The 55,372-nt window shown below is 66.3% G+C and carries 59 protein-coding genes (2 of these 59 cut by a window edge); 18 read left to right on the forward strand and 41 right to left on the reverse strand.

Going from position 1 to position 55,372, the window contains the following annotated elements:
• Positions 1-1,079 carry the 3' portion of a urate hydroxylase PuuD gene (locus BCEP18194_RS16420; protein WP_011352402.1) on the forward strand. 115 nt of this gene lie to the left of the window's left edge, so 1,079 of the gene's 1,194 nt are visible here — the last part of the coding sequence; its start codon lies beyond the left edge, outside the window; the stop codon is at positions 1,077-1,079.
• Between the two features lie 99 nt (positions 1,080-1,178).
• Here BCEP18194_RS16420 and BCEP18194_RS16425 read toward each other — a convergent pair whose 3' ends face one another.
• Positions 1,179-1,589, reverse strand: coding sequence for an ACT domain-containing protein (locus BCEP18194_RS16425; protein ID WP_011352403.1), 411 nt, complete (start codon positions 1,587-1,589; stop codon positions 1,179-1,181).
• Positions 1,590-1,667: 78 nt separating this feature from the next.
• Positions 1,668-2,588, reverse strand: a complete 921-nt coding sequence (locus BCEP18194_RS16430) for a LysR substrate-binding domain-containing protein (protein ID WP_011352404.1) — start codon at positions 2,586-2,588, stop codon at positions 1,668-1,670.
• Between the two features lie 134 nt (positions 2,589-2,722).
• On the opposite strand from BCEP18194_RS16430, the gene BCEP18194_RS16435 reads away from it, so the two are divergent.
• Positions 2,723-3,538 (forward strand): aminotransferase class IV family protein, encoded by an 816-nt coding sequence (locus BCEP18194_RS16435; RefSeq protein WP_011352405.1) that lies wholly within the window; start codon positions 2,723-2,725, stop codon positions 3,536-3,538.
• A gap of 29 nt (positions 3,539-3,567) precedes the next feature.
• Here the strand turns inward: BCEP18194_RS16435 and BCEP18194_RS16440 are convergent, their stop codons facing one another.
• Positions 3,568-3,972, reverse strand: coding sequence for a RidA family protein (locus BCEP18194_RS16440; RefSeq protein ID WP_011352406.1), 405 nt, complete (start codon positions 3,970-3,972; stop codon positions 3,568-3,570).
• A gap of 151 nt (positions 3,973-4,123) precedes the next feature.
• Between BCEP18194_RS16440 and BCEP18194_RS16445 the strand changes: the two genes are divergently transcribed.
• Complete coding sequence (locus tag BCEP18194_RS16445; protein WP_011352407.1) at positions 4,124-5,089, forward strand: LysR family transcriptional regulator; 966 nt, start codon at positions 4,124-4,126, stop codon at positions 5,087-5,089.
• A gap of 81 nt (positions 5,090-5,170) precedes the next feature.
• Here the strand turns inward: BCEP18194_RS16445 and BCEP18194_RS16450 are convergent, their stop codons facing one another.
• The 11 genes from BCEP18194_RS16450 to BCEP18194_RS16500 form a co-directional block, all read right to left on the reverse strand.
• Positions 5,171-5,683 (reverse strand): ureidoglycolate lyase, encoded by a 513-nt coding sequence (locus BCEP18194_RS16450; RefSeq protein ID WP_011352408.1) that lies wholly within the window; start codon positions 5,681-5,683, stop codon positions 5,171-5,173.
• Entirely contained in the window at positions 5,680-6,693 is a 1,014-nt protein-coding gene (gene alc, locus BCEP18194_RS16455; protein ID WP_011352409.1) for an allantoicase, read from the reverse strand. Before alc ends, BCEP18194_RS16450 begins: the two co-directional genes overlap by 4 nt.
• Positions 6,694-6,755: 62 nt before the next feature.
• Positions 6,756-7,277 carry a 2-oxo-4-hydroxy-4-carboxy-5-ureidoimidazoline decarboxylase gene (uraD, locus tag BCEP18194_RS16460; RefSeq protein WP_011352410.1) on the reverse strand — a complete coding sequence of 174 codons (522 nt, stop codon included), beginning with the start codon at positions 7,275-7,277 and terminating at the stop codon, positions 6,756-6,758.
• A complete protein-coding gene (gene puuE / locus BCEP18194_RS16465; RefSeq protein WP_041492879.1) occupies positions 7,274-8,227 on the reverse strand; it encodes an allantoinase PuuE in 954 nt (317 codons plus the stop codon). Before puuE ends, uraD begins: the two co-directional genes overlap by 4 nt.
• A 148-nt stretch (positions 8,228-8,375) precedes the next feature.
• Positions 8,376-9,167: an aspartate/glutamate racemase family protein gene (locus BCEP18194_RS16470; protein ID WP_011352412.1), complete on the reverse strand. Its 792-nt coding sequence runs from the start codon at positions 9,165-9,167 to the stop codon at positions 8,376-8,378.
• A gap of 10 nt (positions 9,168-9,177) precedes the next feature.
• Positions 9,178-10,662 carry an NCS1 family nucleobase:cation symporter-1 gene (locus BCEP18194_RS16475; RefSeq protein ID WP_011352413.1) on the reverse strand — a complete coding sequence of 495 codons (1,485 nt, stop codon included), beginning with the start codon at positions 10,660-10,662 and terminating at the stop codon, positions 9,178-9,180.
• A 150-nt stretch (positions 10,663-10,812) separates the two neighbouring features.
• Positions 10,813-11,517: a GntR family transcriptional regulator gene (locus BCEP18194_RS16480; protein ID WP_011352414.1), complete on the reverse strand. Its 705-nt coding sequence runs from the start codon at positions 11,515-11,517 to the stop codon at positions 10,813-10,815.
• A 307-nt stretch (positions 11,518-11,824) separates the two neighbouring features.
• Positions 11,825-12,763, reverse strand: coding sequence for a muramoyltetrapeptide carboxypeptidase (gene ldcA / locus BCEP18194_RS16485; protein WP_011352415.1), 939 nt, complete (start codon positions 12,761-12,763; stop codon positions 11,825-11,827).
• A gap of 111 nt (positions 12,764-12,874) precedes the next feature.
• Entirely contained in the window at positions 12,875-13,471 is a 597-nt protein-coding gene (gene tadA, locus BCEP18194_RS16490; protein ID WP_041492880.1) for a tRNA adenosine(34) deaminase TadA, read from the reverse strand.
• Entirely contained in the window at positions 13,468-13,869 is a 402-nt protein-coding gene (locus BCEP18194_RS16495) for a DnaJ family domain-containing protein (protein ID WP_006478536.1), read from the reverse strand. Before BCEP18194_RS16495 ends, tadA begins: the two co-directional genes overlap by 4 nt.
• Positions 13,870-14,148: 279 nt before the next feature.
• Positions 14,149-15,375, reverse strand: a complete 1,227-nt coding sequence (locus BCEP18194_RS16500; RefSeq protein ID WP_011352417.1) for an MFS transporter — start codon at positions 15,373-15,375, stop codon at positions 14,149-14,151.
• Positions 15,376-15,698: 323 nt separating this feature from the next.
• Between BCEP18194_RS16500 and BCEP18194_RS16505 the strand changes: the two genes are divergently transcribed.
• From BCEP18194_RS16505 to BCEP18194_RS16540, 8 genes are all read left to right on the forward strand, one after another.
• Positions 15,699-16,469 carry a GntR family transcriptional regulator gene (locus tag BCEP18194_RS16505; RefSeq protein WP_011352418.1) on the forward strand — a complete coding sequence of 257 codons (771 nt, stop codon included), beginning with the start codon at positions 15,699-15,701 and terminating at the stop codon, positions 16,467-16,469.
• Complete coding sequence (locus BCEP18194_RS16510; RefSeq protein ID WP_011352419.1) at positions 16,466-18,205, forward strand: fumarate reductase/succinate dehydrogenase flavoprotein subunit; 1,740 nt, start codon at positions 16,466-16,468, stop codon at positions 18,203-18,205. Before BCEP18194_RS16505 ends, BCEP18194_RS16510 begins: the two co-directional genes overlap by 4 nt.
• A 10-nt stretch (positions 18,206-18,215) precedes the next feature.
• Positions 18,216-18,461 (forward strand): 4Fe-4S dicluster domain-containing protein, encoded by a 246-nt coding sequence (locus tag BCEP18194_RS16515; protein WP_011352420.1) that lies wholly within the window; start codon positions 18,216-18,218, stop codon positions 18,459-18,461.
• A gap of 31 nt (positions 18,462-18,492) precedes the next feature.
• Entirely contained in the window at positions 18,493-19,488 is a 996-nt protein-coding gene (locus BCEP18194_RS16520; RefSeq protein ID WP_011352421.1) for a HEAT repeat domain-containing protein, read from the forward strand.
• Positions 19,485-19,772, forward strand: a complete 288-nt coding sequence (locus tag BCEP18194_RS16525) for a gamma-butyrobetaine hydroxylase-like domain-containing protein (RefSeq protein ID WP_011352422.1) — start codon at positions 19,485-19,487, stop codon at positions 19,770-19,772. Before BCEP18194_RS16520 ends, BCEP18194_RS16525 begins: the two co-directional genes overlap by 4 nt.
• Positions 19,773-19,869: 97 nt before the next feature.
• On the forward strand, positions 19,870-20,754 hold the full coding sequence (locus tag BCEP18194_RS16530) for an NAD(P)-dependent oxidoreductase (protein WP_011352423.1): 885 nt from the start codon (positions 19,870-19,872) through the stop codon (positions 20,752-20,754).
• 51 nt (positions 20,755-20,805) lie between these two features.
• Positions 20,806-21,297, forward strand: coding sequence for an NUDIX hydrolase (locus tag BCEP18194_RS16535; RefSeq protein WP_011352424.1), 492 nt, complete (start codon positions 20,806-20,808; stop codon positions 21,295-21,297).
• A gap of 113 nt (positions 21,298-21,410) precedes the next feature.
• Positions 21,411-21,875 carry an acetyltransferase gene (locus tag BCEP18194_RS16540; protein WP_041492881.1) on the forward strand — a complete coding sequence of 155 codons (465 nt, stop codon included), beginning with the start codon at positions 21,411-21,413 and terminating at the stop codon, positions 21,873-21,875.
• A gap of 127 nt (positions 21,876-22,002) precedes the next feature.
• Here BCEP18194_RS16540 and BCEP18194_RS16545 read toward each other — a convergent pair whose 3' ends face one another.
• A complete protein-coding gene (locus BCEP18194_RS16545; RefSeq protein ID WP_041493093.1) occupies positions 22,003-22,557 on the reverse strand; it encodes a TetR/AcrR family transcriptional regulator in 555 nt (184 codons plus the stop codon).
• A gap of 92 nt (positions 22,558-22,649) precedes the next feature.
• On the opposite strand from BCEP18194_RS16545, the gene BCEP18194_RS16550 reads away from it, so the two are divergent.
• Both BCEP18194_RS16550 and BCEP18194_RS16555 read left to right on the forward strand, forming a co-directional pair.
• On the forward strand, positions 22,650-23,315 hold the full coding sequence (locus BCEP18194_RS16550) for a DJ-1/PfpI family protein (RefSeq protein WP_011352427.1): 666 nt from the start codon (positions 22,650-22,652) through the stop codon (positions 23,313-23,315).
• Between the two features lie 234 nt (positions 23,316-23,549).
• Positions 23,550-24,167, forward strand: coding sequence for a 3'-5' exonuclease (locus BCEP18194_RS16555; protein WP_011352428.1), 618 nt, complete (start codon positions 23,550-23,552; stop codon positions 24,165-24,167).
• 155 nt (positions 24,168-24,322) lie between these two features.
• Here the strand turns inward: BCEP18194_RS16555 and BCEP18194_RS16560 are convergent, their stop codons facing one another.
• The 6 genes from BCEP18194_RS16560 to BCEP18194_RS16585 form a co-directional block, all read right to left on the reverse strand.
• Positions 24,323-24,616 carry a hypothetical protein gene (locus tag BCEP18194_RS16560; protein ID WP_041492882.1) on the reverse strand — a complete coding sequence of 98 codons (294 nt, stop codon included), beginning with the start codon at positions 24,614-24,616 and terminating at the stop codon, positions 24,323-24,325.
• 546 nt (positions 24,617-25,162) lie between these two features.
• Positions 25,163-26,782, reverse strand: a complete 1,620-nt coding sequence (guaA, locus tag BCEP18194_RS16565) for a glutamine-hydrolyzing GMP synthase (protein WP_011352431.1) — start codon at positions 26,780-26,782, stop codon at positions 25,163-25,165.
• A 116-nt stretch (positions 26,783-26,898) separates the two neighbouring features.
• On the reverse strand, positions 26,899-27,504 hold the full coding sequence (locus tag BCEP18194_RS16570) for a hypothetical protein (protein ID WP_011352432.1): 606 nt from the start codon (positions 27,502-27,504) through the stop codon (positions 26,899-26,901).
• A gap of 6 nt (positions 27,505-27,510) precedes the next feature.
• A complete protein-coding gene (gene guaB, locus BCEP18194_RS16575; RefSeq protein WP_011352433.1) occupies positions 27,511-28,971 on the reverse strand; it encodes an IMP dehydrogenase in 1,461 nt (486 codons plus the stop codon).
• A 278-nt stretch (positions 28,972-29,249) separates the two neighbouring features.
• Positions 29,250-30,056 (reverse strand): DUF2182 domain-containing protein, encoded by an 807-nt coding sequence (locus BCEP18194_RS16580; protein WP_011352434.1) that lies wholly within the window; start codon positions 30,054-30,056, stop codon positions 29,250-29,252.
• Between the two features lie 28 nt (positions 30,057-30,084).
• Positions 30,085-30,849, reverse strand: a complete 765-nt coding sequence (locus tag BCEP18194_RS16585) for a DUF899 domain-containing protein (RefSeq protein WP_011352435.1) — start codon at positions 30,847-30,849, stop codon at positions 30,085-30,087.
• A gap of 114 nt (positions 30,850-30,963) precedes the next feature.
• On the opposite strand from BCEP18194_RS16585, the gene BCEP18194_RS16590 reads away from it, so the two are divergent.
• The 3 genes from BCEP18194_RS16590 to BCEP18194_RS16600 all read left to right on the forward strand — a co-directional run bounded on the left by BCEP18194_RS16590 (position 30,964) and on the right by BCEP18194_RS16600 (position 34,016).
• The gene (locus BCEP18194_RS16590) at positions 30,964-32,184 is read left to right on the forward strand and encodes a hypothetical protein (protein WP_011352436.1); all 1,221 of its coding nucleotides are present in this window, start codon (positions 30,964-30,966) and stop codon (positions 32,182-32,184) included.
• Positions 32,185-32,215: 31 nt separating this feature from the next.
• Complete coding sequence (locus tag BCEP18194_RS16595) at positions 32,216-32,896, forward strand: Vgb family protein (RefSeq protein WP_011352437.1); 681 nt, start codon at positions 32,216-32,218, stop codon at positions 32,894-32,896.
• A 136-nt stretch (positions 32,897-33,032) separates the two neighbouring features.
• Positions 33,033-34,016, forward strand: a complete 984-nt coding sequence (locus BCEP18194_RS16600; protein WP_011352438.1) for a DMT family transporter — start codon at positions 33,033-33,035, stop codon at positions 34,014-34,016.
• A 54-nt stretch (positions 34,017-34,070) separates the two neighbouring features.
• Here the strand turns inward: BCEP18194_RS16600 and BCEP18194_RS16605 are convergent, their stop codons facing one another.
• Together BCEP18194_RS16605 and BCEP18194_RS16610 are read right to left on the reverse strand one after the other, a co-directional pair.
• On the reverse strand, positions 34,071-34,394 hold the full coding sequence (locus BCEP18194_RS16605; protein ID WP_011352439.1) for an RnfH family protein: 324 nt from the start codon (positions 34,392-34,394) through the stop codon (positions 34,071-34,073).
• Positions 34,395-34,398: 4 nt separating this feature from the next.
• Positions 34,399-34,836: a type II toxin-antitoxin system RatA family toxin gene (locus BCEP18194_RS16610; protein WP_011352440.1), complete on the reverse strand. Its 438-nt coding sequence runs from the start codon at positions 34,834-34,836 to the stop codon at positions 34,399-34,401.
• Between the two features lie 98 nt (positions 34,837-34,934).
• On the opposite strand from BCEP18194_RS16610, the gene smpB reads away from it, so the two are divergent.
• The gene (gene smpB / locus BCEP18194_RS16615; protein WP_011352441.1) at positions 34,935-35,381 is read left to right on the forward strand and encodes an SsrA-binding protein SmpB; all 447 of its coding nucleotides are present in this window, start codon (positions 34,935-34,937) and stop codon (positions 35,379-35,381) included.
• A 249-nt stretch (positions 35,382-35,630) separates the two neighbouring features.
• Here the strand turns inward: smpB and BCEP18194_RS16620 are convergent, their stop codons facing one another.
• The 3 genes from BCEP18194_RS16620 to ppsA form a co-directional block, all read right to left on the reverse strand.
• Positions 35,631-36,566, reverse strand: a complete 936-nt coding sequence (locus BCEP18194_RS16620) for an SPFH domain-containing protein (RefSeq protein WP_011352442.1) — start codon at positions 36,564-36,566, stop codon at positions 35,631-35,633.
• 33 nt (positions 36,567-36,599) lie between these two features.
• The gene (locus BCEP18194_RS16625) at positions 36,600-37,034 is read right to left on the reverse strand and encodes an NfeD family protein (RefSeq protein WP_011352443.1); all 435 of its coding nucleotides are present in this window, start codon (positions 37,032-37,034) and stop codon (positions 36,600-36,602) included.
• Positions 37,035-37,287: 253 nt separating this feature from the next.
• Positions 37,288-39,690: a phosphoenolpyruvate synthase gene (gene ppsA / locus BCEP18194_RS16630; RefSeq protein WP_011352444.1), complete on the reverse strand. Its 2,403-nt coding sequence runs from the start codon at positions 39,688-39,690 to the stop codon at positions 37,288-37,290.
• Between the two features lie 376 nt (positions 39,691-40,066).
• Here ppsA and ppsR point away from each other — a divergent pair, with 376 nt between their 5' ends.
• Entirely contained in the window at positions 40,067-40,882 is an 816-nt protein-coding gene (ppsR, locus tag BCEP18194_RS16635) for a posphoenolpyruvate synthetase regulatory kinase/phosphorylase PpsR (protein ID WP_011352445.1), read from the forward strand.
• A 95-nt stretch (positions 40,883-40,977) separates the two neighbouring features.
• Here ppsR and BCEP18194_RS16640 read toward each other — a convergent pair whose 3' ends face one another.
• From BCEP18194_RS16640 to tsf, 15 genes are all read right to left on the reverse strand, one after another.
• Entirely contained in the window at positions 40,978-41,760 is a 783-nt protein-coding gene (locus tag BCEP18194_RS16640) for a TrmH family RNA methyltransferase (RefSeq protein ID WP_011352446.1), read from the reverse strand.
• Positions 41,757-42,401, reverse strand: coding sequence for a ribonuclease HII (rnhB, locus tag BCEP18194_RS16645; RefSeq protein WP_011352447.1), 645 nt, complete (start codon positions 42,399-42,401; stop codon positions 41,757-41,759). The genes BCEP18194_RS16640 and rnhB overlap by 4 nt, the downstream gene beginning before the upstream one ends.
• Positions 42,398-43,567, reverse strand: coding sequence for a lipid-A-disaccharide synthase (gene lpxB / locus BCEP18194_RS16650; RefSeq protein WP_011352448.1), 1,170 nt, complete (start codon positions 43,565-43,567; stop codon positions 42,398-42,400). The genes rnhB and lpxB overlap by 4 nt, the downstream gene beginning before the upstream one ends.
• A 3-nt stretch (positions 43,568-43,570) precedes the next feature.
• Entirely contained in the window at positions 43,571-44,359 is a 789-nt protein-coding gene (gene lpxA, locus BCEP18194_RS16655; protein ID WP_011352449.1) for an acyl-ACP--UDP-N-acetylglucosamine O-acyltransferase, read from the reverse strand.
• A 58-nt stretch (positions 44,360-44,417) separates the two neighbouring features.
• Positions 44,418-44,885 (reverse strand): 3-hydroxyacyl-ACP dehydratase FabZ, encoded by a 468-nt coding sequence (gene fabZ / locus BCEP18194_RS16660; RefSeq protein WP_011352450.1) that lies wholly within the window; start codon positions 44,883-44,885, stop codon positions 44,418-44,420.
• A gap of 129 nt (positions 44,886-45,014) precedes the next feature.
• Entirely contained in the window at positions 45,015-46,094 is a 1,080-nt protein-coding gene (lpxD, locus tag BCEP18194_RS16665) for a UDP-3-O-(3-hydroxymyristoyl)glucosamine N-acyltransferase (protein WP_011352451.1), read from the reverse strand.
• A 16-nt stretch (positions 46,095-46,110) separates the two neighbouring features.
• Complete coding sequence (locus BCEP18194_RS16670) at positions 46,111-46,608, reverse strand: OmpH family outer membrane protein (RefSeq protein ID WP_011352452.1); 498 nt, start codon at positions 46,606-46,608, stop codon at positions 46,111-46,113.
• Between the two features lie 64 nt (positions 46,609-46,672).
• Complete coding sequence (gene bamA, locus BCEP18194_RS16675) at positions 46,673-48,982, reverse strand: outer membrane protein assembly factor BamA (protein ID WP_011352453.1); 2,310 nt, start codon at positions 48,980-48,982, stop codon at positions 46,673-46,675.
• 61 nt (positions 48,983-49,043) lie between these two features.
• Complete coding sequence (gene rseP, locus BCEP18194_RS16680; protein WP_011352454.1) at positions 49,044-50,414, reverse strand: RIP metalloprotease RseP; 1,371 nt, start codon at positions 50,412-50,414, stop codon at positions 49,044-49,046.
• Positions 50,415-50,425: 11 nt separating this feature from the next.
• On the reverse strand, positions 50,426-51,622 hold the full coding sequence (locus BCEP18194_RS16685) for a 1-deoxy-D-xylulose-5-phosphate reductoisomerase (RefSeq protein ID WP_011352455.1): 1,197 nt from the start codon (positions 51,620-51,622) through the stop codon (positions 50,426-50,428).
• 15 nt (positions 51,623-51,637) lie between these two features.
• Positions 51,638-52,459: a phosphatidate cytidylyltransferase gene (locus BCEP18194_RS16690; RefSeq protein WP_011352456.1), complete on the reverse strand. Its 822-nt coding sequence runs from the start codon at positions 52,457-52,459 to the stop codon at positions 51,638-51,640.
• Positions 52,453-53,235, reverse strand: coding sequence for a polyprenyl diphosphate synthase (gene uppS, locus BCEP18194_RS16695; protein WP_011352457.1), 783 nt, complete (start codon positions 53,233-53,235; stop codon positions 52,453-52,455). Before uppS ends, BCEP18194_RS16690 begins: the two co-directional genes overlap by 7 nt.
• A gap of 49 nt (positions 53,236-53,284) precedes the next feature.
• On the reverse strand, positions 53,285-53,845 hold the full coding sequence (gene frr / locus BCEP18194_RS16700; RefSeq protein WP_011352458.1) for a ribosome recycling factor: 561 nt from the start codon (positions 53,843-53,845) through the stop codon (positions 53,285-53,287).
• Positions 53,846-53,936: 91 nt separating this feature from the next.
• Positions 53,937-54,650, reverse strand: a complete 714-nt coding sequence (gene pyrH / locus BCEP18194_RS16705) for a UMP kinase (protein ID WP_011352459.1) — start codon at positions 54,648-54,650, stop codon at positions 53,937-53,939.
• Positions 54,651-54,813: 163 nt separating this feature from the next.
• Positions 54,814-55,372 carry the 3' portion of a translation elongation factor Ts gene (tsf, locus tag BCEP18194_RS16710; protein WP_011352460.1) on the reverse strand. Its footprint extends 323 nt past the window's final position, so the window shows 559 of its 882 coding nt (coding positions 324-882); the start codon falls outside the window, past its right edge; its stop codon occupies positions 54,814-54,816.

Genomic DNA, 55,372 nt, shown 5'->3' on the forward strand with positions numbered 1-55,372 from the left:
AACCGCCGACCGACCCGAACCAGCGCAAGCGCGGTGTGTTCGGCGAACTGTGGCACGTCCACGGTGGCGGTTTCTACAACATGCAGAAGTACACGGTCGCTCCGCCGGAAATGCCGGATGACCTGCACTGGTCGAAGTGGCCGTCGTACACGACCTGGCTGTCGGGTTTCTCGCTGTTCTTCGTGCTGTACCTGCTCGCGCCGAACACGTACCTGATCGACAAGAGCGTGCTCGACATGGGCCCGGTGGTCGCCGTCGCTTCCGCACTCGGCTTCCTCGCCGCCGGCTGGATCGTCTACGACTCGCTGTGCCGCATCCTCGGCACCAATGACCGCGTGCTCGGCATCTGCGTCGGCATCTACGTGGTCGCCGCCGCCTACCTCGCGTGCCACATCTTCGCGGGTCGTGCTGCCTACCTGATCGTCGGTGCGATGCTCGCGACGATCATGTCGGCGAACGTGTTCTTCGTGATCATCCCCGGCCAGCGCAAGATGGTCGACAAGATGCTCAAGGGCGAAGAGCCGAACCCGATCTACGGCAAGCGCGGCAAGCAGCGCTCGGTGCACAACACGTACTTCACGCTGCCGGTCGTGTTCGCGATGCTGTCGAACCACTACGCGATGACCTACACGAACAAGTTCAACTGGGTCGTGCTCGTGATGATCATGCTGGCCGGCGCGCTGATCCGCCAGTTCTTCGTGATGCGTCACCGCGGCAAGCAGCTGTGGTACCTGCCGATCGGCGGCGTCGCTCTGCTGTCGGCCGCGCTGGTCTGGACGATGCCGAAGCCGGTCGCACCGGAAGCGCAAGCCGCGAACGCACCGAAGGTCGTGATCGCCGACATCATGCCGGTCCTGCAGCAGCGGTGTGTGGAGTGCCACTCGGCGAAGCCGACGCTGATGGGCAGCGCGCCCGCGGGCGTGATGTTCGACACGCCGGACGAAGTGTCGAAGAACGCTCAGCGTATCTACGAACAGGCCGTGCGCCTGAAGGCGATGCCGATCGGCAACGTCACGCACATGACCGACGACGAGCGCACGAAGCTCGCCGCGTGGTTCGAGGGTGGCGCGAACAAGTAAGCCGCCGTGCGCCGGGATCGTTTTCCCGCGCAATCCTTTCCGTTCGCGGGCCCGGTGACGGGCCCGTTTTTTTTGCGTGTCCCGGACACCCTTCGCGCTTCAGCCGCGCATCGCGTCGCGCTGGAGCGCGACGAGCGCATCGAGTGCGCGCGGGCCGTCGTCGAACGGCACGAAGATATGATCGTGGTACGCAGCCGCCATCACGTTGCAGCTGATGCCGGCCGCGCCGAGTGCCCGTGCGAATGCCGCGGTGAGGCCCACGGCCGCAAGATCGGAATGCACGGTCAGCGTGATCCACGCGGCGCGGAACAGCACGGGCCAGCCGTGCCGCGCAGCCACTCCCTCTTCGACCACGACCGTCAGCCCTTCCGCTTCGCGAAACGTTGCGACTACTTCGGATAACGATACGTCTGCATCGGATGGCAGCGATACGAATGCGAACGCACCCGGATGCAGTTCGGGCTGCATCGTGCTCAGCAGGATCGCGAGGTTGTTTTCAGGTTGGCTCATCGAAGGAACACACCCGGAACCGGGCATCGTACGGTGGAGATGCGGGCACGATAGCACGCGCCACCGGCACCGGCACCGCTACGCGCGCATCGTCGCAACTTCGTCCGCAAGCCAGTCGCACAAGGCGACGATGCGCGGGTCGTCCTGCGTGCGCGCCGGATACACGACGTGATACGCAAGGCCCGGTGCCACCTCGACGTTCACGTCGAACAGCGGCACGACGCGTCCTTCCGCGAGATCGCGCGCGATCATGTGCGGCTCCGCCAGGCCGACCGCCGTACCGTCCGTCACGGCCTGCACGACGTGGCTCGAATCCGGAAACGCGACGCACCGGCTGTCGTCGAAACCGTCGACGCCGGCAGCGGCCATCCACGCCGACCAGCGCGGCCAGGTCACACCGTCGACTTCACAGTCTGCGTGGCAAAGCGTGTAGCGCAGCAGATCGCGCGGCTTGCGCAACGGCGGCCCGGCCGACAACAGCGCCGGGCTGCAGACGGCAACGACCGACGTATCGAACAGGTGCTGCGCGCACACGTCGCGATAGCGCCCGGTGCCGAAGCGGATCGCCACATCGACATCGTCGTCATCGAAGTCGCGCAACCGGTCGGTGATATCGAACGACAGCTCGAACGCCGGATGCGCGGCCCTGAAACGCGGCAGGCGCGGCAGCAGCCAGTGCGTCGCAAAGCGCGCGCCGACCGACACGCGCAGCTCCGTCTGTTCCCGCGCGATGCGCCGTGCCCGGGCAGTCGCGCGCTGCATCCCCGCCAGCGCCTCGGCGGCCGCAGCAGCCAGCACGACGCCGGCCGGCGTCAGCCGGATGCTGCGGCTCGTGCGGACGAACAGGTCCATGTCGAGCCGCGCCTCGATTTCCTTGATCTGGTGACTGACAGCCGCCGGCGTCAGTCCGACCTCGTCGGCCGCCCGCGAGAAATTCAGGTGCCGCGCCGCCGCATCGAACGTCCTCAGCGCGCGCGTACCGGGCCACATGCGTTCCATCGATCTTCAAACCGGATTTGATGACCGTTCCAAAACTACTCGTTTTTCAAGACACCATCAATCGGCAAACAATAGGCTTTCTTGAAGATGCCGCGAGCCGCCCCGCGCTCGCGGCCGAACCCGGAGATCCATCGATGACCGCTGCCCCGTTCCCGTCCGTCGCCCAGCTCAACGGCGTCGCCGCCACCCCGGATGCGCTCGCCGCGCTCGCGTTCGCGGGCCATGCGCATTTCACCGCGATGCAGGTACGCGACGGCCGCGTGCGCGGCCTCGACCTGCATCTTGCACGGCTGCGCGATGCGTCGAACACGCTGTTCGGCCAGGCATTGCCCGACGACCGGATCCGCACACTCCTGCGCGCAGCGCTCGATCGCGCGCCGTCGGCGCTGTCGCTGACGGCGACCGTGCATGCGACGACGGGCGAATTCGTCGCGCCGCGCGACGATGAAACGCTCGACGTGCTGGTCCGCACCGCCGCGCCGTCGTCGGGGCCCGCGGGCCCGCTCGATCTCGCGCTGTTCGAATACGAGCGCGTGCTACCGGACATCAAGCACGTCGGCGAAGTCGCGAAGACGCACTTCCTGCGCCGCGCGATCACGCAGGGTTTCGACGATGCGGCCTTCATTGATCGCCACCGACGCATCAGCGAAGGCTCGATCTGGAATCTCGCGTTCTGGACCGGCGACGCGGTCGTGTGGCCGGTGGCCGGCATGCTCGGCGGCGTCACGATGCGTATCGTGCGCCGGCAACTGGCACGCCTGGGCATCGCGCAGCACGATCGCGAACTGACGCCGGCCGACCTGCCGTCGATGGCCGGCGCCGTCGTGATGAATTCGTGGACGCCCGGGATCGCCGTGCGCCGGTTCGGCACGGCGACGCTGCCCGATTCGTCATCGTTCGTCGCGCTGCTGCATCGCGCGTACGAACAGGAGCCGCCGGTCGCGCCGTGACGCGCACCGCCACGGACCGCAAGCGCCCTTCAACGGTCAACCGTCTCCGGCAGCCGCGCGATCGCCTTGATTTCGAACTGGAACCCATACAGCCAGGTCACGCCGACGGCGGTCAGCGTCGGATGCGGCGCGTCGCCCCAGTATTCGGGGACGATCGCCCAGATCCGCTCGAACGTCGCTTCGGGATCGACGAGGAACACCGTCACGTCGACGACGTCGTCGAACGTGCAGCCGGCCGCACGCAGCACCGCATTCAGGTTGTCGAACGCGCGACGGACCTGCGCGCCCAGTTCCAGCTCGGGCGAGCCGTCCTCGCGGCTGCCGACCTGCCCGGACACGAACAGGAAGCCGTTCGAGCGCACTGCCGGCGAATAGCGGTTGCGGTCGTACAGTGCCTGGCGACCGGGTGGAAACACCACGCTACGCTTTACCATCCCCTACCTCCTTCGGTTTGTGGGGCGAATCCGCCCCGGCATCAACGATGAAGGCACTTTAAGGTCCGTTGCACGGCGAATAAACCGGCAACCCTGTCCAACACTGTTTGGACATCCCAAACAATTCCGACCGACGCGGAGCCCTGACCCGATGGATCGATTCGACGCAATGCAGGCGTTCGCCCGCGTGGTGGAAGCCGGCAGTTTCACGAAGGCAGCCGAGACGCTGCACATGAGCCGCACCACCGTCACGCAGCTCGTACAGCAGCTCGAAGCGCGGCTGCGCGTGAAGCTGTTCAACCGTACGACGCGCAAGGTCGTCGTCACCGCGGACGGCGCCGCGTACTACGATCGCGTCGTGCGGCTGCTGGCCGACATGGACGATGCCGAAACGAGCCTGTCCGCCGCCTCCGCATCGCCCCGGGGGCGGCTGCGCGTGGACGTGCCGAGCCCGTTCGCGCGCCTGATCCTGATCCCCGCGCTGCCCGCGTTCCATGCGCGCTATCCGGACATCCAGCTCGACATGGGCGTGAGCGACCGCGTGGTGGACGTGATCGGCGAGAACGTCGACTGCGTCATGCGCGGCGGCGAGCCGACCGACCGCGCGCTGGTCGCGCGTCGCGTCGGCGACCTGCGGCTCGGCGTGTACGCGTCGCCGGCCTATCTCGCACGCGCCGGCATGCCGACGCATCCGGACGAGCTGGAGGACACCCACCACCGGATCGTCGGTTTTCTGTGGGCGCGCACCGGTAAGGCATTGCCCTTTGCGATGACATGCGACGGCGAGCAGGTCACCGTGCGCGGACGCTACGTGCTTGCGGTCGACGACGGCAATGCGTACCTCGAGGCCGGCCTCGCCGGGCTGGGTATTCTGTGGCTGCCCGACTACATGGCCGGCGTGCATCGCGCTCGCGGCGAACTGGTACCGCTATTCGAGCAGTGGCAACTCGAACCGATGCCGATGTACGTCGCGTTTCCGCCGAACCGGCACGTCAGTGCGAAGCTGCGGGTGTTCGTCGACTGGGTCGCCGAGCTGATGGCGCAGCATGCGCCGGTCACGAACCGGCGGCGCCGAGTCGGCAGCTCGCGCGACACGCGCAAAACTGCCGCGACCTGAATCGCGCCGAATCGACCGCACATAAAAAAACCCGCGCATCGTGCGCGGGTTTCGTCAGACGCTGGCAGAAACGCCAGCGACTCAGGCCGTCAGCGCGTGCAGCGCCTCGTCGGTGAGCCACAGCGATTCCTGCAGGTCCTGCTCGTTCAGGTTCAGGCCGTCACCGCCCCGATCGACGACGATGAAGTCGCTGACGCCGCCCAGCGCGATCAGCGGGTGATGCCACACGCCCTTCGCATAGTTGACGCCCTGCCACCCGCTCGTCACGAACGCGCGGATCTTCGCCGGATCGAGATCGCCAGCGGGCGCCACGACGACGAGATACGGCTGGTCGTTCAGCGGCACGAAGGCCTGGCTGCCGAGCGGGTGCCGCTCCAGCATCTTCACTTCGAACGGCAGCGTGCGCGGCTGGCCGCGGAACAGGTTGACGAGCGTGCGGCCGTCTTCATCGGTCACGTCGACTTTCGCGAGATCGTGAAAGCGGATCGTCGTGCCGAGGTTGATCGGGATCTGCTTCGCCCCTTCCGTTTCGATCACGTCGCCGAACGGCGCGAACGATTCCTTGGTCAGCGGTTCGATGGCAAGCGTCTTCATTTGTCGAGCGTCCCCCACAGACGCAGGCGCGACACGCCGCCGTCCGGAATGATGTTCAGTCGCACGTGCGTGACGGGGCCGAGCGACGCGATGTCCTGTTCGAAGTAGTGCTGCTTGTCCATCTGCAGCTTCTGTTCGCCGAGCAGCACGGGCCAGAACATCGACTGCGTGATCAGCGAGCTGTCGGTGCCGCCCGACACGTACGCCGCCTGGATCGAGCAGCGGTCCGGGTAGTTGCCCTTGAAGAACGCGGTATCGACTTCGATCTTGCGGATCACGCCCGGCTGCGCGAGCGCGATGATCGCCCAGTCGTTGCCCGGTTCGCGGCGGCGGCGGGTTTCCCAGCCGTCGCCCATGTTCACGCCGCGGCCCGGCAGCAGCAGGTTCGACGCGACGCCGAAGTGCTGGTTGTTCGCGGCCACCACGTAACCGCCGTTTTCCATCGCCGCGAGATCGAATTGCTCGGTCGCGCTCGCGCCGGCCCAGTCGAGCTGCGGCTGGCCGTACACGCGCAGGCGTGCAATGCCGCCATCCGGGTAGATGTTCACGCGCAGGTGCGTAAACGCGCGCGCATCGCTCGCTTCGACGTAATGATGGCTGTTGCCCTGCAGCGTCGTCGACGGCACGATCTCGACCCACTCGGTCGCATGTGTCGGTGCGCCGTCGGCCACGAACGCGGCCTCGATCGACGCAGCCGGCGGGAAGTTGCCGGTGAAGTGGCTCGTATCGATGTCGAAGCCCTTGATCACGCCCGGGCGCGCGAGCTTGACGATGCACCAGTCGTAGCCCGTCGTGCGCTTGCGGCGCGTTTCCCAGCCGTCCATCCACTTGCCGTGGTCGTCGTACTTGCCGGGGATGAAAACGGCCGGCTCGGGGTTCAGCATCCGATCCTTCGGCGCGAAGAAATCGTCGCTGGCTTCGAGCGCCTGCGCACCGAGACGCGGGTCGGCAAGATTCACGTAGCGCCGCGTGAAGTCGGGTGCGTTGGGATCGAGAAGCGGAACAGCCATGATGTTTCCTTGTTTCAGTGAGGCGATCAGGCCGCTGCGACGCAGCAGGCCGTATTGCGGTGTCAGGCGTCGATCAGGTCGTCGAGGCGGAAGCGCGCGATCCGGTAGATCTGGTCGAGGCTCGCCCGCAGTTCCTCCGTGCGCGAATGATTCACGCGCGACTCGAAGTTCGCGATGATGCCGTGCCGGTCGTAGCCGCGCACCGCGAGGATGAACGGGAAGCCGAACTTCTCGCGATACGTGCGGTTCAGCGTCAGCAGCTTGTCGAACTCTTCCTGCGTGCACTGGTCGAGGCCCGCGCCGCTCTGCTCGCGCGTCGACTCGGCGGTCAGCTCGCCACGCACGGCAGCCTTGCCGGCCAGCTCCGGGTGAGCGTTGATCAGCGCGAGCTGGCGCACTTCGCCGCCCGTCTCGACCGCACCCGACATCGTCTTGTGCAGCGCGTCGATACTCGCGAACGGCCGCTCGCCCGCGGCGACTTCGGCCACCCACGGCGAATGTTCGAAGATCCCCGACAATGCCGCGACAAATGCGCTCGGCGCCATCGTGTTCAGTTGTTCCAACGTGTAGCGCATCGCCTTCATGCTTTCCCTTCGTTTCGATGATTGGGCTGATACGGATGATGTTCACGCCAGTGACGCGCGATATCGACACGGCGCGTCACCCATACGCGATCGTGCTTCTCGATGTGATCGAGGAAACGCTGCAGCCCGCGGAACCGGCCCGGCCGGCCGAGCAACCGGCAGTGCATGCCGATCGACAGCATCTTCGGCGCTTCGTCGCCTTCCGCGTACAGCACGTCGAATGCGTCGCGCAGGTAGTCGAAGAAGTGATCGCCGGTGTTGAAGCCCTGCGGCGTCGCGAAGCGCATGTCGTTCGTGTCGAGCGTGTACGGCACGATCAGCTGCGGCGATTTCTTGCCGCCGGAGACTTCGACGTCCATCCAGAACGGCAGGTCGTCGCCGTAGTTGTCGGAGTCGTACAGGAAACCGCCGTATTCCGCGACGAGGCGGTGCGTATTGGGGCTGTCGCGGCCGGTGTACCAGCCGAGCGGGCGCTCGCCCGTCACACGCTCGATCGCTTCCATCCCGAGGCGCATGTGCTCGGCCTCGAGCTCCGGCGTCATGCTCTGGTAGTGGATCCAGCGCCAGCCGTGGCACGCGATTTCATGGCCCAGCTCGACGAATGCGCGCGCGAGCTCCGGGTGGCGTTCGATTGCCATGCCGACGCCGAATACCGTCAGCGGCATCCCGCGCTTCTCGAATTCGCGCAGGATGCGCCACACGCCGGCCCGCGAACCGTATTCGTAGATCGACTCCATGCTCATGTGGCGGTCGGGATACGCGGCCGCGCCGACGATTTCCGACAGGAACTGCTCGGAGCCCGGATCGCCATGCAGCACGCAGTTCTCACCGCCCTCCTCGTAGTTCAGCACGAATTGCACGGCGACGCGGGCACGCCCCGGCCAGTTCGCCTGAACGGGATGGCGGCCGTAGCCGATCAGGTCGCGAGGATAGTTGGGATCGAGTGACATGGTTCGAAGTGCGGCGAAAGCTCGCTGAAATAATGGGTTCGCATCGACTGCGCGGGTGCCGGAGGCCGGCTGCGCAAGCCGATGCGATGACGGCCCAGTGTAGCGAAAACGTTCATACGCGCCCATACAGCGACGCAGATAGTGCGTGTCAGACGGTGTGTATGTGCGGTTGCGGCAAATTCGGGACCGGTTCCGCCTCATCCCCGTCCGGCGGGCTGAAGCGGGCGAACGCGCCGTCGTAGCGCTTCGGCAGCGGCCGCGCGTAGTCGCCGCGCTTCGCGGTCGCGAGGCGCAGCGCGACGAGCGCCTCGGCCCATTTGACGGCCGCGGTGACGCCCTCGACCACCGGCGCGCCGATCTGCTGCTCGATCTCGTGCGCGAACTCGGCCATCCCCGCACAACCAAGCACGATCGCGTCGGCGCCGTCCTCGTCGAGCGCGCGCCGGCATTCGTCGACGATGATCCGGCGCGCGGCCGAGCCCGGCCGGTCGAGCTCGAGCACCGCGACGTCGGTCGCGCGCACGTTGCGGCAGAACCGCTTCATCCCGTAGCGCTCGGCGAGGTGCCATGCCATCCCGCAGGTGCGCGCGAGCGTCGTGACGACCGAGAAGCCCGGCGCGAGCACGCTCGCCGCATGCATCGCGGCCTCGGCGATGCCGATCACCGGCCCGCGTGCGAGCTCGCGCGCCGCGTAGAGGCCGGGATCGCCGAAGCACGCGATCACGTACGCGTCGCAGCCGTCGCGCTCGCCCTGCACGATCTCGGCGAGCAGCCCCGGCGTCGCGAGCGCCTCGTCGTAATACCCTTCGATCGACGGCGGCCCCATCGGCGGGCTCACCGCCACGATTTCCGTGCCGGCGGCCGCGACCTCGCGCGCGCAGCGGCCCATCGCGTCGGTCATCCGCTGCGTCGTATTCGGATTGATCAGTCGAATCTTCATCGCACGCTCCTCAGGCCTTCGTGCTCACGAGCAGCCGGTAGAAGACGAAGCCGAGCCCCGCGCCGATGAACCACGAGAAGTTCGCGACGCCCTGCCAGCCCGGCATCATCACGCAGACGATCGCGATCACCGCGGCCGGCAACAGCGCGGCAAGCGCGCGGCGGTTCACGCCGCCCGTGTACCAGTACGTGCCGCTTTCCGACATCGTGTACAGGTCGTCGCGCACGAGCCGGCCGCGCTTGACGAGGTAGAAGTCGGCGATCAGCACGCCGTACAGCGGGCCGATGAACGCGCCGAGCACGTCGAGCGTGTAGTGGATCACAGCCGGATTGTTGAACAGGTTCCACGGCGTGATGAAGATCGACGCGACGGCCGCGAGCATCCCGCCCGCGCGCCAGCTGATCAGGCGCGGTGCGACGTTCGAGAAGTCGAACGCGGGCGACACGAAGTTCGCGACGATGTTGATGCCGATCGTCGCGATCGTGAACGTCAGCGCGCCGAGGATCACCGCGGTCGGATGGTCGATGCGGCCGACCGTCTCGACCGGATCGGTGATGAGTTCGCCGAACACCGGCAACGTCGCGGCCGTCGTGATCACCGTGACGAGCGAGAACGCGAGGAAGTTGACCGGCAGCCCCCAGAAATTGCCGCGCTTCACTTCGCCGAACGAGCGGCAGTAGCGCGAGAAATCGCCGAAATTCAGCATCGGCCCGGAGAAGTACGACACGACTAGCGACACGGCCGTGATCATCACCGGAATCACTTCCGCGCCGTGGTATTTCACGCCGCCGAGGTTGATGCCGATGTTGCGCCAGCCCGCGCGCCACACCATGTAGCCGGCGAGGATGAACATCACGACGTAGACGGCCGGCCCCGCGAAGTCGATGAACTTCTTGATCGTCTCCATCCCGTTCCAGAACACGAGCGCCTGGAGCACCCACAGCAGCATGAAGCCGGCCCAGCCGACCGCCGACAGCCCGAGGAAGCCGTAGCGATGCACGTCCGCGTAAGGCAGCCATTGCGGGAAGAATTTCAGCACGACGATCACGAGCGCGCTCGATGCGAGATAGGTCTGGATGCCGTACCACGCAATCGCGATCAGCCCGCGGATCACGGCCGGTACGTTCGCACCGAGCACGCCGAACGTCGCGCGGCACGCAACCGGATACGGCACGCCGACCTGCTGGCTCGGCCGCGCGATCAGGTTGCACAGCAGGTTCACAAAGCCGATCCCGACGATCAGCGCGATCAGCACCTGCCAGCTCGTCAGCCCGAGCGCGAACAGGCTGCCCGCGAACACGTAGCCACCGACGCTGTGCACGTCCGACATCCAGAACGCGAAGATATTGTATGAACCCCAAGTCTGATTTTTCAGGGGTGCCAAATCTTCGTTGTACAGACGTTCGCTATAACCATTCGGCAGTGCCGGGTCGCCGCCCTCGCCGCCTTCTTCTGCCGGATAGGCGCTGTCGTGCGCCACACTGAACTGAGCCATGACTTCTCCTTGACGCGGCCGGGCGGCCGCTCCACCGTCATCGATATCGCTCCGGATCGACGCCCGGAGTCGGACCAGCGGCCCGCGGCAAACGCCGCGGGCCTGCATTTCGCTCGTTCTTGTGGCGCGCGGCCGGGTTCGCGTCGCCGCTCAGGCGCCGCCGAACACTTCGCGCAAATCGACCTGCCCTTGTGCGGGCCGGTCCAGCATCTTCAGTTCGACATGCTGCAGGTGGTGCGCCATCAGCGTCACCGCCCGCTTCGGATCGCCCGCCTCCAGCGCGCCGAGGATCTCGTCGTGGTCGTCGCACGAGCACGGGCTGCGGCCGTGCGACTCGTACAGCGCGGACATCAGCGTCGAGCGTGCGACGAGCCCGTCGAGGCACTCGCTGAGCGTCGCATTGCCCATCAGCGTGGCGAGCGTCGTATGGAATTCGCCCGACAGGCGGATCCAGGCCGCGAAGTCCTGCCGCTGGAACGCCTTGCGTTCCTTCTCGATCAGCGAGGCGACGCCCTTCAGCCGCTTCGCGCCGGGCCCGGTCGCGAGCCGCTCAACCACGGCGAGCTCGATGATCCGGCGCATCTCGAACACCTCGTGCACGTCCTGCAGCGTCGGACTCGCGACGAACGCGCCACGGTTCGGCTCGAGATCGACGAGCTTGTCGGTCGCGAGCTGCGCGAGCGCCTGGCGGATCGCCCCGCGCTTCACATTGAACACGTCGCAGAGCTGCGCCTCCGTCAGCTTCGCGCCCGGCGCGAGCCGATGCTCGAGGATCGCCGTGCGGATCCGCTCGGCGATCGCTTCGGGGCTGGCTGCACCGGACGGGTGGGATTCGGGCTCGTTCATGATCGGCATCGTGTGATGATCCTCATCCTAGGGCGGACATAAAGATTGTCAACAATTCTTTTCCGGTATTGCGCACAATCGGCGTGCATCGATGCGACCCCGTTCGGTGCACGATGCGTCGAATCCATGCATGACAAGGCTGAGGCGTATGGCTGAGGCCATTCTCGTCGTATACCCTCCCGGCCATTTTGTTGACAAAACTGGTGCAAGATCTGGCGCAGACCCTGTTTGCGTCGACAAAAAATATAGACCGTTAGTTGCGTGTTTACATAAAGAAAAAGGCGGGAAACCCGCCTTTCGACCGACTGCGTCAGCCTCATCCGAGGTGCGGATAGTCCGACAAAGTGAGGCGGAAACCATGCGCGTTCGCGACCAGTTGCGCCTGCGCGCCGAACGGCAGCGTCAGCAGATCGGGCACGTGGCCGAACTGGAGCCCCGTCACGACCGGGATGCCGACCACCTCACGCACCTGGTCGATCATCGCCTGCATGTCGTAGCCGTTGTCGTACTCGAACGGCCGCGCGCCGGTGAACTGGCCGAGCACGAGCGCCTGCTGGCGCGCGAGCAGCCCCGACAGGTGCAGTTGGTAGATCATCCGTTCGATCCGGAACGGCTGCTCGTTCACGTCCTCGATGAACAGGATGCCGCCTTCGATGTCGGGCATGTACGGCGTGCCGACCAGCGACGTGAGGATCGCCAGGTTGCCGCCCCACAGCGTGCCCGTCACGTTCACGCTCTGCACTTGCGGCGCTTCGGCGATGATCGTCGTGCTCGGCTGCGTCAGCGTCTGCCAGAAGTGCTGCATCGTGAAATCGCTCGGCGTTTCCGCGCCGAAGTCGGCGGACAGCATCGGGCCGCCGAACGTCTTGATGCGCGCCTTCGCGTACAGCGCGAGCTGGAGCGCCGTGAAGTCGCTGTGGCCGACGAGCGCGACCGGCTGGTCGCGGAGCCTGCGCTCGAGCCCGCGATAGTCGAGCCCGTGCAGGATGCGCGCGGCGCCGTAGCCGCCGCGCACCGCGAGCGCGATGTCCGGCAGCGGCCGCTCGGGATCGGCAAGGCGGTTCAGGTCGCCTGCCCGCTCGCCGTCGGTGCCGCCGAACCGCTGGAAGCGCCGCTGCGTCGCTTCGATGTTCTCGATGCGGTGCTGTGCGGTGCTGAGGCGTTCGAGCGCGCGATTGATTGCGTCCGGGTCGTGCGGATAGCCGGACGGCGCAAGCAGGCGGATGGTGTAGGACGCAGCGGGCTGGAAGGACATGGCGAAGAGAGGTGTCGGGTCGTCAAACCTGCTTAGAGGGTCCGAACCGTCTCCGGTTCACGGAACCGTGCGCGCCCCGCTCGCACCGTGCGACGGGCGCGGCGGACGCGCCTATGACGCGCCGGATTCGGCGTCGCGGGCGAGCCGCGCTTCGCGCAGCGCGCGACGACGCTCGGCGAAGAACGACTTCAGCGCGGCGCCGCACTCGTCGGCGAGCACGCCGCCGGTCACTTCGGTATGGTGGTTCAGTTGCGGATTCGCGAACGCGTCGATCACGCTGCCGCACGCGCCCGTCTTCGGATCGGCGGCACCGTAGACGACCCGTGCGATGCGTGCATGCATGATCGCGCCCGCGCACATCAGGCACGGCTCGAGCGTCACGTACAGCTCGCAGCCGGGCATCCGGTAATTCTGCAGATGCTGCGCGGCCATGCGCAGCGCGGCCATTTCCGCATGGGCCGACGGGTCGTGCCCGCCGATCGGATGGTTGAAGCCGCGTGCGATCACTTCGTCGCCACGCACGAGCACCGCCCCGACCGGCACTTCGCCGGCCGCGCGCGCCTCTTCGGCGGCAGCCTGCGCAAGACGCATGAAATGCAGGTCGCGCGCCGATACGGGCGCGGCTTCGGGAACCGGGGAATCGGCGGCGGATTCGGCCGCCGGGGCGGCTGCCGACCGGGCTGCGTCGTGCAGCGCGTCGGACGTCACATCGGCCCCGCTTCGGCGGACGCTTCGTCGAGCCCGCGCTCGCACAGCCGCTCCGCGATGCGCCGGCAGTAGTCGCGCGGCATCACCATCGGGCCGCCGCGCAGCGATTCGAGCGCCATGTCGAGTGCGAGGATCTTTGCCTGCAGCCGGCACCGCGCGGCACGGTCGCTGACCGCCTGCACTTCGTCATGCAAGTTGCGCAGCGCGCGCAATTGCTCGACGGCCGGCGGCACGAAGCCCGCATTCTTCAGGATACGGTTGGCCACCCGCACCTCCTCGGGCACGAGCAGGTCGTCATCCAGCGCCTGCGGCGCGCCGGTACCCGGCAAATCGTCGAACTCGCCCCGCGCGGCGGCGGCGGCAATACGTTGTTCGACCAGGGCGTCAAGCAATCTCATCAGTCAATCGGAACAATGCGGCAGGCCGAATTCTAGCAGGGTGACGCGGGTATGACAGGCCCTTCGAATATATGCTCGATATTGCGTTTTTTAGGGGCCGAATCGCGACGCATGCGTGCCGATCGGTCTCATTTGCCGCTCTGCTGCGCCGCAGCGGGCTGCGGGCCGTTCGGACACCACCTAACGCGCACGGTGTCGGGCCCTGTTTTTTTCTTCTGCAGCGCGGACCAAACCGCGCCGATCCGGTGAAACGGAAGCCGCCCCACCTCCGTCGCCGGGTCACGCGGTCACCGTTTCCGGTCGCGCTTTCGCGAACGGGCGGAACATCGTCGCCATCAGGAACGCGCCTACGCCGATCGCGAACGAACCGACATACAGCCAGCCGTAGCTGCCGAACGTATCGACGATCAGGCCGCCGGCCACAGGGCCCGCAGCCATCCCGAGGCTGCCGGCCATCGCGCAGCCGCCGATCACGGTGCCCATCATCCGCAGCGGGAAGTTCTCGCGCGCCAGCACCGAATACAGCGGCATCACGCCCGCGTAGATGAAGCCGAACACGACCGCGACCGCGTAGAACCCGTCGAGCGTGCGCACGAAGTCATACCCGAGCGCACCGAGCGCCTGCGCGAACAGCCCGGCCACCAGCATGCGCTTCGCGCCGATGCGGTCGCCCAGGATCCCGAACGCGATCCGGCCGCCCATGCCGGCAAGCCCTTCGACGCTGTAGATCGACACCGCGACGATCAACGGGATTCCGCACGTCACCGCGTAGCTGACCGTATGGAAGATCGGGCCCGAATGCGTGGCGCAGCAGAAGAAGTTGGTCAGCAGCAGCACGATGAACTGCGGCGAGCGCAGCGCATCCGCGACCGACATCGACATCGCCGCAGGCTCGCCGGCGGGCGCCGATACCGCTGGAGCCGCATGCGCGCCTTCTAGCGCGGGTGCCCGGCGCACCAGCAGCGACACCGGGATCATCACGGCGGCCGCCAGCGCCGCAATCAGCAGCATCGACGTGCGCCAGTCGCGCACCGACACGAGCCATGCGGCCAGCGGGGCCATCGTCATCGGCGCCATCCCCATGCCGGCCGACACGAGCGACACCGCGAGGCTGCGGTGCGTGTCGAACCAGCCCGTCACGCAGGCCATCATCGGCGCGAATATCGCAGCCGTCGCGCCGCCGACGGCGAGGCCGAACGTGAGCTGGAACGCGAGCAGCGACGGCGCGCGGCTCGCCAACGCCAGGCTCGCCGACAGCAGGACGGCACCCGTGATGACGACCGGACGCGTGCCGATGCGGTCCGACAGGCTGCCCCACGCCATGCTCGCAAAGGCCATCGCGATGAAGCCGACCGTCATCGCGCCGGAAATGCCGGTCATCGACCAGCCCGTGTCGCGCGCGATCGCACGCAGGAACACCGGCAACGAAAACATCGCGCCGATCGCGATGCAGCCCATCAGGCCGCCCGCGGCGACGATGACCCAGCGGTATCGGGAATCCGGCATGGGGTGCCTCCTTGTCGTGACGGCAATCCTCGGGAACCGGGTGCCACGTGCGTGGCGCAATACCCGGTCGACATGGATACGACGGGCGACGCATCGAGAAATCGACATGCGCGACGCACGCGCCGCTGCAATTTTCATTGTCCGCCGATCCGCTCTGCCCGCAACAGGCGGATCGGGCCGACACCCCATGCCGGATCGTTCGTTCGGTCTGCCCCTTGTCGCCGCGCTTTTCCGGAATCGGAAAGTCGAAATCAGAAATAGTTGGTTGGGGCGTGCAATCGCGCTCACTACACTCGAGCGATCTTGTCATAACAAGTTGATCGATGACCTCCCCCAACATCGTGCCGCTGTCGGCGGCCCCACTCTACGTGCAGATCAAGGACACGCTGCGCGCGCGCATTCTCGACGGCACCCATGCGCCGCACAGCCGGATGCCGTCCGAGCACGAACTCTGCGCGATGTTCGACGTCAGTCGCATCACGGTGCGCCAGGCGCTCGGCGATCTGCAGAAGGAAGGACTGCTGTTCAAGCTGCACGGCAAGGGCACCTTCGTGTCGAAGCCGAAGGCATTCCAGAACGTGACGTCGCTGCAGGGCTTCGCCGAGGCGATGTCGTCGATGGGCTACGAGATCGTCAACCAGGTGCGCAGCTTCCGCACCGTCAAGGCCGATCGCCATCTCGCGACGAAGCTGAACGTGCCCGAAGGTGCGCCGCTCGTCGAAATTCATCGCGTGCGGCTGCTGAATCGCGAGCCCGTGTCGCTCGAACAGACGTGGGTGCCCGAAGCCGTCGGCAAGCGTCTCGCGGGCGCCGATCTCGCGACCCGCGACATTTTCCTGGTTCTGGAAAACGACTGCGGCATCCCGCTCGGTCATGCCGATGTGTCGATCGACGCGATCCTCGCCGACGACGAAATCGTCGATGCGCTGCACGTCGAGGAAAGCAGCCCCGTGCTGCGCATCGAGCGCCTCACGCACGACGCGTCGGGCGCACCGATCGACTACGAATACCTCTACTTCCGCGGCGACGCCTTCCAGTACCGGCTGCGCATCGACCGGCAGAAGCCGCGCAAACCTGCAAGGAAACAGCGATGACTACCCATGTGCTCGAATACGACATCGTCGTGGTCGGCGGCGGCACCGCCGGCCCGATGGCGGCGATCAAGGCAAAGGAGCGCGATCCGTCCCTGCGCGTGCTGCTGCTCGAAAAAGCCAACGTGAAGCGCAGCGGCGCGATCTCGATGGGGATGGACGGCCTGAACAACGCGGTGATCCCCGGGCACGCGACGCCCGAGCAGTACACGCGCGAGATCACGATCGCCAACGACGGGATCGTCGACCAGGAAGCCGTGTACGCGTATGCGGCGCACAGCTTCGCGACGATCGAGCAACTCGACCGCTGGGGCGTGAAGTTCGAGAAGGACGGCACCGGCGACTACGCGGTGAAGAAGGTTCATCACATGGGCTCGTACGTGCTGCCGATGCCGGAAGGACACGACATCAAGAAGGTGCTGTACCGGCAGCTGAAGCGCGCACGCATCGCGATCACGAACCGGATCGTCGCGACGCGCGTGCTGACCGACGCGCAAGGCCGCGCGAGCGGCGTGCTCGGCTTCGACTGCCGCACCGCCGAATTCCACGTGATCCGCGCGAAGGCCGTGATTCTCTGCTGCGGCGCGGCCGGCCGCCTCGGGCTACCGGCCTCGGGTTACCTGATGGGCACGTACGAGAACCCGACCAACGCAGGCGACGGTTATGCAATGGCGTATCACGCCGGTGCCGCGCTCGCGAATCTCGAATGCTTCCAGATCAACCCGCTGATCAAGGACTACAACGGCCCCGCGTGCGCGTACGTCACCGGCCCGCTCGGCGGCTTCACCGCGAACGGCAAGGGCGAACGCTTCATCGAATGCGATTACTGGAGCGGCCAGATGATGTGGGAGTTCTACCAGGAACTGCAAAGCGGCAACGGCCCCGTGTTCCTGAAGCTCGACCATCTCGCGGAAGAAACCATCCAGACGATCGAGCAGATCCTCCATACGAACGAGCGGCCGAGCCGTGGCCGCTTCCATGCGGGGCGCGGCACCGACTACCGCAGCCAGATGATCGAGATGCACATCTCCGAGATCGGTTTCTGCAGCGGCCACAGCGCATCGGGCGTGTACGTGAACGCACGCGCGGAGACGACGGTGCCCGGGCTCTACGCGGCCGGCGACATGGCGGCCGTCCCGCACAACTACATGCTCGGCGCATTCACGTACGGCTGGTTTGCCGGGCAGAATGCCGCCGACTACGTGGCCGGCCGAGAGCATGCGCCGGTGGACGACGAACAGGTCGCCGCCGAACGCACGCGCGTGCTCGCGCCGCTGCTGCGCGAGCGCGGCCTGGCACCAGCACAGGTCGAATACAAGCTGCGCCGCATGGTGAACGACTATCTGCAACCGCCGAAGGTGACGCGCAAGATGGAAATCGGGCTGCAACGCTTCGACGCCATTACTGAGGATATCGAAGAGATCAAGGCGAGCCACCCGCACGAACTGATGCGCGCCGCCGAAGTGCGTGCGATTCGCGATTGCGCGGAAATGGCCGCGCGCGCGTCGCTGTTCCGCACCGAGAGCCGCTGGGGGCTGTACCACCATCGCGTCGACTTCCCGCATCGCAACGACGCCGAATGGTTCTGCCACACCTGGCTGCGCAAGGACGCCGACGGTGCGATGCGCAGCGAGAAGCGGCCGGTCGAACCGTACCTCGTGCCGCTTGCCGACGACGATCGCGCCGCCTACACGAATCTGCGCATCCGCGAACCGGCCGCGCTCGCGGCCGCCCTTTGAGGAACCCGCCATGTCCCATACCTCGCACGACATCTTCCAGCGCAGCAGCGCACCCGTCACGATCGACGAGACCCTGTGCATCGCCGACAAGGGCTGCACCGTCTGCGTCGACGTGTGCCCGCTCGACCTGCTTGCGATCGACGTGTCCAAAGGCAAGGCCTATATGCAGTTCGACGAATGCTGGTACTGCATGCCGTGCGAGCGCGATTGCCCGACCGGCGCGGTCAAGGTCGACATCCCTTACCTGCTGCGCTGACCGCGCCCCTCAACGCCCTCTCCCGTCACTCATGACCGATTCCTCCTTCGCTGCCGCGTTGCCCCGCGCACACGCCCCCGACGAAGCCGCACTCGTCGCCCGCCTCGCCGCGCCCGATGCCGCCGTGCGCCGAGTCGCACTGTTCGAACTCGCCGATCTCGAGGACCCCGGGTTCGTGCCCGCTTTCATCGCCGCACTGCGCGACGATCCGTCGGCCGACGTGCGCGGCGAAGCAGCCCGGGTGCTCGGTGCGTGGGAGCAGCCCGACGTCGTCGACGCACTCTGCGGTGCACTGCTCGATCCGGACGACGACGTGCGCACCGCCGCGGCGCAAAGCCTGTCCGAACTGAAGGACACGGCATCGGGCGCGGTGCTGTGTCGATGGGCCGCCCGGCCCGAGCCGATCGTGCGCCGCGCCGTGCTACGCGGATTGCGCGAGTTGCGCGACCCCGATGCGTTCGCGCCCGCGCTGCACGCGCTCGACGCCGAACACGCCGCGGTGCGCGCCGAAGCCGTGGCGGTGCTCGGCTGGCTCAAGGATCCGCGTGCGCTGCCGCCGCTCGCACGCATCGCGACCACCGATGCCGCAGCGGACGTGCGACGACTCGCGGTCGGCGCAATCGGTTTCGCGGCGCCCGACGATGCGCCGACCATCCACGCACTGTTCGTCGCGCTACGCGATCACGAATGGCAGGTGCGCGAGGAAGCGGCCACGACGCTCGGCAAGCTGCGCGTTGCGACCGCACGCGAACCCCTCGTCGCCGCGCTCGACGATGACTACTGGCAAGTGCGCTTGCGTGCCGCACGTGCGCTCGGGCAACTGCGCGATGCGGCTGCGGCGCCTGGCGTCGTCGCGCTGCTGTCGCATGCGATCAGCAACCTGCGCAAGGAGGCCGCGCTTGCGCTCGGTGAATTGCGCGACCGCACGACATTGCCCGCACTCACGCACGCACTGGAAGATCACGATCCGGAAGTACGAAAAGCCGTGCGGATCGCGATCCGGCAAATCGACGAGGCACCGCGATGATCTCCCCGACCGAAATCGTGCTCGATCATCCGGCGCGGACGTTGACACTCAGCTGGCCGGACGGTCACACGCAACGCATCGGCTATGCACAATTGCGCGTTGATTGCCCGTGTGCGGAATGCCGAAAGATCCGGCTCGACGGCGGTCGTGTCGATGCGCGGCCCGACCTGACGCTGGACAGCCTCGAAGCAGCCGGCTACGGCATCCGCGCGGTGTTCGGCGACGGTCATGCCCGCGGCATCTATCCGTGGCCGTATCTGGCGGACATGACGGCACGGCCGTGACGTGGCGCGCGCGGGTGCGCGGACGAAATAGCGGGCGTGCAGAAACGCTGCGATACTGACGCCCACGATCGTCTCCACCCACCGTGGGAGCCAGAACATGCAAACCGCAGTCGGATTCATCGGCCTCGGCGTGATGGGCACGCCGATGGCGCTCAATCTTGCGCGGGCCGGCACGCCGCTCGTCGTGTGGAGCCGGTCGCACGGCAGCGACGATGCACTGCGCGACGCCGGCGCGCGCGTGGCCGAGCACATCGACGACGTGTTCGCGAGCTGCCGCACCGTGATCCTGATGCTCGCGAACGACGCGGCGATCGACGCCGCCCTCGCGCGCGGCACGCCCGGTTTCGCCGCCCGTGTCGGCGGGCACACCATCGTGAACATGGGCACGAACGCCCCCGAGTATTCGCGCGCGCTGGCCGATGACATCGCTGCCGCGTCGGGCCGTTACGTCGAAGCGCCCGTGTCGGGGTCGCGCAAGCCGGCCGAAGCCGGGCAACTCGTCGTGATGCTCGCCGGCGCACCGGACGACGTCGACGCCGTCCGCGCGCTCGTGAAGCCGCTGTGCCGCGACAGCTTCGTGTGCGGCGACGTCCCGTCGGCGCTGACGATGAAGCTCGCCGTGAACCTGTTCCTGATCACGATGGTCACCGGCCTGACCGAAGCCACGCATTTCGCGCAACGCCACGGCATCGATCTCGCCCGTTTCGCCGACGTGCTGAACGCGGGCCCGATGGCGAGCGACGTGTCGCGTGTGAAGCTCGGCAAACTCGTCACCGCGGATTTTTCCGTGCAGGCCGCGATCACCGACGTGCTGAAAAATGCACGCCTCGTCGCCGAAGCCGCGCGCGGCATCGGCATCGCGTCACCGCTGCTCGACATCTGCCATGCGCTGTACGGCGAGACCGAGCGGGCCGGACATGGCGCGGACGACATGGTCGCCGTGATCCGCGCGATCGAGCAGCGCACCGACGACGCGCGATGAATCGTCGCCGGCCATCCCACTCACTCGAACGCACCCGCGCGTAGATCCATCATGTCCGATTCGCCCCGCCCACCGACCGACGTCACCGCTTCCGTCCGCCCGGTTCCCGCCGTGATCGGCATCGTCCTGCGGGAACGCGACGTGCTGCTGGTACGCCGCGCCAATCCGCCCGATGCGGGCTGCTGGGGCTTTCCTGGCGGCAAGATCGAAGCGGGGGAATCGATTGCGAACGCGGTCGTACGCGAGATCGCCGAAGAAACCACCGTCGACGTCGAAGCGCTCGACGCCTTTACCGCGCTGGATGCGTTCGATTACGATGCCGGCGGCGACGTGCGTCAGCATTTCGTCATGGTCGCGGTGCTGTGCCGATGGTTGCGCGGCACGCCTGCTGCCGGCGACGATGCGCTCGACGCGCGCTGGTTCGATCTCGCCGAGCTCGATCGCGATGATTTGCCGATGAGCGCAGGCGTTCGCGATGTCGCACGACGCGCGATCGAGCGTGCGGCGGACCTTGGCGACGCGCGGCGTCCGGCCAGTTCCTGAATACCCGAAACGCCACCGTCTTTCTCGCAGCCCTTGCGAGCAGCCCGATCGGGGCCATGACGGCGTCGGCTACCCGCCGAACTTTCCATTACAAATCAAAGACGGGCCAATCCATGATCAGAATTCGCAAGTCCACCCAGGCCGACGGCGCACGCGTGCTGGATATCTGGCGCAACGCGGTCGACGCCACGCACCACTTCCTGAGCGACGACGACCGTCGCGCGATCGAATCCGAAGTCGTCGCGTTCCTGCCTGGTGCACCGCTCGATCTCGCCGTCGACGATACCGACCGCGCGATCGGCTTCATGCTGCTCGACGGCAGTCACATGGAAGCCTTGTTCGTCGATCCCGCTTACCACGGCGCGGGTGTCGGGCGCCTGCTCGTGGAAGAGGCACTCGAGCGTCACCCCGACCTGTCGACCGACGTGAACGAACAGAACGAATCGGCAGCGGGATTCTATGAGCGGCTCGGCTTCGAGCGCACCGGGCGATCGGCGCTCGATGGACAAGGGCGCGCCTATCCGCTGATTCACCTGCGCTATCGCGCTGCGCCGCCGTCGTCGCCGCAGCACGCATGACCGTCGCCGGCGCGGGGTATCGCGCCGCGCTCCACGTCATGCGCACCGGGCACGCGAACTCGGCTGCCTGATACCGGGCCCGCTCCACGCATGCAGCATGCACACCGGTACGCGGCCACGTGACACGTCATGTGCGACGCATCGGCAGCACACGTTCGGCCATTGCAACCGCGCGCTGCATGAAGCCGTTGAACCGGCCGGCGTCGCGCCGCAGCCCGGCCTGTTGTCCGCCGATCAGGCACAAGTGCACGGCCTGCCCGACGATCTCCGCCTCGCCCGACGTGCGCACCAGCCGGCGCGACGTCTCGATCGCAAATGCGAGCCGCGCCGCGTCGACACGCTGCTGGAATTCCGCGACGAGCGGATCGTGCAGCGCCCACGCGCGGATCGCGATTTCACGCCCGGGCCGCTTCTCGGCCGCAATGCGCAGATAGCGCGCCAGCGTGTCGCCGGCACCGCGGCCGCCCGCCGCATACGCAAGCATGCGCGCGGTGTAGTCGTCTTCCCACGCGGTCAGCAAGGTCGTGACGAAGTCCTCGCGATTGCGGAAGTGGTGATAGAACGATCCGCGGGTCACGTTCAGCCGTCGCGCGAGACTCTCGGCCGAAATACCCGCATACCCTTCCCCGTCGAGGGCGTCGAAGCCCGCTGCAATCCAGTCGTTTCGCGTCAGTGTGCTCATCGTCATCGCCATACAGGCTGTGTATGGTGCGGCATGGACAGATAGGCTGCGGACTCTATCACGGCCGCCGCTTCCGCTGCGCGCCACTACGCATGGAGTCCACCTTGAAAGACATCGCGCTCGTCGCATTCGACCGCTTCACAGACATCGACCTGTTCCTGATGTGGGACATTCTCGGCCGCAACAACCGGGACTGGCGCGTCCGGATTCTGGGCGCACAACCGGTGCTGCATTCCGCCCATGGCCTGGCCATCCCGACGCACGGTCCGCTCGCCGACGCCAATCACGCCGACGCTGTCCTCTTTTCGAGCGGCAAGGAAGGCGTCCCGGCCGCACTCGCCGATCCGGATTTCCTGCCGTCGTTCGATCTCGATCCCGAACGCCAGCTTGTCGGGTCGATCTGCGGCGGGGCCTTCATTCTCGAGCGGCTCGGGCTGCTGCCGCAGCGCCGCGCCACGACGCATCCCGACGCGCGGAAGGGTTTGCAGGCACTCGAGCTGGACGTGCCGGAGCAGCCGCTGGTGTGCCACGGCAACGTCGCGACCGCGGGCGGGTGCCTTGCGTCGGTCTATCTGACAGGATGGCTGGTGGAATCGCTGTTCGACGCGGCCAAGCGCCGCGAGACGCTGCTGCCCGTGCTGCCTGCCGGGCAACGGGCGATTTACGAAGATCTGATCGAGTTCAGCATCAGGCAGGGTGCGGGACAAGCCACCGGTCCGATCCGGATGGTTGAAGGTGAAAACGGGCTTGCGGCGTGACGCGCGGACCCATGCGCGGCCGATAGTCGGCAGCCAGCACCCTGTTGCATCGTCGTGCGTGCTGCCGAGCCTGCGGCGGACCGCGACGTATTCGCGGGCGGCCCGGATCATCGATCGGGCCGGCGTCCGCCGCACGGATGGCCGTTTCCCGGGCTGAACGAGCCTGTCGCGGGCCGGGAGATGCTACCCTCTCGGCCACTCTAACGACACCGCGTGAAGCAACAGGATTCAACCATGCAAACCGTTGCGGTACTGGACTTCGAAACAACCGGACTGTCGCCGAATATGGGCGACCGAGCGACCGAAATCGCCGTCATCCTGCTCCGGGACGGACAAGTCGTCGACCGTTTCCAGAGTCTGATGAATGCAGGCAGACGGATACCGTCGGATGTCGTCGCGCTGACGGGCATCACGAACGAGATGATCGCAGCGGCGCCGCCGGCGTCGAACGTCATGAAGGAAGCCGCGGCGTTCGTCGGCAAGCATGCCGTCGTCGCCCACAACGCTGGTTTCGACAAGCGGTTCTGGCAGTCGGAACTCGGGATTCTCGGCATGTCGGCCGAGCATGCCTTCGCGTGCACGATGCTCGTGGCGCGACGTATCTACCCGGATGCCCAGAGTCACCGCTTGTCGAGCCTGGTGGATATGCTGCGGTTGCCCAAATCGGGCCGTGCGCACCGGGCGATGGTCGATGCCGAGATGGCCGGTCACCTGTGGTGCCGGTTGCAGCACGACATTGCGCGGACTTACGGACTGGATCGCATCGATCACGCGCTCATGACGCGTGTGCAGGCCACGGCCAAGGCAAAAGTGCCGACGTACCTGCGTTCGCTCGTGGGCTCGCACGCGTGAATATCCGAGTCGCGATGGTTCTGACTCGCGCAATCCATTGATGCAAAACGGCTTGGCAACCTGCCAAGCCGTTTGCTTGTCGCGACAGTCTTCCGGTTGATTCCGTCGTGCCCTGCCACCAGGCTGACCAACTGAGTCGCGACTTATTTTTCGTACTATGCAAGGCCGATAAGGAGCACCTTGAGGGCACCGCCATGCTTGAGGTCGCCCAGATAGGCCACGACCTTCTGCTTCTGCCCAAGCGCTGTGAGCGCGTTTCCGATCTGGATCAGCAACGCCGTGTTCGAGGCGTTCACGAAAAACGAATTCCCGCCCTCGTTGTTGAGCATGAAAGGAAGGTTGTCCTGATTGTCCCAATAGCCCAGCTGAATTGACTCAACGTCTACCCGTTTCAAATCGTCCGCCTGCTCCGCGAACTTCTGAATTTCGCTGACATTTTCGTTCGACATGACAATTTCTCCTGCAGTGAGTTGAAAGAAAGCCGAAAACCAGGGTCGTATAGACCGAATCTGGCTTGCGCGCATCACGCATCGATAACGTTCATCACCCTCTCCGCGGTGGCTTGGATCCGCCATCCACGAAGCGTCCTGCCGGGAAGAAATTAGGCTGAGCGCGCGGAGCAATCAATTACACTCGATTACACGCGCGGCGAAATTGGGGAGTGGCAGCACGTCGTTTTCCGACGGCGCCATCAAGCGGCGTCGCTACGCACGCGGACGCTGTTTCAAATCCGCACCTTTTGCGCCGCAATGGATTGCGGGTTCCGATCGAGCACGGCATGGTGCAGTCGATGCGCGGAGCCGCTGGTTGAACGAGCGCGGAAATAAAGGCATCCGCGACACCTGATGGCGCACGAATGTTGTCGGTGTGTTCCAGTCGATGAAACACGCAATCCGCGTAATGCTCCAATCCTGCCAAAAACAAAAAAGCCCGCTGTGAAGCGGGCTTTGATGTGTTCTGCTGTCAGGTCGTACCGGCACGTGCCGGACGCCGAATTACTCCCACTCGATCGTCGCCGGCGGCTTGCCCGAGATGTCATACACCACTCGGTTGATCCCGCGCACCTCGTTGATGATCCGGTTCGACGCGCGGCCGAGCAGCGCGTACGGCAGATGCGCCCAGTGTGCGGTCATGAAGTCGGTCGTCTGCACGGCGCGCAACGACGTCACGTAGTCGTACGTGCGGCCATCGCCCATCACGCCCACCGACTTGACCGGCAGGAACACCGCGAACGCCTGGCTCGTCAGGTCGTACCAGCTCTTGCCGACATCGGCTTCGCCGCACAGGCCGGCAGCCGCATCGTGCGCGGTCGCGGTCGTGTTGCGCAGTTCCTCGATGAAGATCGCGTCCGCGCGGCGCAGCAGATCCGCGAACTCGCGCTTCACTTCGCCGAGAATCCGCACGCCGAGGCCCGGGCCCGGGAACGGATGGCGGTACACCATCTCCGGCGGCAGGCCGAGCGCGACGCCCAGCTCGCGCACTTCGTCCTTGAACAGGTCGCGCAGCGGCTCGAGCAGCTTGAGCCCGAGCGTTTCCGGCAGGCCGCCGACGTTGTGGTGGCTCTTGATCGTCGTTGCCTTCTTCGTCTTCGTGCCGCCCGATTCGACCACGTCCGGATAGATCGTGCCCTGCGCGAGCCACTTCGCCTTCGACAGCTTCTGCGCCTCGGCCTGGAACACCTCGACGAACTCGCGGCCGATGATCTTGCGCTTCGCTTCCGGATCGGTCACGCCCGCCAGGTGGCCGAGGAACTGTTCGGATGCGTCGACGTGCACGACCTTCGCATGCAGGCGGCCCTCGAACATGTCGAGCACCATCTTGCCTTCGTTCAGGCGCAGCAGGCCGTGGTCGACGAACACGCAGGTGAGCTGGTCACCGATCGCGCGATGGATCAGCGCAGCGGCGACGCTCGAATCGACACCGCCCGACAGGCCGAGAATCACTTCCTCGTCACCGACCTGCTCGCGGATCTTCGCGACGGCTTCCTCGATGTGGTTCTTCATGATCCAGTCGGGCTTCGCGCCTGCGATCTGCAGCACGAAGCGCTCGATGATCTGGCGGCCCTTCAGCGTGTGCGTGACTTCCGGATGGAACTGCACCGCGTAGTAGCCGCGCGCCTCGTCGGCCATGCCGGCGATCGGGCAGCTCGGCGTCGACGCCATCAGCGCGAAGCCCGGCGGCAGCTCGGCAACCTTGTCGCCGTGGCTCATCCAGACCTTCAGCATCCCGTGGCCTTCGTCCGTCTTGAAGTCCTCGATGCCGTCGAGCAGGCGCGTATGGCCGTGCGCGCGCATTTCCGCGTAACCGAATTCGCGGTGGTCGCTCCACTCGACCTTGCCGCCGAGCTGCACGGCCATCGTCTGCATGCCGTAGCAGATGCCGAGCACCGGCACGCCGAGATCCCACACAGCCTGCGGCGCGCGCAGCTGATGGTCTTCGTACGTGCTCGCGTGGCTGCCCGACAGGATCACCGCCTTCGGCGCGAACTCGCGGACGAAGTCGTCGGACACATCGTTCGGATGGATTTCGCAGTAGACGTGCGCTTCGCGCACGCGTCGCGCAATCAGTTGGGTGACTTGCGAACCGAAGTCGAGAATCAGGATTTTGTCGTGCATGGCTGCGGACGGGATGAAGAGAATAAGAAAAGCAGCGCATCATTTGCATCATGCGCTGCGTCAATAGCATGGACAACGGCGTCGGGCGGAAGGCAGCACGCTCGACGCATGGCCGGTCATTCCTGCATCGGCGGGCGCTCGTCGAGTGCGACGGTGCCAGACGACGATTGGCCGGATGCGGCCGGTGACGACGCCGCGGCGGGCGCTGCGGGACGGCTGACGACGGGCTCGGCACGCTGCGGTGCAGGCGACGACGCGCGCGCCATCGCCGGCTCGGCCGGACGCTGCGCGGGCGCGCTCGCCTCGAGCGCCTGCGCTTTTTCGCGCCGGCGTACCGCCGATGCGAGCCGCACGCCGCCGAGGCCGAGCACGATCAGCGCGGCACCGGCCACGGCCGACAGCACCCTACCGGCGGCCGCGAGCGCGGGACCGCTGCCGGTGCCGATCGACCAGACGATCGTCAGCGCGCCGGTCAGCCAGACCACATGGCCGACCGACCGCGCGACCGGTGCCGTCAGATCCCCGTTGAACGCTGCGTGAAACGCGAGCCACGCGAGCCCGAGCAACGCGATGCCGAACGCCTGGCCGAGCATCGCCGGCTGGACGTTCGCAAGCTGCAGCGCGTTGAAGAGCGACTGCCAGGGCGTCAGCACGAACAACACGCCGAACGCCAGCAGCAGTACGGCATCGACAATCAGCACGGCTCGCAGCAGCGGTTTCATCGGCAATTAGTCCACGTGGTAGTTCGGCGCTTCCTTCGTGATCTGCACGTCGTGCACGTGCGACTCGCGCATGCCCGCCGCGGTGATCTGGACGAATTCAGCCTTGTCGTGCAGCTCGTCGATCGTCTTGCAGCCGCAGTAGCCCATGCTCGCGCGCACACCGCCGACCAGCTGGAACAGGATCGCGTTGACCGAACCCTTGTACGCGACACGGCCTTCGATGCCTTCCGGCACGAGCTTGTCGATGTTCGCCGAGTTGTCCTGGAAGTAGCGGTCTGCCGCGCCGTCCTTCATCGCACCGACGGAACCCATGCCGCGATACGACTTGTACTGACGGCCCTGGTACAGGAACACGTCGCCCGGCGCCTCTTCGGTGCCCGCGAACATGCTGCCCATCATCACCGCGTTCGCGCCGGCCGCGAGGGCCTTCGACACGTCGCCCGAGAAGCGCACGCCGCCGTCGGCGATGCACGGCACGCCCGTGCCCTTCAATGCTTCCGCGACGTTCGCGATCGCGCTGATCTGCGGCACGCCGACACCGGCGACGATCCGCGTCGTGCAGATCGAGCCCGGGCCGATACCGACCTTGACTGCATCCGCGCCGTATTCGACGAGCGCCTTCGCGGCGGCGGCCGTCGCGATGTTGCCGCCGATCACTTCGACGTGCGGGAAGTTCTGCTTGACCCAGCGAACGCGCTCGAGCACGCCCTTGCTGTGGCCGTGCGCGGTATCGACGACGATCACGTCGACGCCGGCCTGCACCAGCAGCTCGACGCGCTCTTCGTTGTCGGGACCGACGCCGACCGCCGCGCCTGCGCGCAGCTTGCCGTGTTCGTCCTTGCACGCGTCCGGGTGCTCGGTTTGCTTCGTGATGTCCTTGACGGTCATCAGGCCGCGCAGTTCGAACGCGTCGTTGACGACCAGCACGCGCTCGAGACGGTGGCTGTGCATCAGCGCCTTCGCTTCGGCGAGCGGCGTGCCTTCCTTGACCGTGACGAGGCGCTCGCGCGGCGTCATGATCGACTTGACCGGCTCATCGAGGCGGGTTTCGAAACGCAGGTCGCGGTTCGTGACGATGCCGACGAGTTGCGGGCCTTCGACGACCGGGAAGCCCGAGATGCCATGCTGGCGCGACAGCGCGATCACGTCGCGCACCTTCATTTGCGGCGGCACCGTGATCGGATCGCGGACGACGCCCGATTCGAAACGCTTGACCTTCGCGACCTCGCGGGCCTGTTCGGCCGGCGTCAGGTTCTTGTGGACGATACCGACGCCACCCTGCTGTGCCATCGCGATCGCAAGGCGACCTTCGGTGACCGTGTCCATCGCGGCGGACACGAGCGGCATGTTCAGGGAGATGTTGCGGGTCAGCTTGGTCTTGAGGCTGGTGTCGCGCGGGAGAACGTCGGAAAAGGCGGGAACGAGGAGCACGTCATCGAAAGTGAGTGCTTTTTGGATCAGACGCATGGCAAATCCTATGGGCGCAAAAGCGAATTATACGCGAAGCGCCGCGAATTTTCACAACACGAACAACGGCTTAGCCGGTTTCAGCCGTTCGGGGGCCGAATCGTTCGGATCGCCGTTCGGTTCGTTTTCGATCGCCTTTCGTTTCACCGCCGCATCGAGCCATTCGCGCAGCCGGCGGCCAGGCGGTCGATCCGTCTGTTGCGAACAGGTCACGCGACGGTAATGGCCACGAAGAAGCAGGGCCCGGCAACGTGTCGAATCGGCCTGCCTACCCTCTGTTATAGCAGCCCGGCCGCGCGCGCGATCATCGCGATGCCTGCGCCGGCCGCCACGCAGCCGGCGATCCGCGCAACCCGCCCGCCGGACGGCGCGAGGCGCTCCGCGGCAATCGCGGCCGTCACGGCGGCCATCACGCGCAGGTCCATCATGCCGGCCGCGAGCGCGATCGCCATCAGGTTTCCGCAACAGGCACTGCAATGCATGGCGGCCCGCACGCCGTGCCGCCATGCTGCGTCGGCCCCCGCGCGCGGCGGGACCACACAGGTCGCGGCGTGCCGGCAGCACGCCAGCCGCCGCGCCTTCCATGCGGAGAATTGCAGGGCGCCTGCCGCCAATACGACCGCGCCAGCTGCGAACGGCATCGCACGGGCGAGCGCCGGCAGCCGTGCGGCGGCGCTCGTCAGGGCGGCGCCGGCCGGAAACACGAGCGCGCCAACCGCCATCCACACCGCGAAATACCCGGCACCCGCGACGACGACGAGCCCGGCCGAACGCAGCGCGGCCTGCTGACCGACGCGCTGCCGGTATCGCCAGAGTACCGGCGCCAGCACCGGCAGCATCATCGTCACCGTCATCGCGCCCCACATGCCCGCGAATGCCGCGAACGTGCGTCCTACGCCCCATCCGCACGGCCGCTGCCAGGCGGCCGACGTCATCCAGCCGCCGGAGACGGGCGCGCCGCCCATCGCGACCATCGACGCGTGCTGCGCCACGGTCGCGATCGCGGCGGCGGCGAACACGGCCGTGAGCGCTACCGCAAAGGCCCGCGGATCGGGCCCCGGAGCATCGGTCGCCGGCCGTGTCATCGCCCGCCCCCGCCCGTCGCCGGTGCGCTCAGCCGCGTGCGTACTCGTCATGACGGCGCCACCACGGGCCGGTCTCGTTGCGCCCGAGCGGCGCGCGATCGAGCCACTGGTACATCCCCCACAGCCCGTCGAGGCCGCGCGCATAGGTCGAGTACGTGTGATAAACCGCGCCGTCCTCGCGCACGAACGCACTCATCCCCGGCCGGTCGAGCGAATACGTGACCGCGTCGGTCCCGCACGTCGCCGCGAACGCCACGACGGGCGCCGGCGGCGGATCCATGTCCATCGCGTGCCCGGCCCGTGCGTAGTTGTACTCGACATCGCCAGCGCGCTGCTGCGTCTCGGTGAACGACACATTGAAGTCGAAGTTGAAATCGCTGCCGACCGACGACGCCCACGGGAAGTGCCACCCCATCCGCTGCCGGTAAGCGAGCAGCTTCGTGAGCGGCGCACGCGACACGGCGGCGAGCGTCACGTCGTGGTTCGCCAGGTGCACGGCGAAGCCGTCGAAACCGTCGGCGATCGACGAACACGACGGGCAGCCGGCCTTGTAATCGGGGCCGAACATGAAGTGATAGACGAGCAGTTGCGAACGGTCGAGAAACAGGTCGTCGAGCGTTGCCTGCCCTTGTTCGGTGTCGAACCGGTATGTCTTGTCGACGCGCACCCAGGGCAGCGCCTGGCGTCGCCGCGCGAGTTCGTCGCTTTGCCGCGTCAGCGCCTTTTCCGCGTCGAGCAGTGCATGGCGCGCGGCCAGCCATTCGTCGCGCGTTCCGGTGAGATGGGTCGTCATGGCGGGTTCCTCCTTCCGATGGGTATCCGGGCACGGCGTCCGGTGCCGTGTGCGTGGTGCTAGATTAGCGGCGGGTATCGGACCGAAGGGAGTGACAAGTGTGTCGGGATTCGGATGGATTCGCTGATCACGGCTGCCGCGCGCGCGCTCGCGGCCGGTGACGCGCTCGGCGCGCTGAACCGCGTCGCGCTGCGTGACGATGCGCCGGCGCTCGCGCTGCGCGGGATCGCGATGGCGCAGCTCGGCGATTTCGAACGCGCGCGCACACTCGTGCGCGCCGCCGCCCGTGCGTTCGGCGCGAAGGAGGCCGTGGCGCGTGCGCGCTGCGTCGTCGCGGAAGCGGAGATCGCGCTCGCGTCGCGCGACCTGCGCTGGCCGACGCGCGCGCTCGATGCCGCGTGCGCGACGCTCGACGCGCACGGCGACCGCGCGAACGCCGCGCATGCGCGCTATCTCGGCGTGCGCCGGCTGCTGCTGATCGGCCAGCTCGACGATGCCGAGCGGATGCTCGCGAATCTCGATCCCGCACCGCTGCCGGCTGCATCGCGCGCCGCCCATGAGCTGATCGCGGCCGGCATCGCGATGCGCCGCATCCGTACGCACGCGGCCCGCGCTGCACTCGCCCGAGCACGCGCAGCGGCCCGCGACGCCGGCATCGCCGCGCTGACGGCCGAGGTCGACACCGCGGCACGGGTGCTCGACGCACCGGCCGCCCGCCTCATCGCGCGCGGTACATCGCGGCTCGTGCAGCTCGACGAAGTCGAGACGCTGTTCGCGTCGAATGCGCTCGTCGTCGATGCGTGCCGCCACACGGTGCGCGACGCGCGCACGACCGTGTCGCTTGCGCGGCGGCCCGTGCTGTTCGTGCTCGCCCGCGCGCTCGGCGAGGCATGGCCGGCCGACGTGTCGCGCAACGCGCTCGTCGCCGTCGCGTTTCGCGCGAAACACGCGGACGAATCGCATCGCGCGCGCCTGCGTGTCGAGATCGGCCGGCTGCGCGCGGTGCTGCGGCCGCTCGCGAACGTCATCGCCACGCCGCGCGGCTTCGCGCTCGAACCGCTCGGCATACGCGAGACCGTCGTCCTGGCGCGCCCGGTCGACGATCGCCACGCGGCCGTGCTCGCGCTCCTCGCCGATGGCGAGGCATGGTCGAGCTCCGCGCTGGCACTGGCCCTCGGCACGAGCCAGCGCACCGTGCAGCGCGCACTCGACGCGCTCGCCGAAGCCGACAAGGTCCAGGCGCTAGGCCGCGGCCGCGCGCGCCGCTGGATGACGCCGCCGCTGCCCGGTTTCGCGACGACCTTGTTACTCCCTGCCCCGCTGCCGGGCGATTAGGATGACCTCACCGAACGACGAGGTGACGAACATGAAACGCTCCAGTGCAGACATCCTTCGCGAATACGGCCCGTTTCCGGGCGTCGACGGCGTACACGGCGTCACGTACGACGGGCAGTACGTGTGGTACGCGTCCGGCGACAAGCTGAATGCGCTCGACCCGGAACGCGGCACGACCGTCCGCTCGCTCGACGTCGCCGCGCATGCGGGCACGGCGTTCGACGGCCGCCACCTGTACCAGATCGTCGAGGACCGCATCGAGAAGATCGATCCCGAATCGGGCCGCGTGCTCGCGACGATTCCCGCCCCCGGCAACGGCGGCGATTCGGGGCTGGCGTGGGCCGAAGGCGCGCTGTGGGTCGGCCAGTACCGCGAACGCAAGATTCATCAGGTGGATCCGCAATCGGGCGCCGTGCTGCGCACGATCGAATCGAACCGCTTCGTCACCGGCGTGACGTGGGTCGACGGCGAGCTGTGGCACGGCACCTGGGAAGCCGACCAGGCCGACCTGCGGCACATCGATCCGCGCACGGGCCAGGTGCTCGAGCAGATCGACATGCCGGCCGGTGTCGGCGTATCAGGGCTCGAATCCGACGGCCACGACCGCTTCTACTGCGGCGGCGGCAACAGCGGCACGCTGCGCACGGTACGTCGGCCCGCGCGGGCGTCAGGCAACAACGCGGGAGCCGCGCCCGATTCGGCCGACGAATGATCCGCCGCCTGCCGTGATCGCTCCCGGGCGCAGCACGCCTGCGCCCCGCCCTGCGCCGAGTGCAGGAATGAACAAGACGACGCCGCGACCGCGTGGCTAAGATGCGCGCTCGTCAGTCATGTGTTCGGAGCGGTCGATGCAGCGCGGTGTGGTCTATGGTGTTCTGGCAGGTGCCCTGTGGGGCATGGTGTTTCTCGTTCCGCGGCTGCTGACCGACTTCTCGCCGCTGCTGCTGAGCGCCGGCCGCTATGCGATGTACGGCCTCGTGTCGCTCGCAGCCGCGCTGCCGGCCGCCCGCTCGCTGCTCGCGCGGCTGACCCGCGAGGATCTCGTCGCGCTGGTCAGGCTCGCGGTCGTCGGCAACGTCGCGTACTACATGCTGCTGTCCGGCGCCGTGCACCTGATCGGCATCGCGCCCAGTTCACTGATCGTCGGCGTGCTGCCCGTCACGGTCACGCTCGCGGGCCTCGGCGACCACGGCGCCGTGCCGTTGCGGCGGCTCGCTGCCCCGCTCGCGCTGGTGATCGCGGGCATCGTCTGCATCAACATCGACCTGTTCACGTCCGAAGCCGCGCATGCGACGACGCTCGGCCAGAAGCTCGCCGGCATCGCCTGCGCTGCGGGCGCGCTCGCGAGCTGGACCTGGTATGCGGTCGCGAACGCACGCTATCTGCAGCGCCATCATCATTTCGGCGGCAACGAGTGGTCGGTGCTGTGGGGTGTCGTGACGGGCCTGATCGGCGGGCTCGTCTGGATCGCGATCCTCGCGCTGCCGGCCGGCACCGTGCAGGCAGCGGTCCCGGCGTCGCGCTGGCAGCTGTTCTGGCTGCTGAACCTCGTGCTCGCGATCGGCGCATCGTGGCTTGGCAACGGGCTGTGGAATGCCGCGTCGAAGCGGCTGCCGCTCACGCTGTCGGGCCAGTTGATCGTGTTCGAAACCGTGTTTGCGATGCTTTACGCATTCGTGTACGACCAGCGGATGCCGCATGCGCTCGAGATCACCGCGCTGGTGCTGCTGCTCGCGGGCGTCTACGGATCGGTGCGGCAGCACGGCGACACACCCGCCGGCGGCGATACGCCGGGAAGCGCGCCGGCAAACGCGAACGCCGCGGCCCACTGAGCGCCGCGGCGTTTGATCAGACGAATCGGGGCGAAAGACGCGGATCGGCCCGCGTCAGCGCGCGTCCTTGTGCATCCACTTGCGGCCCTCGATGGAGCCGTCGCGGCGCGACTTGTCGACGCGACGCTGGCGCGCGAGCTTCGGATCGACGATCAACGGGCGGTAGATCTCGACGCGGTCGTGGTCGGCGAGCGGTGCGTCGAGCGGCGCAAGCTTGCCGTACACGCCCGTCTTCGCGTTCGCGAGATCGATTTCCGGGTGCAGCGCGAGTACGCCGCTCGCATCGATCGCCGAACGAACGGTCGCCCCGTCGGGCAGCGACAGCGGAATCAGCGTCTGGCGGTCCGGCAGCGCGTAGCAGACTTCGATCGACAGCATCGCGTCACCCCTTCCCGTAGCGCTGGTCGGCGCGCTTCACGAACGAATCGACGAACGTGTTCGCGATATGGCTGAACACGGGCCCGATGATCTTCTCAAGCAGGATGCTCGAGAACTCGTAGTGCAGCGCGAATTCGATCTTGCAGGCATCGGCACGCAGTGCCGTGAAGCGCCACGCGCCCGTGAACTTCTTGAACGGGCCGTCCGTGAACTCCATGTCGATCCGCGTCGGGCGCTGCTGCGTGTTGCGCGTCGCGAAATGCTGCTTGATGCCTTTGAAGTTGATGTCGATGCGCGCTTCCATCCCGCTCTCGTCCTGACGGCGAACCTCGACGCCGCCGCACCAGGGCAGGAAATTGGGGTAGTCGGCCACGTCGGTGACGAGGTCGAACATCTGTTCCGCCGAATGACGGATCAATACGGTTTTCTGGACATCTGCCATAAATCGCGCGGCATCGCTTAAGGTGAGAACGCAAGCCGGGCGATTCCCGCCCCGCTTTGCTAAAATCGTGATTTTAAACGAGTTGGCCCGATCCTTTCATGAGCATCATCGACAACAGGAAAGCGCACTTCGATTATCACATCGAGGAACGCTACGAGGCGGGGCTCGTGCTCGAGGGCTGGGAAGTCAAGGCGCTGCGCGCCGGGCGCGGCCAGATCAGGGAAGGTTACGTCGTGATCAAGCACGACGAGATCTTCCTGATCGGTACCCATATCAGCCCGCTGCCCGAGGCTTCGACCCACATCACGCCCGACCCGGTTCGCACGCGCAAGCTGCTGCTGCACCGCGAGGAAATCAAGAAACTGATCGGCAAGGTCGAGCAGCGTGGCTACACGCTCGTGCCGCTGAACTTCCACTACAAGGGCGGTCGCGTGAAGTGCGACATCGCGCTCGCGAAGGGCAAGAAGCTGCACGACAAGCGCGAAACCGAGAAGAAACGCGACTGGGAACGCGAAAAGGCACGCATCATGCGCGCCGGCACCTGACCTGCGCGACACGCATCACAAACGACACGGCCCGCTCGAAGCGGGCCGTGTTGCTTTGGGCGATGTGAATCTGGCAGGCCGGCTGCCCGGCAGCGGCCGGATCGGCACGCTGCGCGCCCACCGCCCGTTTCGACTGAAGAAAGCTACCGATGACGGCGCCACACGGGTATCTCCCGCGCCCCGGTTACGCGACGATTCGCCGCACGCCGATTGCATGCGGCGACCGCCTGCGCACCGCGCAGGTCCGACTCAGGCCTTCCCGCCCGAAGCCGCCCCCGCGCTCTTGACGATCGTCAACGCCGACGAGATCGCGGTGCCGAGATCCGACAGGTTCGCCGGCACGATCAGCGTGTTGCCCTGCTTCGCGAGATTCGAGAATGCACTGACATACTGCTCGGCAACCTTCAGGTTCACCGCGTCCATCCCGCCCTGCGATTGCATCGCGCTCGCAATCTTCTGGATCGCTTGCGCGTTCGCTTCAGCCACCGCCAGAATCGCAGCGGCTTCGCCCTGCGCCTGGTTGATCGCGGCCTGCCGCTCGCCTTCGGATTTCTGGATCGCCGCTTCGCGCGCGCCCGACGCGAGGTTGATCTGCTCCTGCTTGCGGCCTTCGGAGGCCGCGATCAGCGCGCGCTTTTCACGCTCCGCGGTGATCTGCGCCTGCATCGCGTGCAGGATTTCCTTGGGCGGCGTCAGGTCCTTGATCTCGTAGCGCAGGACCTTCACCCCCCAGTTCGCCGCGGCCTGATCGAGCGCCGACACGATGTTGTGGTTGATGAAATCGCGCTCCTCGAACGTCTTGTCGAGTTCGAGCTTGCCGACCACCGAGCGCAACGTCGTTTGAGCGAGCTGCGTGATCGCGAGCACGAAGTTGCTCGACCCGTACGACGCCTTCATCGGATCGGTCACCTGGAAGTACAGCACGCCGTCGACCTGCAGCTGCGTGTTGTCGCGCGTGATACAGACCTGGCTCGGCACGTCGAGCGGAATTTCCTTCAGCATGTGGCGGTACGCAATGCGATCGACGAACGGCAGCACGATATTCAGGCCGGGCGACAGTGTCGCGTGATAGCGACCGAAGCGTTCGAGCACCCACGCATGCTGCTGCGGCACGATCTTCACCGTCTTCGACACGATCACGATCGCGATGACGAGCAGGACAACCCAGATGATCAGCGAATCCATGAAGTATTCCCTCCTTGTTGTATCGGCGGACGATCAGCCCGCGGGTTTCGCCACGACCACGAGACAATTACCGCGCACGGCACTCACCTGATACACGTGCGCATCGTCGCGCTCGCCGTTCTCGAGCTCGACGTCCCAATCGGCGCCGCGATACTGCACGCGCGCGCGGCCGTCACGCCACGCGTCGACCGTGACGGTCGCGCCGATATCGAGATTGACGTCGGGATTCATCGACGTGTCGCGCTTCTGCTTGCGGCCGAGCCCCGAACGCCGCAACACGACCATCGCTACGATCGCGACCACCGCCGCCGCACCGAACTGCACGTGCGGTGCGAAACCGGCCAGTTGCAGCAACCCGCCCGCGAGAAAGCCGAGCGCGATCATCAGCAGGTAGAACGTGCCCGTCAGCAACTCGGCCACGACCAGTACGCCCACCGCGACCCACCAGAACAGATGCCCCGACATCATTGTGGTCTCCAGAAAAACATCTCCCACGTTCACTTGCGTGGCATAGAACCAGAATACGCGCTGAAGCGCTGTTCCGGATCGATTTGTTCGCGGCTCCCGAGAGAGCGGTCGGCACGCTTGGGGCGGCCCGGTTCGTACCGACAAACAAAAACACCCCGGTATCTACCGGGGTGTTTATAGCATGAACCTTGCAATTTGCCTTCACTGAAGGAGCAGCAGCGCCGCTCCTTCGTCGATGGCAAGTTACCGACCGTTACTTCCGGTTGGCGGCGAGCGCCTGCCACGTATCGATGATCGTGTCGGGGTTCAGCGAGATCGACACGATGCCTTCGTCCGTCAGCCATTGCGCGAAGTCCGGGTGATCGGACGGGCCCTGGCCGCAGATACCGACGTACTTGCCCATCTTGCGGCAGGTGTCGATCGCGCGCTTCAGCAGGAACTTGACCGCCGGGTCGCGTTCGTCGAAGTCGACAGCCAGCAGTTCCATACCCGAATCGCGGTCGAGGCCGAGCGTGAGCTGCGTGAGGTCGTTCGAGCCGATCGAGAAACCGTCGAAGAACTGCAGGAAGTCTTCGGCGAGGATCGCGTTGGTCGGGACTTCGCACATCATCACGAGGCGCAGGCCATTTTCGCCGCGCTTCAGACCGAACTTCTCGAGCAGACCGACGACACGCTCCGCCTGCTTCACGGTACGCACGAACGGCACCATGATCTCGACGTTGGTCAGGCCCATCTCGTCGCGCACGCGCTTCAGTGCACGGCACTCCATTTCGAACGCCTGCGCGAAGTCTTCAGCGATGTAACGCGACGCGCCGCGGAAGCCCAGCATCGGGTTTTCCTCGTCCGGCTCGTAACGCGAACCGCCGATCAGCTTCTTGTACTCGTTCGACTTGAAGTCGGACAGACGCACGATGACGGGCTTCGGATAGAACGCCGCCGCGATCGTCGCGACACCTTCCGTCAGCTTGTCGACGTAGAACTGACGCGGCGATGCGTGACCGCGCGCGACGCTCTCGACGGCCTTCTTCAGGTCCTGGTCGATGTTCGGGTACTCGAGGATCGCCTTCGGGTGAACGCCGATGTTGTTGTTGATGATGAACTCGAGACGCGCGAGACCCACGCCGCCGTTCGGCAGTTGCGAGAAGTCGAACGCGAGCTGCGGGTTGCCGACGTTCATCATGATCTTGACCGGGATTTCCGGCAGTTCGCCGCGCTGCACTTCCGTGACTTCCGTCTCGAGCAGGCCGTCGTAGATCTTGCCTTCGTCGCCTTCCGCGCACGACACGGTAACCAGCGCGCCGTCCTTCAGGATGTCGGTCGCATCGCCGCAGCCGACGACTGCCGGCACGCCGAGTTCACGCGCGATGATCGCCGCGTGGCAGGTGCGGCCGCCACGGTTCGTGACGATCGCGGCTGCACGCTTCATCACCGGCTCCCAGTTCGGGTCGGTCATGTCGGCCACCAGCACGTCGCCCGGCTGCACGCGTTCCATTTCCGACGGATCCTGGATCACGCGCACGGGGCCCGCACCGATCTTCTGGCCGATCGCACGACCCGTCGCGAGCACCTGCGACTGGCCCTTCAGCTTGAAGCGCTGTTCGGCCTTGCCGGTCGCCTGGCTCTTCACGGTTTCCGGGCGTGCCTGCAGGATGAAGATCTTGCCGTCGCGGCCGTCCTTGCCCCACTCGATGTCCATCGGACGCTGGTAGTGCTTCTCGATGATGACCGCGTACTTCGCCAGCTCGATCACGTCTTCGTCGGTGATCGAGTAGCGGTTGCGCTGCTCGTGCGGCACGTCGACCGTCTTCACGCGGCCCGGCTCGCCCGGCTGCGTGAATTCCATCTTGATCAGCTTCGAGCCGATCGAGCGGCGGATGATCGGGTACTTGTCCTGTGCGAGCGTCGTCTTGAACACATAGAACTCGTCCGGGTTCACTGCGCCCTGCACGACGGTTTCGCCCAGGCCGTAGCTCGACGTGATGAACACGGCGTCCTTGAAGCCCGATTCGGTGTCGATCGTGAACATCACGCCGGCGGCGCCGACGTCCGAGCGGACCATGCGCTGCACGCCGGCCGACAGGGCGACTTCCGCGTGCGTGAAGCCCTTGTGCACGCGATACGAGATCGCGCGGTCGTTGTACAGCGACGCGAACACGTGCTTCATGCGGTCGAGCACGTCTTCGATGCCGACGACGTTCAGGTACGACTCCTGCTGGCCGGCGAACGATGCGTCGGGCAGGTCTTCCGCGGTCGCGGACGAACGCACGGCGAACGACAGCTCGCCCGGCGAGCTGTTCTTCAGGATTTCGAACTGTTCACGGATTTCCTGCTCGAGACGTGCCTGCATCGGCGCATCGACGATCCACTTGCGGATTTCGGCCCCGGCTTCGGCGAGCGCCTTCACGTCGTCGATGTCGAGCGACTCGAGACGCTTGGCGATGCGGTCGGTAAGGTCGTTGTGCGTGAGGAAATCGCGGAACGCGAGCGCGGTCGTGGCGAAACCGGTGGGTACGCGAACGCCTGCTTCGGAAAGCTGGCTGATCATTTCGCCAAGCGACGCATTCTTGCCGCCGACGATCTCCACATCGGTCATCCGCAACTGCTCGAACGGAATTACATACGCCTGGTCCTTTGCGACGTTTGCTGCGTTAGTCATACAAGCCCCTAAGTGTGAAAAAAATGCTCGATTGCGCAAGTGGGCTTGGACGCGGGCGCTTGCAAAAAGGCGCGACGCGTCTTGCGCAACCTGTTGGAGAAACAATCGCAGCGGCAGATAATCTTCCGACCCGATTTGCAAAAATCCCGGCAGAAGGGCGATATTTGCAGACAAATCGCCAAACTTGCCGGGAATTTTGGAATCGAGCGGCGAAGCCTGGGGCGCCGTTCGCGCCCTGCCCCCGCAATTGCTTATCCAACAGGTTGCCGCTATTCTACCGTGCCGGCTGCCGGATGTGGCGCGACCTTGTCACTGCGTCTGGAGGCGAACCTCCAGCCGCCCGCGCAACCGCCCTTCACGTTCGACGCCCAGATTCATGCTGCCTACCGTATTCATCGTCTCCGACGGCACCGGGATCACTGCCGAAACCTTCGCGCATTCGATCCTCTCCCAGTTCGACCAGAAATTCCGTCTCGTGCGCGTGCCGTTCGTCGACTCGCTCGACAAGGCCTATGCGACCGTCGAGAAGATCAACGAGGCCGCCGTGCACGACGGCCGCCGCGCGATCGTGTTCACGACGCTCGTCGACAGCGAGTCGAACGACATCGTCAAGCGCTCCAACGCACTCGTGCTCGACATGTTCCAGCGCTTCGTCGAACCGCTCGAGCAGGAGCTCGAGCTCAAGTCGAGCCACGCGATGGGCCGCGGCCACCAGAACGCGGATACCGAGGAATACAAGACCCGGATCGAGGCGATCAACTTCTCGCTCGCGCACGACGACGGCCAGTCGAACCGCAACCTGTCGGAAGCCGACGTGATCCTCGTCGGCGTGTCGCGCAGCGGCAAGACGCCGACGAGCCTCTATCTCGCGATGCAGTACGGCGTGAAGGCAGCCAACTATCCGCTGATTCCGGAAGATTTCGAGCGCGGCAAGCTGCCGTCGGCGCTCGCCGCGTACAGCGAGAAGCTGTTCGGGCTGTCGATCGACCCGCAGCGCCTGTCCGAGATCCGTAACGAGCGCCGGCCGGGCAGCAAGTACGCGGCGCCCGAGAACTGTCGCTACGAGATCAACGAAGCCGAAGCGATGATGCGCCGCGAGGGGATCAAGTGGTTGTCGTCGACGCACAAGTCGATCGAGGAAATCGCGACGACGATCCTGCAGGAAATCCGCCTCGACCGGCAGTCGTACTAAGACTGGGCGCTGGCGGCCGCAGGGCCGCCGCCGGAAACAAAAAGGCCGCGTCGAACGCGGCCTTTTTCATGGTGCGGAGCAAGACGCGTGCGGCGTCACGCACGCCGCTGCTGACGCACCTGCTCGAACAGGCAGACCGCAGCCGCGGCCGCGACGTTCAGCGACTCCATCCCGCCCGGCTGCGGGATCGTCACGCGATGCGTGGCCGCGTCGCGCCAGAACGCCGACACGCCGGCCCCCTCGTTGCCGAACACCCAGGCAACCGGCCCCGACAGGTCGCAGTCATAGACCGCCTGCGCGCCGTGCGAGTCGGTCAGCGCGACCGGCACATCGAGGCGCTCGGCGAGCGCGCCGGCTTCGACGTCCTCGTGGATCGACAGCAGGAAATGCGCCCCCATCCCCGAGCGCAGCACCTTCGACGACCATGCGTACGCGGTACCCGGCGCACAGAACACGTGGCGAACGCCTGCGGCCGCCGCGCTGCGCAGGATCGAGCCGACGTTGCCGGCGTCCTGCACGCCGTCGAGCACGACCGACGACTGCGTCACGCGCGCCGGCAGCGGCTGTACCGGCCGGTCGACGAGCAGCAGGAAGCCGACGCCGTTGACGACGTTCGACAACTGCCCGAACAGCGCGTCGGGCAGCGTGACGATCCGTTGCGCATCGACGCGCGCGACGATCGCCTGGGCCTCGGCGTGGCCGAGTGCACCTTCGGTCGTGACGCACAGCTCGGGCGTCGCACCCGTGTCGAGGTACGCGCTTGCGAGATGGAATCCTTCGAGCAGCGCCTGGCCGCCGCGGCGCTGATGGGACGTCGAACCCGCGAGCGCCTTCAGGCGCTTGTACAGCGGGTTGTCGCGGGAAGTAATGCTTTTCATCGAATCAGGTCGAGTGCCGCACGAACCGGCGCGAACGAGCGCCGATGGGCTTCGCACGGGCCGTGCTCGCGCAGTGCGGCAAGGTGTTTCGCGGTGCCGTAGCCCGCATGCACGTTGAAGCCGTACACGGGGAAGCGTTCGTGCAGGTCGACGAGCATGCGGTCACGCGTGACCTTCGCGAGGATCGACGCGGCCGAGATGCTCGGCACGAGCGCGTCGCCGCTGACGATCGCCTCGGCGCGTACCGTCAGCGTCGGGCAGCGGTTGCCGTCGATCTGCGCGAGCGTCGGCAGGACCGACAGCCCTTCGACCGCCCGCTTCATCGCGAGCATCGTTGCGTGCAGGATGTTCAGCGTGTCGATCTCGTCGACGCTCGCCGATGCGACGCAATACGACAGCGAGCGCGCGACGATCAGCTCGTACAGCGCATCGCGCTTCTTCGCGGACAGCGCCTTCGAATCGTCGAGCCCGTCGATCGGCTGCGCCGGATCGAGGATCACCGCGGCGGCCACCACCGGCCCCGCGAGCGGGCCGCGGCCCGCTTCGTCGACGCCGCAGACGATCTCGTCGGGACGGCTGAAATCGAACCCGCCCTGCTCGTCGCTCGACGCGCGACGGCGTGGTGCACGTACTGCGGTCATGCGCGCCCCTTGCGTTGTTCGAGCACGCGCACGACGGCTTCGGCCGCCTTCGCGGCCGTGTTCTGCCGCAGCGAAAGATGCATTTCGGTAAATATTTCGGTCAGCGTGCGGCGGTTCGCGTCGTCGCGCAACTGCGTGAGCGTCGCATCGGCGAGCGCCTCGGGCGTCGCGAAATGCTGCAGCAGCTCGGGCACGACGAAACGCCCCGCCAGGATATTCGGCAAGCCGACGTACGGCAGGTAACCCTGCCGGCGCATGATCTGCCCGGTCAGCCAGGGCACCTTGTACGAGATCACCATCGGCTTCTTCAGCAGCGCGGCTTCCAGCGTGACCGTGCCGCTCTTCACGAGGATCGCGTCGGCAGCCGTCATCGCGACCTGCGAGCGGCCGTCGGTGATCGTCAGCGCGAGCTTCGGATGCGCGTCGACGAGCGGCTGCAGCAGCGCGCGCAGCGCGGGCGTCGCCGCCGGCATCACGAACCGCACGCCGGGCTCGCGTTGCTGCATCAGCGCCATCGCCGCGAAGAACGTCGGGCCGATCAGCGCGATTTCCGAGCGCCGGCTGCCCGGCAGCACCGCGATCACCGGGCCGTCGGCCGGCAGTCCGAGTGCGATGCGCGCACCGTGCGTGTCGGGTTCGAGCGGAATCTCGTCGGCGAGCGGGTGGCCGACGTAGGTCGAGGCAACGCCTGCCTTGTCGAGAATCGCCGGCTCGAACGGGAACAGGCACAGCATGTGGTCGACGGACTTCGCGATCTTCTTGATCCGGCCGCCGCGCCATGCCCAGATCGACGGGCACACGAAGTGGATCGACGGGATGCCCGCGTCGCGCGCGGCCTGTTCGACGTTGAAGTTGAAGTCGGGCGCGTCGACGCCGATGAACGCGTCCGGCCGCTCGGCGAGCAACTGGCGCTTCAGCTCGCCGCGAATCCGCAGGATCTCGGGAATCTGGCCCAGCGCCTCGACATAGCCGCGCACGGTCAGCTTGTCCATCTGCCAGTGCGAGTCGAAGCCCTGCGCGATCATCCGCTGCCCGCCGATCCCGTAGTACTGGGCCGATTCGGGCAGCCGCTCGCGCAGCCCGCCGAGCAGCGACGCGCCGAGCAGGTCGCCCGACGGTTCGCCGGCCACCATCGCGAGCCGGAGCTGAGAGGTCGGAAGCGGCATCGCTTAGCGGATGATGCCGCGTTGCGACGCGTCGATGAACTCGACGAGCGTCTTCACGGCTGCGTCGCCCTCGCCGCCCGCGGCGGCCAGCTCGCGCAACTGCACTTTCGCTTCCTCGAACGACAGGCCGTTCTTGTACAGCAGGCGGTACGCGCTGCGCAGCGCGGAGATCGCGTCGGGCGAGAAACCGCGCCGGCGCAACCCTTCGACGTTGATCCCGTGCGGCTCGGCCTTGTTGCCTGCCGCGATCACGAACGGCGGAATGTCCTGCACGAGCGCGGACGCACCGCCCAGCATCGAGTGCGCACCGATGCGCACGAACTGGTGGACGCCCGACATCCCGCCGACGATCGCCCAGTCGCCGATCTCGACGTGGCCGGCCATCTGTGCGTTGCTCGACAGGATCACGTGGTTGCCGACGGTGCAGTCATGACCGATGTGCACATAGGCCATGATCCAGTTGTCGTCACCGAGCGTCGTCACGCCGACGTCCTGCACGGTACCCGTGTGGATCGTCGTGAATTCGCGGATCGTGTTGCGGTTGCCGATCACGAGCTTCGTCGGCTCGTCCTTGTACTTCATGTCCTGCGGACGACCACCGACCGACGCGTAATGGCCGATGCGGTTGTCCTCGCCGAGCGTCGTATGGCCTTCGATCACGCTGTGCGAGCCGATCGTCGTCCGCGCGCCGATCGTGACATGCGGACCGACGATCGCGTACGGACCGATCTCGACCGATTCGTCGATCTGCGCGCCCGGTTCGACAATCGCGGTGGGATGAATCCTGGTCATGCGCCGTTGCCTCTCGATGTGATGTGTCGCGTTGCGTTGCCTGTCCGTGCCGCGTCGCTCAGGGCGCCACGTCGGTCGTCTTGACCGTGCACATCAGCTCGGCTTCCGCCGCCACCTTGCCGTCCACTTCCGCCACCGCCTTGAATTTCCAGATGCCGCGGATGTAGCGTTCGAACGTCACGTTCAGAATCAGTTGGTCGCCCGGCTCGACCGGACGCTTGAAGCGCGCGCCGTCGATCCCGACGAAGTAGTACAGCGTGTTCTCCGGATCCTTCGGCTGCTCTTCCGAGAAGGTCAGCAGCGCCGCGGCCTGCGCAAGCGCTTCGAGGATCAGCACGCCCGGCATCACCGGCCGCTTCGGGAAATGCCCCTGGAAGTACGGCTCGTTGATCGACACGTTCTTCAGCGCTTTGATTCCCTTGTGCGGTTCGAGTTCGAGCACGCGATCGACGAGCAGAATCGGGTAGCGATGCGGCAGCAGCGTGAGGATCTTGTGGATGTCGAGATTGATTTTTTCAGTGCTCATGATGGTTCGTCTCACGCAGAGGCTGCGCGGTGGTGATGCAAAGGCTGAAGCGGGCCGCCGTGCGGCCCAGTCTGGCAAACCGGGCCGGTTGCGCTGGCCGTACCCGGTTCGAGGTCTCGCATGATGCGCTCAGGCGTCCGTGCCGCCCTGGGCGGCGAGCGCGGCTTCGAGCGCCTTGATGCGCTCGCGCAGCTTGTCGAGGTTGCGCACGAGCGCGGCGCTCTTGTTCCATTCGCCGTGGTCGACGGCCGGGAACGCGCTGGTATAGATGCCGGCCTTCGGCAGCGACTTCGATACGCCCGATTTTGCGGTGATGATGACATAGTCGCCGAGCGTCACGTGGCCGGCGATCCCCGCCGCACCGCCGATCATGCAGTGGCGGCCGATCGTCGTGCTGCCCGCGATCCCGGCGCTGCCGGCGATCACCGTGTAGGCGCCGATCCGGCAGTTGTGGCCGATCTGCACCTGGTTGTCGATCTTCACGCATTCTTCGATGACGGTATCCGCCATCGCGCCGCGGTCGATCGTCGTGTTCGCGCCGATCTCGACGTCCGGCCCGATCGTGACGCCGCCGACCTGCGGGATCTTGACCCAGCTGCCGGTGCGCGCGTCGCCGTCGCCGACGAAATCCGGCGCGAAGCCGAAGCCGTCGGAGCCGATCACGGCGCCCGCATGGATGATCGCGCGCGGGCCGACCTTGCAGCCGTGGTACACCGACGCGTTCGGATACAGGTGCGAGCCCGCGCCGATCGTCGTGCCGCGGCCGACGAATACGTTCGCATCGAGCTGCACGCCGTCTTCGATCACAGCACCGGCCTCGACCGTCACGTGCGGGCCGATCACCGCGCTCGCGGCGACCTGCGCGGCCGGGTCGATCGTCGCGCTCGGATGCACGCCGGCGGCACGCTGCGGCGTAGCCAGGTCGATGAACATCTGCGCGACGCGCGCGAAGTACGCGTACGGATTCGGCGTGACAATGAAGTTGCGGCCGCCAGCGGCCGCGCCGAGCTTTTCCAGATCCTTCGGCGCGATCAGCACCGCGCCGGCGCGGGTCGACTCGACCTGCGACAGGTACTTCGGATTCGCGAGGAACGCGAGTTGCTGCGGGCCTGCCTGGTCGAGCGGTGCGAGCCCGCCCACCTTGCACTGTGCGTCGCCGGCGATCTCGCCGCCGAACCGCTTTACGAGTTCCTCAAGCGTCAATGCCATTCGTCGTCTGCTCCGTTCAGTTCGTCGAGCCGGACGCGAGCGCCTTGAGCACCTTGTCGGTGATGTCGATGCGCGGGCTGACGTACACGGCTTCCTGCACGATCAGGTCGTAATTCTGCTGCTCGGCGATCTGCTTGATGACCTTGTTCGCACGTTCGAGCACGGCCGCCAGTTCCTCGTTGCGGCGCTGGTTCAGGTCTTCGCGGAACTCGCGCTGCTTGCGCTGGAAGTCGGTATCGAGCTGGGCGAGATCGCGTTGCTTCTGCGCGCGGTCGGCCGCCGACAGCGACGCGCCGTTCTTGTCCAGCGAATCGGACATCGACTTCAGGCGCGCCGCCAGATCCTGCAGATCCTTGTCACGCTTCGCGAACTCGGCTTCGAGCTTCGTCTGCGCCGCCTTCGCGGGCACCGACTCGCGCAGGATCCGATCCGAATTGACCGCCGCGATGCGGGCGACGTCCTGTGCGTGCACCGTTGCCGCGCCCAAGGCCAGCGCAACGGTCAGCGCGCACATCACTCGTTTCGAAAACTTACCGGTTAGCAAAATTACCCTCTCGTTGCTGTTGTCATGCGTTCGGTCAGAACGCCGTCCCGATCTGGAACTGGAATTTCTGGTACTGGTCGCCTTCGTGCTTCTGCAGCGGGAAGCCGAGGCTCAGCTTCAGCGGGCCGATCGGCGAGATCCACGCGAGACCCACACCGTAGCCGTAACGCAGGCCGTTGGCGCCCGTACTCGTGCCGCCCGGCGCGTTGCCCCACACGTTACCGCCGTCGAGGAACGTGAACACGCGCAGCGTGCGGTCGTAGCCCGTGCCCGGCAGCGGGAACGTCAGTTCGATGTTGCCGACGAGCATCTTCGAACCGCCGATCGGGTCGTTCGTCTTCGTGTCGCGCGGGCCCAGCGAGCTCGGCTCGTAGCCACGCACGGAGCCGATACCGCCCGCGTAGTAGTTCTTGAAGATCGGGTACGGGTTGCCGATACCGTTACCGTAGCCGCCCTGCAGGTTCATGCCGAGGATGAAGCCGCGCGAGAACGAATAGTAGTACTGGGCCTGCAGGTCGGCCTTGTAGTACTGGATCTTGCCGACCGGCACGCCGTACTCCATGTTCGCCTGCGTGAAGTAGCCGCGGCTCGGAATCAGCGCGCTGTCACGCGCGTCACGCGACCACGCGATCGTCAGCGGCACCGTGTTCGACACGCGGCCGAACTGGTTCACGTAATCCTGGTAGCTCTGCGGCGTGTTCGAATCGACGTCGAGGCGGTTCTGCTCGAAGCCCGCGCCGAAGTAGACGGTGTCGACTTCCGAGAATGGGATGCCGAACTTCAGGTTGCCGCCCGCGCTGATGATCCGGAAGCTCGAGCTCGTCGAATAGTAGAGCGGCTGGTACGTGCGGTAGTAGACGTCCGTGATCCGCTTGATGCCGTCGACCGTGAAGTACGGGTCGACCTGCGTGACGGTCAGCGTACGGTAGCTCTTCGCGGTGTTGACGTTCACCGACAGGCTGGTACCCGAACCGAACACGTTGTCCTGCGACACGCCGGCCGACAGCACGACCTTGTCCGTCGACGAGAAGCCGGCACCCAGCGTGATCGCGCCGGTCGGCTTTTCATCGACCTTCACGTTCACGTCGACCTGGTCGTTCGTACCTTCGACCGGCACCGTCGTCACGTCGACGTTGGTGAAGTAGCCGAGACGGTTCACGCGATCCTTCGACAGCGCGAGGCGGTTCGAATCGAACCACGAGCTTTCGAGCTGGCGCATTTCGCGACGCACCACTTCGTCGCGCGTACGCGTGTTGCCGACGACGTTGATGCGGCGCACGTACACACGGCGGCTCGGATCGACGACGAGGTTCAGGTTCACCTTGTGGTTCGCCTGGTCGATGTCCGGCTGCGCGTTGACGGTCGCGAATGCGTAACCGTACTCACCGAGCTTGTCGACGATCGACTTGGTGGTCTGTTGCAGCTTTTCGGCCGAGAAGCGATCACCCGGCTTGATCTTGATCAGCTTGTTGAGTTCGGCTTCGCGATCGAGCAGGTTGCCCGACAGCTTGATGCCCGACACCGTGTACGGCTCGCCTTCGTGCAGCGTGACCGTCAGGTACATGTCCTTCTTGTCGGGCGAGATCGACACCTGGGTCGAATCGATGTTGAACTCGAGATAGCCGCGGTTCAGGTAGTACGAGCGCACCGCCTCGAGGTCGCCCGTGAGCTTTTCCTTCGAGTACAGGTCGTTCTTCGTGTACCAGGAGAACCAGTTCGGCGTCGACAGCTGCATCTCGTCACGCAGCGTGCTCGTCTTGAACGCCTTGTTGCCGATGAAGTTGATCTGGCGGATCTTCGCGCTCGGACCTTCGGCCACCGCGAACAGGATCGACACGCGGTTCGCGTCGACCGGCGTGACCGTCGTCTTGACCTCGGCCGCGTAGAAGCCGCGCGTGAGGTACTGGCGCTTGAGCTCCTGCTCCGCCTTGTCGACGAGCGCCTTGTCGTAGTAGCGGCCGTCGGCGAGGCCGACTGCGCGCAGTGCCTTCGTCAGGTTGTCCTTGTCGAATTCCTTCGTGCCGGTGAAGTCGATCGACGCGATGGCCGGACGCTCCTGCACCTGCACGATCACGACGTTGCCCTGGGTGGCGATGCGTACGTCGTTGAAGAAGCCCGTCGCGTACAGCGCGCGGATTGCTTCGGATGCCTTGTCGTCCGTGAAGGTATCGCCCTGCTTGATCGGCAGGTAGGCGAACACCGAACCCGCTTCGACGCGCTGCAGCCCCTCGATCTTGATGTCTTGCACCACGAACGGTGCCGCTGCATGCGCCGCGAGGCCGTGCGCGGCGAGCGCGGCCGCTGCAACTGTCTTAGGTACAAAGCGATGAGGTTTGAACAACATGCATCCCCAATATTTAGCTGCATCAAATCAGGCGGCTGCCCAGCGGCCGCCGCCTGACGCTTCAGAAATGGATTAACCGAGCCAGATCGTTGAACAGCGCGATCGCCGACAATGCGACGATGCAGATCAACCCGGCTCTTTGCAGAATCAGCTGCCAGCGCTCCGAGACGGCTTTCCCGGTCGCGGCTTCAACCGCATAATATAACAGATGCCCCCCGTCCAAAACGGGAATCGGCAACAAGTTCAGGACGCCAAGGCTAATGCTGACAAGGGCGAGGAACGACAGGAACGCCGACGGACCGAGCCGCGCACTCTTGCCCGCGTAGTCCGCGATCGTCACCGGGCCGGACAGGTTCTTCAGCGACGCATTGCCCGTGATCATGCGCCCGAACATCTTCAGCGAATACACGGAGATGTCCCACGTGCGGTGCGCGCCGAGCCGCAGGCTGTCGATCGGCCCGTATCGCACGTCGACCGACGGCGCATGCATCGACAGCGCCGCGCCGATCCGGCCGATCTGCTGCCCCGATTCGTCGTCGCGCTGCATCTGCGGCACGATTGACACCGTCTGTGCGGCGCCATTGCGCTCGATCTGCAGGTCGAGCGGCTTGCCCGCATGGTGTTTCACGAAATCGATGAAGCGTGACGCGCCGCCGATCGGCTTGCCGTCGAGCGCGACCAGCTTGTCGCCGGACTTCAGGCCCGCCTGCTCCGCCGCGCTGCCGGGCTGCACCGACTCGACCGACAGCGTGCCGCCGCCGGCCTCGAAGCCCAGATGGGCCATGAAATCGTCGTCGAGCTGACTTTCGGGAACATTGCGGAGGTCGACGCGGAAATCGAACGTCGTGTTGCCGTCGCGCGCGCCGAGCACGATCTCGCGGTGGTCGAACGCAGCCGCCAGCAGCTTCCAGCGCAGGTCCGACCACGATCGCACCGGTTCGGACTCGCCGCCCTGCGCGTTGCGGATCGACACGATCTTCTCGTTGCCGTCGAAGCCCGCGCGCGCCGCCACCGTGCCGGCGGCCGGCGGTGCGACGATCGCGGTCGGCTCGGTTACACCGGTGGCAAATACGATGGAAAACAGCGCAATTGCCAACAGGAAGTTGGCAATCGGGCCCGCCGCGACGATGGCGATGCGCTTGTAGACGGACTGCCGGTTGAACGCCTGGCCGAGCTCCTCGGGCGGGATGCCGGGGCCGGGATCGCGCTCGTCGAGCATCTTCACGTAGCCGCCGAGCGGCAGCGCCGACAGCGTCCACTCGGTGCCCGTCCTGCGGCTGACCCAGCGCGCGACAGGCTGGCCGAAGCCGATCGAGAAACGCAGCACCTTCACGCCGCACCAGCGCGCGACGCGATAGTGTCCGTACTCATGCACGACGACCAGCACCCCGATCGCCACCGCAAACGCGATCAGTTCGACCAGCACGTTCATGAGCACCCCATTCAGACAGTGCGCTCCACGCGTGGCGCAGGCGCTTTCGCAATGATCTCGGCGGCGAGGCGGCGTGCCTCGGCATCCGCCGCCAGGACGTCCTCGAGCCCATCGGGCGTACGGTTCGGCAACGTGTTGAGCACGGCGTCGACCGTCGCCGCAATCGCCATGAAGCCGATGCGGCGCTCGAGAAACGCTTCGACCGCAACTTCGTTCGCCGCGTTCAATGCGGCGCTCGCGATGCCGCCTTCCTCAAGTGCCTTCAGCGCGAGCGCGAGGCACGGGAAGCGCGCGTAATCGGGCTTCTCGAACGACAGCTGGGCGATCTGCGCGAGGTCGAGCTGGTCGACGCCCGCATCGACACGCTCGGGGAACGCGAGCGCGTACGCGATCGGCGTGCGCATGTCGGGGTTGCCGAGCTGTGCGAGCACCGAGCCGTCGCGATACGACACGAGCGAATGGATCACGCTCTGCGGGTGGATCAGCACGTCGATGCGGTCGCCCGGCAGCCCGAAGATCCAGTGCGCCTCGATCACTTCGAGGCCCTTGTTCATCATCGTCGCCGAATCGACCGAGATCTTGCGGCCCATCACCCAGTTCGGATGCTTGCACGCCTCGTCCGGCGTCACGTCGACGAGCGTGGCCGGCTCGCGCGTGCGGAACGGGCCGCCCGACGCGGTCAGGATGATCTTCGAGATCCCGCCGTGCTCGGCCGCGTCGCGCGGCATGCACTGGAAAATCGCGTTGTGCTCGCTGTCGACCGGCAGCAGGATCGCGCCATGGTCGCGCACGGCGTCCATGAAGATCGCGCCCGACATCACCAGCGCTTCCTTGTTCGCAAGCAGGATGCGCTTGCCGGCGCGCGCGGCCGCGAGGCTCGGCGCCATGCCGGCCGCACCGACGATCGCCGCGACCACCGTGTCGCAGCCATCGCTCTTCGACACGTCGACGAGCGCCTGCGGCCCGTGCAGCACGGTCGTCTTGCTACCCGCCGCGCGCAGTTTCGCGTCGACGTGCGCGGCCGTCGCGGCATCGCCGACCACCGCCACTTCGGGCGCGAAGCGCAGGCATTGCTCGACCAGCTTGTCGCCGTTGCGGTGTGCGGTCAGCGCATAGACCGAGAAGCGCTCGGGATGGCGCGCGACCACGTCGAGCGTGCTGTCTCCGATCGAGCCCGTGGAACCGAGCAATGTCAGACGTTTTTGCATAACAGAAATAATGGTTTAACCAAGCAGCAGCATCGCGAGCGGCAGCACCGGCAGCAGCGCGTCGACACGGTCGAGCACGCCGCCATGGCCAGGCAGCAGTCCGCTCGAATCCTTCACGCCCGCCTGCCGCTTCAGCAGCGACTCGAACAGGTCGCCGATCACGCTATACGCGACCAGCAGCGTCAGTGCGGCCCATGCGCCGGGCATCCCGTAGCGCACGGCGAACGCGGAAAACAGGGTCGGCTCGAACGCATGCGCGGCCATCGCGACACCGGCGACGACCATCACGGCGAGCCAGCCACCGATCGCGCCTTCCCAGCTCTTGCCGGGGCTGATCGTGATGGCCAGTTTACGCTTTCCAAAAGCCTTGCCCGCGAAGTATGCACCGATATCGGCGAGCCAGACGACCAGAAGCAGCGACAGCACGAACGGCACGCCCTGCGCACGCGCCGCGACGAGCGCATGCCAGCAGGCCGCAAAGACCACGAGGCCGGCCGCGAGCAGGAACGGCCGCCATACGCCGCCCGCAAGCGCCGGCTTGCGCCGCAGCGTGAACGGGCCGACCAGCAGCCAGAACACGCCGGCTGCCATGAAAAGGGGACGGGACGAGGCCGCATCGACGCCGAGCGGCGCCGTTGCCGCGAGCGCCAGCGCCGCGACGACTGCATAGATGACCGGGCCGGCGCCGCCGAGCTTGAGCAGGCGCGCCCATTCCCACGCGGCAAACACCAGCACGACGCCAATCAGCGCGCCGAACGCGGTGAGCGGCGCGAACAGCGTCACCGGCAGCAGGACCGCCAGCATCACGATCGCCGTGATCACACGGGTTTTCAGCATGAAAGGGAGTCGGCGTTCTGCGATTGCGGTTCGAGCTGTGCGCTCGTGCGGCCGAAGCGGCGCTCGCGCTCCGTATACGACGCCATTGCGTCGGCCAGTGCCGCGCCGTCGAAATCCGGCCAGTATTTGTCGGTGAAATAGAATTCGGCGTACGCAAGTTGCCACAGCAGGAAGTTGCTGACGCGCTGCTCGCCACCGGTACGGATGAAAAGATCGGGCTCCGGCGCATAGGCCATCGCCAGGTGCGGCGCGAACGCGTCCTCTGTCACTTCGACCTCGCGCCCCTCGCGCACGGCCTGCTCGATGAGCTTCTTCGTCGCCTGCAGGATGTCCCACCGGCCGCCGTAGTTGGCCGCGATGGTGAGCGTAAGACGGGTATTGCGCGCCGTCTTGGTTTCGGCGCGGCGGATCAGTTCGCGGATGCGCGGCTCGAAACGGTCGAGATCGCCGACGACACGCAGGCGGATCCCGTTTGCGTGAAGCTTGCCGACCTCGCGCTCGAGCGCGGTGATGAAGAGGCGCATCAGGAACGACACTTCGTCGTTCGGACGGCGCCAGTTCTCCGAACTGAACGCGAACAGCGTCAGGTATTCGACGCCGGCACGCGCGCAGCCTTCGACCACCGCCCGCACGGCATCGACGCCGCGGGTGTGCCCCGCGACGCGCGGCAAGCGGCGTTCGGTCGCCCAACGGCCGTTGCCGTCCATGATGATCGCGATGTGACGCGGCACGACGCCGACGTCAGGCACGCGAACGGTAGAGCTGGTATAGGTCATGGCCGTTGAGACAGTAATGCGGGAAGAAGGCGGCGCGCGAGGACGGTCGTCAGACCGTCATGATCTCGGCTTCCTTGCTCTGCACGAGCTTGTCGATTTCGGCAACGTGCTTGTCGGTCAGCTTCTGCACGTCGTCGCTCGCGCGGCGCTCGTCGTCTTCCGAGATTTCCTTGTCCTTCACGAGCTTCTTGAGCGCTTCGTTCGCGTCGCGACGCAGGTTGCGGATCGCGACCTTGGCCGTTTCGCCTTCGCTCTTGACGACCTTGGTCAGCTCGCGGCGGCGCTCTTCCGTCAGCGCGGGCATCGGCACGCGGATCTGGTCGCCGGACGTTGCCGGGTTCAGGCCGAGATCGGCTTCGCGAATGGCCTTCTCGACCTTCGCAACCATCGGCTTTTCCCACGGCTGCACACCGATCGTGCGCGCGTCGACGAGCGTCATGTTGGCAACCTGCGAAATCGGCACCATCGACCCGTAGTAGTCAACCTGCACGTGATCGAGCATGCCGGTGTGCGCACGGCCCGTACGGATCTTCGCCAGATCGCTCTTGAATGCATCGATCGAGCGCTGCATCTTCTGCTCGACGCCCTTCTTGGTATCAGCGACACTCATTTCAACCTCCGAACCTTCAAACCTTCAAAGAACGCGGACCCCACCTGGCGCATCTGGCGCGCCGCGGCCGATGGCCCGCATCCGCGGGAGTTTACACGTGGACGAGCGTACCTTCGTCCTCGCCCAGCACGATGCGCTTGAGCGCGCCCGGCTTGTTGATCGAAAACACGCGAATCGGCAGCTTCTGGTCGCGGCACAGCGCAAAGGCCGTCGCGTCCATCACCTGCAGGTTGCGGCTGATCGCCTCGTCGAACGTGATCGTCGTGTAGCGCGTGGCCGACGGATCCTTCTTCGGATCGGCAGAATATACGCCATCGACCTTGGTCGCCTTCAATACGACCTCGGCGCCCACTTCCGAACCGCGCAGCGCGGCGGCCGTGTCCGTCGTGAAGAACGGGTTGCCCGTACCGGCCGCGAAGATCACGACGCGGCCTTCCTCGAGCTGACGGATCGCGCGGGGCCGGATGTACGGCTCGACGACCTGGTCCATCCGCAGCGCGGACTGCACACGCGCCTCGATGCCGGCGTGGCGCATCGCGTCCTGCAGCGCCAGCGCGTTCATCATCGTCGCGAGCATCCCCATGTAGTCTGCAGTTGCGCGATCCATGCCGGCCGCGCCACCTGCGACACCGCGGAAAATATTACCGCCACCGATCACGACCGCGAGCTGCGTACCGAGACGCACGACTTCGGCGATATCGGCCACCATCCGTTCGATCGTCGCGCGATTGATGCCGAAGGCATCGTCGCCCATCAGCGCTTCGCCGGAGAGTTTGAGAAGGACGCGTTTATAGGCATTGGACATAGGGGCTTCCGAGCGACGAGAGGATGACAACCACGAACTGTAGGGGCGAAATACTGATTCGGGCAAGCGCCGACGGTCGGACCGGGTTTCCCGGCCGGCCGGCGGCGGCGCCGACCGCGGCGGAGCGGACGCCCGCCGCGGATACTGCCTGACTGCTTACGGCTTACTGCTGCTTTGCTGCTGCGACTTGCGCGGCCACTTCGGCGGCGAAGTCGTCCTGGCGCTTCTCGATGCCTTCGCCGACGACGAACAGTGCGAACTTCTGCACTGCGGCATTCGCTGCCTTCAGCATCTGCTCGATCGTCTGCTTGTCGTTCTTCACGAACGTCTGGTTCAGCAGCGACACTTCCTTCAGGTACTTCTGGACGCTACCGTCGACCATCTTCGCGACGATTTCAGCCGGCTTGCCCGATTCCGCAGCCTTCTGCTCGGCCACGCGGCGTTCCGTGTCGATCAGTTCTGCCGGCACGTCAGCCGACGACAGCGCGACCGGCTTCATTGCCGCGATGTGCATCGCGACGTCCTTGCCGACCTGCTCTTCCGCGCCCGTGTACTCGACGATCACGCCGATACGCGCGCCGTGCAGGTACGTTGCGATCTTGTTTGCGGTTTCGAAACGGACGAAACGGCGGATCGAGACGTTTTCGCCGATCTTGCCGACGAGTGCCAGGCGCACTGCGTCGACCGTCGAGCCTTCGAGCGGCAGTGCCGACAGCGCAGCC

It is taken from the genome of Burkholderia lata (assembly GCF_000012945.1).
In the GTDB taxonomy this organism is placed as follows: domain Bacteria; phylum Pseudomonadota; class Gammaproteobacteria; order Burkholderiales; family Burkholderiaceae; genus Burkholderia; species Burkholderia lata.

Bases quoted from the DNA above. Each gene is read 5' to 3' on its own strand.
- BCEP18194_RS16515 (WP_011352420.1), top strand. From the start codon at position 18,216: ATGTCCCATACCTCGCACGACATCTTCCAGCGCAGCAGCGCACCCGTC.
- BCEP18194_RS16640 (WP_011352446.1), bottom strand. From the start codon at position 41,760: ATGAAAAGCATTACTTCCCGCGACAACCCGCTGTACAAGCGCCTGAAG.
- BCEP18194_RS16585 (WP_011352435.1), bottom strand. From the start codon at position 30,849: ATGACGACCCATCTCACCGGAACGCGCGACGAATGGCTGGCCGCGCGC.
- ppsR (WP_011352445.1), top strand. From the start codon at position 40,067: ATGCTGCCTACCGTATTCATCGTCTCCGACGGCACCGGGATCACTGCC.
- BCEP18194_RS16590 (WP_011352436.1), top strand. From the start codon at position 30,964: ATGGATTCGCTGATCACGGCTGCCGCGCGCGCGCTCGCGGCCGGTGAC.
- BCEP18194_RS16555 (WP_011352428.1), top strand. From the start codon at position 23,550: ATGCAAACCGTTGCGGTACTGGACTTCGAAACAACCGGACTGTCGCCG.
- BCEP18194_RS16535 (WP_011352424.1), top strand. From the start codon at position 20,806: ATGTCCGATTCGCCCCGCCCACCGACCGACGTCACCGCTTCCGTCCGC.
- BCEP18194_RS16540 (WP_041492881.1), top strand. From the start codon at position 21,411: ATGATCAGAATTCGCAAGTCCACCCAGGCCGACGGCGCACGCGTGCTG.
- uraD (WP_011352410.1), bottom strand. From the start codon at position 7,277: ATGAAGGCGATGCGCTACACGTTGGAACAACTGAACACGATGGCGCCG.
- smpB (WP_011352441.1), top strand. From the start codon at position 34,935: ATGAGCATCATCGACAACAGGAAAGCGCACTTCGATTATCACATCGAG.
- BCEP18194_RS16685 (WP_011352455.1), bottom strand. From the start codon at position 51,622: ATGCAAAAACGTCTGACATTGCTCGGTTCCACGGGCTCGATCGGAGAC.
- bamA (WP_011352453.1), bottom strand. From the start codon at position 48,982: ATGTTGTTCAAACCTCATCGCTTTGTACCTAAGACAGTTGCAGCGGCC.
- puuE (WP_041492879.1), bottom strand. From the start codon at position 8,227: ATGTCACTCGATCCCAACTATCCTCGCGACCTGATCGGCTACGGCCGC.
- BCEP18194_RS16625 (WP_011352443.1), bottom strand. From the start codon at position 37,034: ATGATGTCGGGGCATCTGTTCTGGTGGGTCGCGGTGGGCGTACTGGTC.
- BCEP18194_RS16510 (WP_011352419.1), top strand. From the start codon at position 16,466: ATGACTACCCATGTGCTCGAATACGACATCGTCGTGGTCGGCGGCGGC.
- BCEP18194_RS16605 (WP_011352439.1), bottom strand. From the start codon at position 34,394: ATGCTGTCGATCGAAGTCTGCTACGCGCTGCCGGACCGCCAGACGCTG.
- lpxB (WP_011352448.1), bottom strand. From the start codon at position 43,567: ATGCCGCTTCCGACCTCTCAGCTCCGGCTCGCGATGGTGGCCGGCGAA.
- BCEP18194_RS16505 (WP_011352418.1), top strand. From the start codon at position 15,699: ATGACCTCCCCCAACATCGTGCCGCTGTCGGCGGCCCCACTCTACGTG.
- BCEP18194_RS16610 (WP_011352440.1), bottom strand. From the start codon at position 34,836: ATGGCAGATGTCCAGAAAACCGTATTGATCCGTCATTCGGCGGAACAG.
- rnhB (WP_011352447.1), bottom strand. From the start codon at position 42,401: ATGACCGCAGTACGTGCACCACGCCGTCGCGCGTCGAGCGACGAGCAG.
- guaB (WP_011352433.1), bottom strand. From the start codon at position 28,971: ATGCGTCTGATCCAAAAAGCACTCACTTTCGATGACGTGCTCCTCGTT.
- BCEP18194_RS16530 (WP_011352423.1), top strand. From the start codon at position 19,870: ATGCAAACCGCAGTCGGATTCATCGGCCTCGGCGTGATGGGCACGCCG.
- BCEP18194_RS16470 (WP_011352412.1), bottom strand. From the start codon at position 9,167: ATGAAGATTCGACTGATCAATCCGAATACGACGCAGCGGATGACCGAC.
- BCEP18194_RS16495 (WP_006478536.1), bottom strand. From the start codon at position 13,869: ATGAGATTGCTTGACGCCCTGGTCGAACAACGTATTGCCGCCGCCGCC.
- ldcA (WP_011352415.1), bottom strand. From the start codon at position 12,763: ATGTCCTTCCAGCCCGCTGCGTCCTACACCATCCGCCTGCTTGCGCCG.
- guaA (WP_011352431.1), bottom strand. From the start codon at position 26,782: ATGCACGACAAAATCCTGATTCTCGACTTCGGTTCGCAAGTCACCCAA.
- uppS (WP_011352457.1), bottom strand. From the start codon at position 53,235: ATGACCTATACCAGCTCTACCGTTCGCGTGCCTGACGTCGGCGTCGTG.
- BCEP18194_RS16545 (WP_041493093.1), bottom strand. From the start codon at position 22,557: ATGAGCACACTGACGCGAAACGACTGGATTGCAGCGGGCTTCGACGCC.
- BCEP18194_RS16480 (WP_011352414.1), bottom strand. From the start codon at position 11,517: ATGCCGATCATGAACGAGCCCGAATCCCACCCGTCCGGTGCAGCCAGC.
- BCEP18194_RS16525 (WP_011352422.1), top strand. From the start codon at position 19,485: ATGATCTCCCCGACCGAAATCGTGCTCGATCATCCGGCGCGGACGTTG.
- lpxA (WP_011352449.1), bottom strand. From the start codon at position 44,359: ATGACCAGGATTCATCCCACCGCGATTGTCGAACCGGGCGCGCAGATC.
- BCEP18194_RS16500 (WP_011352417.1), bottom strand. From the start codon at position 15,375: ATGCCGGATTCCCGATACCGCTGGGTCATCGTCGCCGCGGGCGGCCTG.
- BCEP18194_RS16440 (WP_011352406.1), bottom strand. From the start codon at position 3,972: ATGGTAAAGCGTAGCGTGGTGTTTCCACCCGGTCGCCAGGCACTGTAC.
- BCEP18194_RS16450 (WP_011352408.1), bottom strand. From the start codon at position 5,683: ATGAAGACGCTTGCCATCGAACCGCTGACCAAGGAATCGTTCGCGCCG.
- alc (WP_011352409.1), bottom strand. From the start codon at position 6,693: ATGGCTGTTCCGCTTCTCGATCCCAACGCACCCGACTTCACGCGGCGC.
- BCEP18194_RS16550 (WP_011352427.1), top strand. From the start codon at position 22,650: ATGGAGTCCACCTTGAAAGACATCGCGCTCGTCGCATTCGACCGCTTC.
- BCEP18194_RS16430 (WP_011352404.1), bottom strand. From the start codon at position 2,588: ATGGAACGCATGTGGCCCGGTACGCGCGCGCTGAGGACGTTCGATGCG.
- BCEP18194_RS16445 (WP_011352407.1), top strand. From the start codon at position 4,124: ATGGATCGATTCGACGCAATGCAGGCGTTCGCCCGCGTGGTGGAAGCC.
- fabZ (WP_011352450.1), bottom strand. From the start codon at position 44,885: ATGAGCACTGAAAAAATCAATCTCGACATCCACAAGATCCTCACGCTG.
- BCEP18194_RS16520 (WP_011352421.1), top strand. From the start codon at position 18,493: ATGACCGATTCCTCCTTCGCTGCCGCGTTGCCCCGCGCACACGCCCCC.
- pyrH (WP_011352459.1), bottom strand. From the start codon at position 54,650: ATGTCCAATGCCTATAAACGCGTCCTTCTCAAACTCTCCGGCGAAGCG.
- BCEP18194_RS16475 (WP_011352413.1), bottom strand. From the start codon at position 10,662: ATGGCTCAGTTCAGTGTGGCGCACGACAGCGCCTATCCGGCAGAAGAA.
- BCEP18194_RS16670 (WP_011352452.1), bottom strand. From the start codon at position 46,608: ATGTGCGCGCTGACCGTTGCGCTGGCCTTGGGCGCGGCAACGGTGCAC.
- rseP (WP_011352454.1), bottom strand. From the start codon at position 50,414: ATGAACGTGCTGGTCGAACTGATCGCGTTTGCGGTGGCGATCGGGGTG.
- frr (WP_011352458.1), bottom strand. From the start codon at position 53,845: ATGAGTGTCGCTGATACCAAGAAGGGCGTCGAGCAGAAGATGCAGCGC.
- BCEP18194_RS16690 (WP_011352456.1), bottom strand. From the start codon at position 52,459: ATGCTGAAAACCCGTGTGATCACGGCGATCGTGATGCTGGCGGTCCTG.
- BCEP18194_RS16600 (WP_011352438.1), top strand. From the start codon at position 33,033: ATGCAGCGCGGTGTGGTCTATGGTGTTCTGGCAGGTGCCCTGTGGGGC.
- BCEP18194_RS16580 (WP_011352434.1), bottom strand. From the start codon at position 30,056: ATGACACGGCCGGCGACCGATGCTCCGGGGCCCGATCCGCGGGCCTTT.
- BCEP18194_RS16560 (WP_041492882.1), bottom strand. From the start codon at position 24,616: ATGTCGAACGAAAATGTCAGCGAAATTCAGAAGTTCGCGGAGCAGGCG.
- BCEP18194_RS16570 (WP_011352432.1), bottom strand. From the start codon at position 27,504: ATGAAACCGCTGCTGCGAGCCGTGCTGATTGTCGATGCCGTACTGCTG.
- BCEP18194_RS16595 (WP_011352437.1), top strand. From the start codon at position 32,216: ATGAAACGCTCCAGTGCAGACATCCTTCGCGAATACGGCCCGTTTCCG.
- BCEP18194_RS16435 (WP_011352405.1), top strand. From the start codon at position 2,723: ATGACCGCTGCCCCGTTCCCGTCCGTCGCCCAGCTCAACGGCGTCGCC.
- BCEP18194_RS16620 (WP_011352442.1), bottom strand. From the start codon at position 36,566: ATGGATTCGCTGATCATCTGGGTTGTCCTGCTCGTCATCGCGATCGTG.
- ppsA (WP_011352444.1), bottom strand. From the start codon at position 39,690: ATGACTAACGCAGCAAACGTCGCAAAGGACCAGGCGTATGTAATTCCG.
- BCEP18194_RS16425 (WP_011352403.1), bottom strand. From the start codon at position 1,589: ATGAGCCAACCTGAAAACAACCTCGCGATCCTGCTGAGCACGATGCAG.
- lpxD (WP_011352451.1), bottom strand. From the start codon at position 46,094: ATGGCATTGACGCTTGAGGAACTCGTAAAGCGGTTCGGCGGCGAGATC.